This is a genomic window from Brucella cytisi, assembly GCF_038433355.1.
Classification (GTDB): Bacteria; Pseudomonadota; Alphaproteobacteria; order Rhizobiales; family Rhizobiaceae; genus Brucella; species Brucella cytisi.
Genome location: NZ_JBCAUP010000030.1, coordinates 1 through 57,294, shown reverse-complemented (window position 1 = coordinate 57,294; position 57,294 = coordinate 1). Strand labels below are relative to the sequence as shown.

Here is a 57,294-nt window from a genome sequence, read left to right as displayed (position 1 = left end):
CGGCGAAAATATAAGATTCAGTCGCGAACGGCTTGCACCCGGTGCAATCAGCGCCATCCTTGTGACCAAGCCGCAGACCCAGCGCCGCGTTCTGGCGACCGTGGCCCGGCAATGGCCGGAAGCACGCGCAAGCATCACCGCGCCGCTCGTATCATTCGAAGACCAGCCAACGGCAGATCATCCGGTCGAAATGCTTATCAGCGAGATGACCGGCGATCTTCAACGCATTCTGGAATATCCCGCCAGGGGCTATCAGATCGCGCAGGCTGTTCCCCTTGAGGTCATGGAGGCGTATGATTTTCTGATCGCACAGGGTTTTGACGGCCATCCGATCTCCGAATAGGTCGACAATGGACGGAATAACTTGAGTAGACCCCGGAATTATGCGACGGAAAACCATGGTTCTCGATATCAAGATATGCGGGCTTAAAACCCCTGATGCCGTTGCCGCCGCTCTCGACGGCGGTGCGACGCATATCGGTTTCATCTTCTTTCCAAAAAGCCCGCGCCATATAACCCCGCAGGCAGCGGCAGGCCTGCGCGATGCGGTCAAGGGACGTGCGCTTGTCGTTGCCGTTACAGTCGATGCGGACGATGAAACGCTGGATGATATCGTGAAAACCGTGAAGCCCGATATTCTGCAGCTTCACGGCCATGAGACGCCGGAACGCGTGGCCTTCATCAAGGTGCGTTATGGCCTGCCGGTCATGAAGGCTTTTTCGGTGCGCGAAGCCAGCGACCTTGCCGCGATTGCAGCCTATAAGGGCATAGCCAACCGTTTCCTGTTCGATGCCAAACCGCCAAGGGGCTCTGAGCTGCCCGGCGGCAATGGCGTGTCATTCGACTGGGAACTTCTGGCGGCGCTTGACGCGGATATCGATTACATGCTTTCCGGTGGATTGAATGCGGACAATATCGCCGAGGCGCTGGACAAGACCCAGGCGCCGGGCATCGATATATCGTCCGGCGTCGAGCGCGCGCCCGGCGAAAAGGATGTGCGTCTCATCGAGAATTTTTTCCGGGCTGTCGCCGATGCGCGCCGATGCCCTGTAGACAGCCTGAACTGACGGAGCGGAAGCGTTGAACAAGCCGGTTGCACCCAATTCCTATAAGACAGGCCCCGATGAAGAGGGCATGTTCGGCATTTTCGGTGGACGCTTCGTCGCCGAAACGCTGATGCCGCTGATCCTCGAATTGCAGGGAGCCTATGAAACGGCGAAGAACGATCCTGAATTCAAAGCTGAGCTGAACGCGCTTTCAACCTATTATGCAGGTCGTCCTTCCAAGCTCTATTATGCCGAAGGCCTGACCAAGCATTTGGGCGGTGCGAAAATCTACTTCAAGCGTGAAGACCTCAATCACACCGGCAGTCACAAGATCAACAATTGCCTCGGCCAGATTCTGCTTGCCAAGCGCATGGGCAAGACCCGCATTATCGCTGAGACCGGCGCCGGACAGCATGGCGTGGCTTCTGCCACCGTTGCCGCGCGTTTCGGCCTGCCCTGCGTGGTCTATATGGGCGCAACCGACGTCGAACGTCAGAAGCCGAATGTGTTCCGCATGAAGCTGCTTGGTGCCGAAGTGATCCCGGTTTCTGCAGGCAACGGCACGCTCAAGGATGCGATGAACGAAGCCCTGCGTGACTGGGTGACGAATGTTGAAGACACCTATTACCTGATTGGCACTGCTGCCGGTCCGCATCCCTATCCAGAACTGGTCCGCGACTTCCAATCGGTGATCGGCAACGAAGCGCGCCAGCAGATTCTGGAGCAGGAAGGACGCCTGCCGGATGTGATCGTGGCAGCGGTCGGCGGCGGTTCCAACGCCATCGGCCTGTTCCATCCGTTCCTTGACGATGCCTCTGTGAAGATCGTTGGTGTCGAAGCAGGCGGGCGCGGTCTGGACGGTGAAGAACATTGCGCTTCGATGAGCGCGGGTCGTCCCGGCGTTCTGCATGGCAATCGCACATATCTCCTCCAGAACGAGGACGGTCAGATTCTCGAAGGTCATTCCGTTTCTGCCGGCCTCGACTATCCGGGCGTCGGGCCTGAACATTCATGGCTGAAAGACAGCGGGCGCGTCGATTATGTGCCGATCCTCGATGATGAGGCGCTGGATGCATTTCAGCTTTGCACCCGCACCGAAGGCATCATCCCTGCCCTCGAATCCGCCCATGCCATCGCGCAGGCCGTGAAAATGGCACCGACCATGGGCAAGGATCAGGTCATGATCGTCAATCTGTCCGGTCGTGGCGACAAGGATGTCCACACGGTCGGCAAGCTTCTCGGCATGGACATCTGACATGGGTAATGACGTCGCCGAAATCTCCGCCTACAAGCCGCGTGCCGCATGGTTCGACGGCCTGACGACGTGCGGTCCGGCGACGATCAAGCTCAACATCATTGAAGCCGATCCAACCAATCCTGTCGCGGAGGCTGCTGTCGGCCTCGCCCGCAGACAGATCGAAACTGCCGCTGAAAAGCTCACCGCGTTGCCGCATCTGGGCGTCGGTTTCGCCGTTCTTCATCAGGGCGAGGAGGGCCTCTGGCTGCTGCTGCACTGGTGGCTGGAGGGCGGCATCGCTACGGAAATCCTCTGGCAGTCGGAACTCGGCGACGAGGTGGACTTCATGCCCGCACAGCCGCTGCTGATGGCCTGCGTGTGGGAACTCGGAATTATAGACTTTGAACGGCGTGCATGGATGGAGACGGCGATGGCGGGCAAGCCCGTTGGCGACTATCTGGCACGCACTTTGCCACGGGGCACGGTATGACTACTCGCATCGACACCAAATTCGCTGAACTGAAGGCCGAGGGCCGTCCGGCGCTCGTTACCTATTTCATGGGTGGCGATCCCGATCTGGAAACCTCGCTCAAGGTGATGAAGGCCTTGCCAAAGGCTGGTGCCGACGTGATCGAACTCGGCATGCCCTTCTCCGATCCGATGGCAGACGGACCCGCCATTCAGGCCGCTGGCCTGCGCGCCCTCAACGCCGGTCAGACGCTTGCCAAGACGTTGCACATGGCAGCAGAATTCCGCAAGGAAGACGACACGACCCCGATCGTCATGATGGGCTATTACAACCCGATCTATATTTACGGCGTGGAACGCTTTCTGGCTGATGCCAAGGCTTCCGGCGTGGACGGGCTGATCGTCGTCGATCTTCCCTCCGAAATGGATGCCGAACTCTGCATTCCGGCCATGAAGGCGGGTATCAATTTTATCCGCCTCACCACGCCGACCACGGACGACAAGCGCCTGCCGAAGGTACTGCATAATTCATCGGGCTTCGTCTATTACGTCTCGATGAATGGCATCACCGGTTCGGCCATTGCCGATACGGCAAAGGTCAGTGAAGCTGTGCGTCACATCAAGAAGAGCACCGATCTGCCGATCTGTGTCGGTTTCGGCGTCAAGACGCCGGAGCAGGCAGCAGCCATCGCCACCCATGCCGATGGCGTCGTCGTCGGCACGGCGATTGTCAACGCGATTGCCGGTGAACTGGACGAAAACGGCAAGGCAAAGGGCGATCCTGTCGCCGCTGCAACCAGACTTGTCCACGCCCTTGCGGAGAGTGTGCGTGCCACACGCCTTGAAGCCGCCCAATAAATCGTCCATTTAGTGCACATCTTAAAAGTGCTAAGCGGCTGAAGCTCTTTGCCGAAGAACAAGAAACGGAAGCAAACGTCATGAACTGGATCACCAACTACGTCCGTCCGAAAATCAATTCGATGCTCGGCCGTCGTGAAATGCCGGAAAACCTCTGGATCAAAGATCCGTCGACCGGTGAAATGGTGTTTCACAAGGACCTCGAGAGCAACCAGTTTGTGATCCCGTCCTCGGGTCATCACATGCGCATCAAGGCGAAGGATCGTCTGCGTTTCTTCTTCGACAATGGCGAATACACCACGCTTGAAGCTCCGAAAGTGCCGGTCGATCCGCTGAAATTCCGCGACGAGAAGAAATATATCGATCGTCTCAAGGATTATCGCACGCGCACGGGCATGGATGACGCTATCGTCAACGGCCTCGGCACCATTGACGGCTTGCCGATTGTCGCCACCGTTCAGGATTTCGGCTTCATGGGCGGTTCGCTCGGCATGGGTGCCGGTGAAGCGATCATTCAGGGCTTTGAAAAGGCCATCGAGCTGAAGCGTCCGCTGGTTCTGTTCGCAGCCTCGGGCGGTGCACGCATGCAGGAGGGCATCCTGTCGCTCATGCAGCTCCCGCGCACCACGGTTGCTGTGGAAATGCTGAAAGAAGCTGGCCTGCCCTATATCGTCGTTCTGACCAATCCGACTACGGGCGGCGTGACGGCTTCCTATGCCATGCTGGGCGATATTCATATTGCCGAACCCGGCGCACTGATCGGCTTTGCCGGACCACGCGTCATCGAACAGACGATCCGTGAAAAGCTGCCGGAAGGCTTCCAGAGCGCCGACTATCTCATGGAACACGGTATGGTCGACATGGTCGTCTCGCGTCTTGAACTGAAGGACACGATTGCGCGCCTTCTCAAGATCATGACCAGGCAGCCGGGCAATAGCGACGCGCCGGAACACGAAAAGACGGAAGCAACAGACAAGGCAGCCTGATCGTGACAGAAAAAGCCGCCGCCGCAATCGAGCGGCTTATGCAGTTGCATCCAAAGGGCTTCGATCTTTCATTAGACCGCATCCGCGGTCTTCTGGAAAAGCTCGGCAATCCGCATCTGAAATTGCCGCCGGTCATCCATATTGCCGGAACCAACGGCAAGGGATCGGCAACAGCTTTCTGCCGCGCGCTTCTGGAAGCGGGCGGCTTCGATGTTCACGTCCATACCTCGCCGCACCTCGTCCACTGGCACGAGCGCTACCGTCTGGCGGCGCCCGGCGGCGGCAGGCTGGTCAGCGACGATGTTCTGGCCGACGCCATAGAGCGCGTTGCGGCAGCCAATGGCGGCCAGCACATCACCGTTTTCGAAATCCTGACGGCTGTGGCTTTTGTGCTCTTTTCCGAGCATCCGGCGGATGTCGTCGTTATGGAAGTCGGCCTTGGTGGACGTTTCGACGCCACCAATGTCATTGCCGAGCCTGCCGTCTCGCTCATCATGCCGGTTTCCATCGACCATCAGGCCTATCTTGGCGACCGCGTGGAGCTGATTGCCGCCGAGAAAGCCGGTATCATCAAGAAGGATTGCCCGGTCGTTGTCGGTTTCCAGCCTTTCGATGCGGCGCGGGAAGTTCTCGTCTCGACTGCCGATCGTCTTGGCTGTCCGGTTTCGGTCTACGGGCAGGATTTCCTCGCCTTCGAGGAACATGGTCGCATGGTGTTCCAGAACGAGGATGGCCTGATCGACCTGCCACTGCCGCGCTTGCCCGGACGCCACCAGATTTCCAATGCCGCAGCGGCAATCGAGGCGGTGCAGATGGCTGGCTTCAGCCTGACCGACAAGGCCGTCGAAAAAGCGTTGATGGTGGTGGACTGGCCAGCACGTATGCAGCGGCTGACCCATGGTGCGCTCGTGGATTTGGCCCCGGCGGCCTCCGAAATCTGGCTTGATGGCGGTCATAATCCCGGTGCGGGCGCAGTCATCGCCGAGGCGCTTGGCGATCTGGAAGAACGCAATGAACGCCCGCTGTTCCTCATCACCGGCATGATCAACACCAAGGACCCGGTCGGCTATTTCGAGGCTTTTGCCGGTATGGCGCGGCATGTTTTCACCGTGCCTGTTCCGTCCAGCGATGCGGGTATCCCCAATGATGAGCTGGCGGTCGCGGCCCAGAAAGCCAACCTGTCGGCAGAGCCTGTGCATTCGGTTGCCAACGCGTTGAAACTTCTGCGTGGCACGTGGCCCCCGGATGAAGCGCCACCGCGCATTCTGATTAGCGGTTCGCTTTACCTTGCGGGTGAAGTTTTGAGAGAGAACGGCACACCACCCGCCTAACGGCAAATTCTAAACGAAAAAACCCGGCTCGAAGGCCGGGTTTTGCATTTTTATGATGCTGTTATTATGCAGCTGAAGCCTTGATCCAGTCGGCAAGGCGGCTCTTCGGAGCAGCACCGACCATATTGGCAGCGAGTTCGCCGTCCTTGAACATCAGAAGCGTCGGAATCGAACGCACGCCGAACTGAGCAGCCAGTTCCGGGTTTTCGTCGATATTAACCTTGGCGATCTTGACCTGACCGGCCATTTCGGTCGCGATTTCGTCCAGAGCCGGCGCGATCATCTTGCAGGGACCGCACCATTCCGCCCAGAAATCCACCACGACAGGCTCGCTCGACTGAAGAACGTCCGACTGAAAATTGCTGTTATCGACCTTAACGGTTGCCATAGGGCTATCCTCTTTTCTCACCAAGAACGGCAGACATCTTTTCAGACTCACAACACGATCCGCTCTTCATTCGCTATATCATGTGGCGTGTCTGCTGCCATCCGTCAAGTTCTGGTTCGTCACCTTTCCTTGAGAGTCTTTCAGAGACTGCAGCGCTTCGTCCAGAACCACATCCGGCAGCGGCATCAAAAACGGACCTTCAGTGAACAGAAGCGCCGTTTCGACAATCCGCCCCGGATAGAGCGGGGCCAGCAACTCGCGATAAAGCGCAAGCTGCGCCCGATAGGCGAAAGGAACCGCCTCGATGGTTTTCGGTGGCGGTCGATTGGTCTTGTAGTCGACGATCAGGACACAATCCTCGCCAACACTGATGCGGTCGATCTGACCGGACACGGCATGATCGCGCCCGCCAAGCTCAATCGTGCCCATGATGGCAACTTCCCCGCGCGAGCCTTCCGCAAAGACCGGTGCATAGGTGGGATCGTCCAGAATGGTCCTGACGCTTTGCCAGGCAATCTGGCGCTCCGTTTCCGGCCAGTCGGCAGCGATCCGCCCAAGATAGTCGCGTGCCAGCGTATCACGCCCATCCTTTGGGACATCCGGCAGATATTGCAGCAGCATATGGATCGCCGTGCCGCGTCGCAACGCAAAGGCTGGCGTCCCATTGCCCGGTCCCAGAACGGGCGAAAACGTATCAAGCGGCGGTTCTTCATCCGCTTCGATCAGCGCAGAAGCGCCGGACGGCGCCAGCGGTCGCGGCAGTCCGATTTCCGGCTTTATCGGCTCTCTATATTCATCTGGAAATGATGGCAGCGCATGATCTTCGGTTCTATCCTGCTCGGCAATCTCGACCATTCCGCGCGGTGTGTTGCGATAACGTCTTGCGGCAACATTCAGCACGGGGTGCACGAATGTCTCGGCCTTGGTGGCCAACGCATCCTCGACAAGGCGATGCCATGTTTCGCCGTTTTCACGCGTGCCGCGATAGCCGCAGATGATGAGCCGGTCTTCGGCACGCGTCATGCCGACATAGAGCAGGCGGCGATATTCTTCCTCCGCCCGCGTTTTCAGCTTCTCGATCTGAGCGGTCGTGAAGCCGGTCTGGTATCCGGCATTCGGTTGCCAGAGATAGCCTTTCACCGAAGGATTATCGTTCGAAAAGTCAAAAGGAATGAGCTTTGGCGCACGACTGCCAGTCCAGACCGCGCTTCCCGAATCAACAAGAAACACCACCGCCCCTTCCAGCCCCTTGGCGGCATGGACAGTCATGATGCGCACTTCATTGCGCCCCTGATCCAGTTCACGCTTGATTTCCGGCGATGCCGCTTCCAGCGTTTCAAGGAAGGCTTGCAGGCCGGGCAGACCAGCACGCTCGGCGGAAAGCGCATAATTCTGGAATTCGTCGATGATATCGCCCGCCTCCGGCCCCAGCCTCGCCAGTAGTTTTCGCCGCGCACCGTCCGCACTCAATATCCGTGCATAGAATTCGAACACCGGCATCGTGTCAGCCATGTTGCGCCAGCGGCTCAAGGTCTTGTGCACCTCGGCCAGTGCAGCATCGCCGCGCGAGACCTGATAAAGCCGCTCGAACAGCGTGAGGCTTGAACCTCGCGGATAGGCAAGCTCGAACAGCCGGTCGTCATCCCAGCCGAATAGCGGGCTTTTCAATACTGATGCCAGCGAAAGATCGTCCGAAGGCTGAAGCACGAAACGACCGAGTGCCATCAGGTCCTGAATGGCAATATGGCTGGTGAGCCGCAAGCGGTCTGCACCTGCTACCGGAACGGACAGGTTTTTCAGCGCCCGCGACAAAGCAGGCATGAACTGGTCGCGCTTTCGTACCAGAACCATGATGTCACGCGGCATGATCCGCCGGTTCTGGCCCGGAATAGGTTCGCCGCGATCCAGCCAGTGGCGAATAGTGGCCGCGATCTGATCCGCCAGCCGGACAGCAGGTGCTGCCAGATGATCGACCGGCTCGCGCCAGTCGTCCGGCTCTTCCACCACTTCCGGCGTCAGCATATCCCAGATTTCCACCTCGCCCGGCGCATCGGAACGAATAGCTTCATGTACCGTTGCGCCTGCAAGGCCTCGATTGGCCTCGGGTCTCGCAAAAACCTCGTCTACTGCTTGCAGGACGTCAGGCGCGGATCGGAACGAGAAATTGAGGCTGACACGCTCGAACTTTAGCTCCGCATCTCCGGCGCGAAGACTGACGGACCGCCCTTGCGCCGCGAAATCCTCCGGCACCGCGCCCTGGAACGAATAGATCGACTGTTTTTCATCGCCGACTGCAAAGAGCGTGCGGCTGATATTGCGTTGGCCGACGCCGGAGAAAAACTCTTCCGACAGCATGCGGATCACCTGCCACTGGTCGGGGCTGGTGTCCTGCGCCTCGTCGACCAGAATATGGTCGATGCCGCGATCGAGCTTGTACTGAACCCACTGCCCTGCCCCGTTGCGGGCGAGCAGCGCCACGGTCCGGGTAATGAGATCCTCGAAATCGAGCAGGCCGCGCTGACGCTTCAGGTCGTGATAGCGTTGCAGCAGATTGTCGATCAGCGTCAGCGCGGCCAGATTGAGCCGCACCAGACGCAATTCCTTCAGCCGGTCGAGACCCTGTTCTACACGCGCGGCTGCCGCGTCAAAATCCTCTTCGAAATCCGGCAGAAGTTTCTTGACCGCCGCCGAGCCGACATAGGAACCGGATTTCGGCTCGCCCGTGCTTTTCAGGAAGGCTGCGCGCAACACGGCTTCCCGGTCACGTTGGCTCGTCACCTTTTCGAAACGCCGGAGCTGCAGCGCAAAATCCTGCGCGCGCGACGCACCTTTCTGGATCGACATGATGAGGTCGAGCGCATCGTCGGAAAACTCCGATATCGGCCAAAGTTCGGCGAGGAGGTCATCTTCGCTGGTTCGCGGGTCGAAGCGGAAAGCCCGGTGCAAAACTTCGCTGCGATGCGCCGCTACGCCCAGTTCGGCGATATAGGTCTGCAGGCCATTGCGCCTGCTCACGGCCTCATCCAGAAGCGATTGAAGCCCCATCTCGCCCGATGCCTGCAGAACATCGGCAAAAGCCGCTGCGAGATCAATATCGCCGCCGCCATGCGCGGTTTCGAGCAGTTGGCGCCGTGCTTCGCCGACAAGGGCTGCCTGCATCAAATCATCCATCATCTCGAAATGACCGGCAATGTTCGCCTCAAGCGGGAACTGGTGCAGGATCGCTTCGCAGAAAGCGTGGATGGTCTGGATTTTAAGCCCGCCCGGTGTTTCGAGCGCACGGGCGAACAGCCGTCGCGCTGCTGCTAGACGAGCATCGTTCGGTCTGCGGCCTTCCAGCGACTTCAGACGTTCGACGAGTTCTTCGTCAGGCAGGACAGCCCATTCTGAAAGCCGCATGAACACGCGGTTCTGCATCACCGCCGCAGCCGCCTTGGTGTAGGTCAGGCAGAGAATCTTGGAAGGATCAGTACCCTCCAGCAGCAGGCGGATAACACGTTCGGTCAGAACATGGGTCTTGCCGGAACCCGCATTGGCGGACACCCAGACAGAAGCCGCCGGATTTGCCGCGTTGCTCTGTGCCCGTAGCGTTTCTTCGGGGATAATGGGTGCCTTTTTCATTCACCGCCCTCCCCGCCAGCATCGCCCCCGGCAGACCATTCCAGTACTCGCGCCAGATGATCGTAATCGCCTGTCAGGTCCGTCTCGCGAAACGGCAATGCGCGCGACAGATAGCCTTTTTCCGGCTTTTGATATTCGACGAGCAATTGCGCCAGCCGCTGCCAGGATTCCTCGCCAAGAGCCGGTGCAGTTTTTTCCGATGGCGGTCGTCCGATCTTGAGGATCGATTCCGGCTTCACCTCGCCGCCCGCCTTGAGACGCACATAGGTCAGATCGGATGCACGGACCGAACCAAGTTCCCGAAACGCGCCGCGCACCAGAAGTGCGGCTTCCAGCGCCAGCTGCGGCGACAGCAGCACATGCGCCTGTTTGGGCGATGGTGTCGATCCGGTCTTGTAATCGATGATTTCCGCTGTCCCGTCACGCATCAGATCGATGCGGTCAGCACGACCGGAAAGCGTAATGCCAAGCCCTTCGACCTCGCGTTTATCGGATGAAATCTCCGCAAAGCGGGTCTGGACATTGTAGGCGCGCTCGCGTTCCCAAGCCAGAAACTGCGGAATGAGCGCGGTGAAGCGCGGCCACCAAACGGCCTCTATTTCCGTCGGCAAATCCATATCGGCAAAGAGGACGCGCCCCAACTCCATCAACCGCTCTGCAGCGTCGGGAGCCAGCGGATCGATGGCCTCCTGCGTAAAATGGCCCAGAATATCGTGGAACAAAGTGCCGCGTTCGGCTGCAGCCGGGTCGCGGATCAACGGCTCCAGCGGCTGCAGCTTCAATATCTTCTTGGCGAAGATCGCATAGGGATCGCGGCGCAACGTTTCGACTTCCGTTACCGAAAAATGCTTCGGGCGCGCAAGGACCGGCGGCACAGGCTGTGGCCTTTTCACGAAAGGCACATCTTCGGCACGATCGGTTTCGCGCGACCACTGGATGAATCGAGCCCCGCGCTTGCGCATTTCGGCGGTTACATCCGCACCCAGCACCGTTTCAAGCCGCTGCAGCCAGCGCGAAGGAACGGTGGGCGCGTTGTCGGAACGCTGCGAGCGCGTCAGCACGACATGATCCATGCCAAGCGCCATCTGGAAATCGTGGGCGGCAAGGCCGGTGCGGCGTTCGGGCGGATCAAGCGCGATCATCGACTTCATGGGACGTGACATGAATGGGTCGTTGCGGGTGCGTGCAGGCCAGCTTCCCTCGTTGAGGCCGCCGATAACCACCGTATCCATGGTTTGCAGACGTGCTTCCAGCGCACCCCAGATGAAGAGGCGCGGATGACCGCCCGGATGCGGCTTGACCGTCTCGCCCGCCATCAGGGCATCCAGTACGGCTGGCCATTCCGACGCTTCAAAGTCGAGCCCAGCTTCGCTCGAAACCAGACCACGCAAAAACGTGGCAAGCTGTTCGCCACGTTCACCGGAATAGAAGGGAGCGATGCTGGCCTTTTCATTCCGAGCGAGATTTTCCAGTGCTTCGACCGTAGCGCGCGCGATTTCACCGATCTCGGTCCTGCGTCCAGCGATAACGAAAGGCACCAGCGGCGTTACGGCCTTTGACAGGCTTTCGCAAAGATTTCGGGCAGCGGCGATCATGTCCGGTGTGACCGTGTCATGCCATGCCGGTTGCCATGGCTGGCCGGCGCTTTCCTCCAGCCGCCGGTCGAAAAATGCGGGAAGATCGAGTACGGATGCGCGGCCCGTGCCGCCGCGAAAGGCGATGAGTTCTAGGGTCTCGGCAGCAAGGCGTCGCACGATGCGGGGGGCTTCCAGCCGCAGCAGCGGATGCTTGACCAGCGCCAGCAACGCAACCGGGTCGCCCGGGTTGAAGACGGTCTCGACCAGCAGCCGTAGCAATGTCGTGGTCTCGACATCACGCAGATGCCGCCCGCCGGAATCATCGGCGTCGATGCCGAAACGGGCAAGTTCACCCACCACGCGCCGCGCCAGATTACGGTCTGCCGTAACAAGCGCGGCTGTTCTGCCTTCATCATTGATCGCGTCGCGCAAGACGAGAGCCACAGTAAGCGCCTCTTCCCGCTCATTCGCGGTTTCAATCAGGTCAATCGTCTGCGCCGCCTGCCGCAACGCAGTCGGCTGCATATCGGGATCGCGTGCAAGCTGTCCCCACGCATCGGTCGTTTCCGCCGGACGAAGCGCTTCACTGACCACCCGTTCGCGCAGGCGTTTGGAGGCCGGCATATCGTCCAGATGTTCCACATCCGCACGCAATGTCTGCGTTGCATCGAGAAGCTTGCGCAAACCAAACTGGGGATGACCGAAGGTCGAAGGATTATCGGTTGCCGATGCCAGCATCTGCCAGGCTGCATCATCCAGATCGCGATCCAGCCCCGGCAGCACCACCGCGCCATTCGGCAAGTCCGCAATGGCGGAAATCAGTTCCGCCGTCGCCGGTATGGAACCGGTGGAACCGGCAACGATAACCGGCCCGGCAGGCGGATGGGCGCGCAGCCGCTTCACTTCGCTCCAGATGAGATCGTTGCGATGCGCAGCGGGATTCGAAAGCCGGCGTTCCGCCAGAATATCCGGCCACAGATTGGTGACGATGTTGAGAAAACCGAGCGTAACCTGCCACCAGTCGGCAAGGTCTTCCGGAGCAATTCCAGCAAGCTCGCTCCATTTAGCCCCATCAGTTTCGACCTGATCCATCAGCCCTGCCAGATCGCGGGCGAGCCAGATCGCATCGGCAGTCGTTGCCGGAACCGAAACGTCGTCAACACCGAACAGCGCGCGCACATGCGAAGGCAGTGATTCCCGCCAAGGACGAATCAATCGCGCCAGGAGCAGAAGCCGCTCCGCTGTACCGATCGGTGGATTGATATCGAAAACGCCCGACGAGCCCGCATTGAAGAAAGCTGCATCTTCATCCACATCGCCGAGCGGTTTTATCGTCGGCAAAATAGCGCTCTTTTTTTTCGACGCATTTCCGGGCGCAAAACCGGTTCCCGTTTTTGCTGGAAATTCTTTAGCCGGATTCATATCGACCAAAATGGACCGCAATGCGCGCGCTGCGCGACGCGTGGGCACATAGATGGTGGCATTGGCCAATGACAGCGGATCGGATGGATTACCGGGGAAACCTTCGACCAGCCGTCCTTCCAGAAGCGCCTTGGCAAAGGCGGGCAAAAACGGCGTGCCTGGAGGAACTGAAAACAGGCGCTGTTTCCCATCTCTGGGTTGTCGTGCGCTCATGCGTTCTACCTCCTCATGCAAATGCGGTAAGCGCTGCCTCCGCCTCGCCGATCGCGTCCGGAGTTCCGACGGTCAGCCAATGTCCGGTCATTGGCATACCATAAAGGCGACCGGCTGCAATCGCTTCGTCGAAATAGCGGTTGAGTGAGGACACACCCAGCTCCGCGCCAGCGAAGATACGAGGATGGATGATCCCTGCTCCCGCATAGATCACCGGCTCGCCGGAAATGTCCCGTGCGCGGCGAAGATGCCCGTTTTCGTCGGCAACGAAATCGCCCTTGCCTTCATAACCCGTTTCCTGATCGAGACGTGCCGTCATCAGGAGAATATCCATTCGGTCGGCATTCCAAGCGTCAGCGAGCGCCAACAGATTAGGAGCTTTCTCGTCGCCTACCCAGAATGTGTCGGCATTCAATATGACAAACGGTTCTGTTCCGAGTATCGGCAGCGCCTTCACGATGCCGCCAGCGGAATCGAGCAGCATTTCGCGTTCATCCGAAATCACGATCTCAAGATCGTTGCGGTCACGAAGATGCGCTTCCAGTTGGTCGGCTAAATAGTGCACATTGACGATTGCCGTGCCGATGCCTGCCTGCGCCGCCGCATCGAGCCCCCAGTCGATCAAGGGCTTGCCCGCCACCTTGACCAGCGGTTTAGGAATGGTTTCGGTGATGGGACGCATGCGCTTGCCAAGTCCGGCGGCAAGAACCATAGCCGTCTTCGGGACCATTTCAGGCATTTTCATTGCGCGGCCTCTTCCTGCTGCATCAATCCCAATTCCTCAAACCACGCCGCCACTGGCGCCATGACCGAATGCTTCAGCACACGCCCGAGATAGTCATGAATGCGTGGCAGATGTTTTAGATAATCCGGCTTACCATCACGCTCATCGAGCCGCACGAAAAGACCGAGCAGCTTGGCGTTACGCTGTGCGCCCATGGCCGCATAGGCCTTGCGGAACAAAGCCTCGTCGAACGCATGTCCGAGCGCACAACGCTCATCGCAATAGGCGGCGACCACAGCCTGTTCCAGCTCCGGCGAAATCGTCACACGCGCATCGAGGGCCAGCGAAGCCACGTCATAGGCCGCCGGTCCAATCATCGCATCCTGAAAATCGATGACACCGATCTTGTCCTTGCCTTCCGCTTCTGGAAACCAGAACAGGTTGGGCGAATGATAGTCGCGCAAGAGCAGGCTCTTCTCAACATCGGCAATGTCGGCGATCACGTGGTCCCATGCGGCTTCGTAAGCTTGCTTTTCTGCGTCTGTAAGTTGCCTTCCCATCATGCGCGGCGCGTACCACTGGCCGATGAGGCTAACCTCGATCATCATCGCATCACGGTCGAAACCGGCGATGATGTGGTCGGGATGCCCCGCCACAGGTGCATGGTCAGACCACGCAACGCCATGCAGATGCGCCAGAAAGCGTCCGGCGGCCTCATAGCGTTCGGCGACAGGTTCACCGAACGATGCCCGCACACCCTCGGTCCCGAGGTTCTCAAGAATAAGGAACCCGGCATCGAGATTGGCGGCACGCATTTGCGGCACACGGAAGTCCTGCCCTGCCAGAAGCCTATCAATGGCTGCAAAGGCAAGGATGTTTTCCGCAAGATGCGCAATCTGCCGATAGGTTTTTCCGTCGCGCAGCGGCGGATCATAGGGCATCTGCGGCGCATTCATCAAAATCTCGACGCCGTGGGCAGCCGTGCGGATCGTCTCGTATTTGCGTGGTGACGCATCGCCCTGCAAATAGCGGCGCGTTGCATCGGCGCGGCCATGGAGGTCCAGAAATGCGCGTATCGCATGGCTGCGTTCCAGCCGCTGGATCGCAGCCACTGGTCCCGACACGCTAATACGTCGCCCTGCCCCTTCGTGGCTCAGCGTGACGGCAAAAGACGGTTCAGGCAGGAAACCCTCGCTCTGCTCCGGCCATTCGGCCAGCACCACGCCATCTTCCAGGAACTCCGGCAGTCCCAACTCATCCAGTTCTTCACCGTGTGAAATACGGTAAAGATCGGCATGGGCAACAGCAATGCGCAGGGCCTCGTAGCTTTGCACCAGCGTGAAAGTCGGGCTTGGGACGTCCAGCCCCTCATCATCAGCAATTGCCCGGATGATAGCGCGGGCAAGCGAGGATTTTCCCGCCCCCAGATCGCCGGAAAGCGTGACAAGATCGCCCTTCTGCAGGGCGAGGGCGAAATCCTCGCCGAAACGCTGTGTTGCAGCTTCGTCGGGCAAGAAATAGCTGATACTGGATTGTGAGGCGCTCATGGGCACCCTTTACCTTATTCGGCAGCGACGCGGAAGCTACGTGTTTCCGACGGAAAACGGCAAATGACCGTTGTTCCACGACCGGAACCCGTATCGATATCGACCGACCCGCCATGCAGCTCGACAAAGCTCTTGACGATGGCAAGTCCGAGGCCGGCACCACGACGGCGCCCCCCATTCGGATAGGACTGGAAGCGTTTGAAAACCGTGTCGAGCACTTCTCCGGGCATGCCGGGACCGTCATCGTGGACGGCAAAGACCACTTCCGACCCCTCGCGCGCCACCTGCAGCTGGATGCTGGAGCCTTCCGGCGCATAGTTGGTGGCGTTGGACAGGAGGTTGAAAAGTACCTGACGGACGCGGTTTGCATCGGCCTTGAATACATCCACGTCGTCGGCAATGTCGATGTCGAGCCCGATATCGTGGTCGCGCATACGCTCGCCGACACGGGAGGCGGCAGCGGAAATCGCTTCCACGACGGAAACCTCACCAACCTCCAATTCCATGATGCCTGCATCGACCGTTGCGAGATCAAGAATATCATTGACGATGGTCAGCAATACCGATGACGACGTGCTGATATGGTCGAGATATTCGATCTGGCGCTCGTTGAGCGACCCGAAAGCCGGTGTCTGCAATAGCTCGGTAAAGCCGATGATGTTTGTGAGTGGCGAACGCAGTTCGTAGGAAACGTGCTGGACGAAATCGTTCTTGATCTGGTCGGCCAGTTCCAGCGCCTCGTTTTTTTCCTTCAGCGCCCGTTCGACGCGCACGGTGTCGGTGACGTCGATGAAGGTCAGCATGGTCTGGCCCTTCGGCAGTGGCACCACGGCGAAGGAAAGAATAGTGCCGTCGTCCAGCTCCACCTGTCCCATGCGCCCGTCACGCGTATCGAGAAAGCCAGTGACGGTGGAGACGAAATCATCCCACAATCCGTTGCCGCCGCGCTCGCCGCAAATCTTGGCAATCGACGAAATATGCGTGCCTTCGACAATGAGCGGCATCGGCAGCGCCCAAAGATCGGCGAAGGACGGGTTGGAAAGCCGGATGCGGCCATCAGAGCCGAACACCGCCACGGCTTCCGCCAGATGGTCGAGCGTTTCACCCTGCACCTTGATGAGCGTGTTGTAACGGCCTTCGAGCTCGAACTTCTCGGTCATGTTCTCGAAGAACCAGGTCACACCACCTTGTGGATGCGGATTGGCGACAACGCGCATCGTCCGCGTATCCGGCAGATGCCACATATGTTCCTGCGGCTCGACTGCGCGATAGGCAGAAAGCACCGAATCCTTCCATTTGCGCCATTCCGGCTGCTCTGGAAGTTTGCCTTCCGAACGCAGGCGGTCGAGGATCAGCGTATTGCTCGGCTGCGATTCCAGCCAAGCCGTATCAAGTGACCAAAGCTTGGCAAAAGCCTGATTGAAGAATTGCAGCTTCATCTCGGGATCGAAAATCGCCACAGCAGTCGAAAGCTGGTCGAGCGTTTCGGCATGGCTCTTCATGGTGCGGTTCAGTTCTTCCCGCACCGCCTGTACTTCGGTCTGGTCGAAACCGAGGCCGACAGAACCCGTTTCAGCACTCACATCCGTCACGTTGAACAAACGGCGATCACCATGCACCACAGCCGTCAGCTGTTCCTGCAGGACAGGCTCGGCAAAGCGATCACGCTCCAGTCGCTGGCGTGCCTGCGCACCGAAAAGCTCGCGCCCTTCTGAAATGACCTGGCTCGCATTCGCCATATCGACTGCCTGCGCATAGGCGGCATTGACCCATTCGACGCGACCACCGGCGTCGCGGGTCCATACCGGCTGGTCGATCCGGTCGAGAAGACGCCGGAAAAGCTCGATACGTTCGGAAAATTCACGGTTCTGCGCCTGCAGTGCCGCGCGTTCCGCCTGCACGCCCTGCAGGCTGAGGAACCGGGCAACAGCAAAGCCCCCCGATGTGCGTCCGCGCACGTCGAGCAGAGTGCCGTTGACAGTTTCAACCGTGAGATCGAAAGACCGTGCCTGTTCGCGTAGCATTCCAATGGCGCGCTCAAGCGCCACGACCGATTGCGGGCGCAACCAGCGGCCAAATGCCAGAAAGGTGGAGCGATCCTGCGGGGCCGCACTATCGTCTGGCAACAGTCCGACGACTTCAGCGCGCGTGCTATGGCCATCCCAGACCACGATGCGCTGATCCTTGAGGTTAAGCAGGGCTTCATTGCGCTGGGCGACCAGATTGAGGTCGGCGAATTTGGAACGCAGTTCCTTGTTTTCTGCGGCAACGCGCGATCGTTCGCGGATCAGCCAGCCCGCAGAAAGTAGCGCTGCGCCCATCACGCCTAGGAACATGGAAAACTGGATAACCTCGAAAGCGCCGATACTGCCGCCGCCGAAGGGCAGGGCGATACGCGCCGATTCCGCGCCCTGTGCGAAGGCAGGCATGGCGGCGAAAAGCGTCGAAAGAGAAACGGAAGCCTTCATCAGGGCTTTTTTCGGAGCAAGCCATGCGAACGGCTTTGCAACATGGGCGGCAGGAAGCCATTGCCTGCCAGTAACGATTGCGGAAACATTCCGCAAAATCCCCATTGCGCCGAAATCTGGCATGTTGTCCTTTTCTCCGCCACCCGGCCATGAAAACCGCCACGAAGGCAGACTGGCCGTACTAAAACACTTCAATACACATCAAAGCCCGACCATACGCACGCCGCCACAGTGCACGAAGGTCAACCCGTTTTGAGGTATTCTGGGGATGAATCGTCCTCTCGCTTCCCGCCACAACCGGCAAAAAACGCACAACGCAAACACCCGCTCAAACACCTTGATTCGCCTACACAATACCCTTCCGGCGAATCCACGTGAAGCATCTTGCACGCAAAAAGAAAGACCGGGCGGTTTGTCAACCGCCCGGTCTCAACATGTAGTGCAATACTTAACGTATGGTTAATACCTGTAGTGTTCCGACTTGAACGGGCCCTGTGGAGTGACCCCGATATAGGCAGCCTGTTCCTCAGAAAGCACAGTCAGCTTGGCACCGAGCTTGTCGAGATGTAGGCGTGCGACCTTCTCGTCGAGATGTTTCGGCAGCACATAGACTTCATTCTTGTAGGCGTCGGTGCGGGTAAAGAGCTCGATCTGGCCCAGAACCTGATTGGTGAACGAAGCCGACATGACGAAGCTCGGATGGCCGGTTGCATTGCCCAGATTGAGCAGGCGACCTTCGGAAAGCAGGATGATGCGCTTGCCGTCCGGGAATTCGATCAGGTCGACCTGCGGCTTGACATTGGTCCATTTCAGGTTGCGGAGTGCCGCCACCTGAATTTCGTTGTCGAAGTGACCGATATTACCGACGATCGCCATGTCCTTGAACTTGCGCATATGGTCGATGGTGATCACGTCCTTGTTGCCGGTCGTGGTCACGATGATATCGGCTGTAGAAGCGGCATCGTCGAGGGTTACGACTTCGAAACCATCCATTGCAGCCTGAAGTGCGCAGATCGGATCGACTTCGGTAACCTTCACGCGTGCGCCTGCGCCGGCGAGCGACTGGGCGGAGCCTTTGCCGACATCGCCATAACCGCACACGACGGCAACCTTGCCAGCCATCATGACATCGGTGCCGCGACGAATGCCGTCGACGAGCGATTCCTTGCAGCCGTACTTGTTGTCGAATTTCGACTTGGTGACGCTGTCATTGACGTTGATGGCCGGGAAGGGCAGGAGGCCCTTCTTCTGCAGCTGGTAAAGACGGTTGACGCCGGTGGTGGTTTCTTCCGTCACGCCCTTGATGGCGTCGCGCTGGCGCGTGAAGAAGCCCGGCGTCGCAGCCATACGCTTCTTGATCTGCGCGAAAAGCACTTCCTCTTCTTCCGAACCGGGGTTCGACAGAACGTCCTCGCCTGCTTCGGCGCGCGCACCGATGAGGATGTACATGGTGGCGTCACCGCCATCGTCGAGGATCATATTGGACGGTTCGCCGTCCGGCCACTGGAATATCTGGTCGGTATAGGTCCAGTATTCTTCAAGGGTTTCGCCCTTGATGGCGAAAACCGGCGTGCCAGTGGCGGCAATCGCGGCAGCCGCATGATCCTGCGTCGAGAAAATGTTGCAGGAGGCCCAGCGGACCTCAGCGCCCAGCGCCTGCAGAGTTTCGATCAGAACGCCGGTCTGGATCGTCATATGCAGCGATCCGGAAATGCGTGCGCCCTTCAGCGGCTGCGACTTGCCGAATTCCTCGCGGGCGGCCATCAGGCCCGGCATTTCGGTTTCTGCGATATCGAGTTCCTTGCGGCCCCAATCGGCCAGGCTAAGATCCTTGACGACAAAATCTTGGCTTGCGGTCATCGCGTGCTCCAACAAAAGGCAGTTCCAGCTCGATAAAGATGTAATCAGCGGCCGGGATTGCATTCCAATATGGGGCGGCTTTCCACACGGGAAAGCGCTCCGGCTGCCGCCTTGACTAGCAGATCGCAGCCAGAAGCACAACGCAATATAAAGAAATCTTTATACGTGCATATCAGGCGGGTTTGTCGAATACGGGATCGATGACCCTCAAAGGAAGGTCGACCTGTAATATTTCGAGCATGTGGCGAAACTCGGCAACGGGATAGGCTTCGCTTTCCGTGACAAGGGCAACTGTGCAACCAGAGCCGCCTTCGGGTTGCGGGAGTGCAGCGATCACGTCATCCGCCGGATCAAGAAACTGCCAGCCGGGACGGGCCGTTTCGAAAAACGGTCTGAGCCATGGCAGATGGGTGCTGGAAAGTGTCAGCGTGTCGATGAGAGGGTAGCTGGCAGCAATGTCATCGCAGAATGCGGCGACCTTTTGCGCGGTCTCATCCGGTTGTCGAAGAAAAGCGCCATTTTCCACCAGCTCCACCATCGCAGACGCGTTGATCAGAGCGACATCACCTGGGTTATCGGTCTGTGTTCGAACAAAATCTGCAAGTTCTTCGCTCTCGATCATCGAACGCACCCCCATAACGGCAACCTTGCCGCTGTGGCTCGTCGCAAGGGCAGTGCGTACCGGCGGTGCCACACCGTAAACCGGTACGGCGAACTCGCTTTTCAATGTGTCGAGGACCATGATCGAGGGCGCATTGGAAGCAAGGACAATTGTTTGAGCGCCAAGGCTTGTGAGGTATTGGATCGTGCTGCGCATGATGGAAAGCAGCTGATCGCGGCTTTTGGCGCCATAGGGGAAACTGGCCCGATCAGCAAAATAGATGATGTCGCGCTGCGGCTGGCTGCGCCTGATCAGTTCAACCAGAGCATAACTGCCGATCCCTGCATCAAAAACGGCCACCGGATCGTTGAGACCATCCACGGCGGCCACAGTCTTGTTCTTCAGCATTCTTCGCCGAACTTGTCGGCGATGAGTGTCTGCAAGGCTTCCAACACGGCATCGGCCTGTTCACCGGAGGCACTAACGTCGATGCAGCAGCCGGGTGACGCGGCGAGCATCATCAGTCCCATGATCGAGGTGCCGCCAACGGTCATGCCGTCCTTGCTCACGCGGACATGCGCATTGTAACCATCGACCAGCTGCACGAACTTGGCCGAAGCGCGGGCATGAAGTCCGCGCTTGTTGATGATCTCGAAGGATCGGGAAACTGCAGTTTCGGGTTCGTATTCACCGGTAACGGGCACGCTGGAGTGCATGAATTACTTTCCTGTCAGGACCTGGCTCGCAACATTGATATATTTGCGCCCCGCATCCTGCGCCTCACGCAGGGCTGTCTTGATGTCGCCCCCGATGCGGACGCTCGACAGCTTGATAAGCATCGGCAGATTGACACCTGCGATGACTTCGACCTTGCCTTCCTTCATGACGGAAATGGCGAGATTGGACGGTGTACCACCGAACATATCGGTCAGGATGATGACCCCGCTGCCATTATCGGCGCGTTCCACCGCATCAACGATATCCCGCCGACGCTGTTCCATATCGTCTTCGGCACCGATGCAAACGGTCTCGAAATTGTCTTGCGGCCCGACTACATGCTCAACAGCATGCAAAAACTCTTCGGCCAACCTTCCGTGCGTGACAAGCACGAGTCCGATCATACTATAAAAGCTCCCGTCGCGTGCCCGCCGCATCACCCCGCCAGAGTGTCAGATGGCACTGAAACCACGCCGGAAAAGCGCCGGCGAGTTGTGCATCTTGGCAGCGCAAATCTTGATAGCAAGTGAAAAATTTCCACGCTACCACTAAAAAAGCAAAATGCCGCAGCGCTGTGAAATATTAGCCGATTCGTAACGAAGCCTGTTTCAGCCCTCGGAGGAGGGCCATTTTTCATAGAACAAGGTGGCTTCGATGGCCCGCGAAAGCGCGTTGGAATCGCCATTCGACGACAAAGCCGGCAAAAGAAGCCGGGGCAGTGAGATGCCCTCGAATTCCCACATTTCACCGCTCGGATAGCGTTCGGCCTCGTCACGATCCACAAGCCGGACGACGAGATAAAGCGGAGCGGCCTCCGCAAAAGCGACCTTGAAAAGCCCCGCGCCGCGAATCTCCACGCCACCAGCAAGGGCGGCTGGAACGCTGGCGATCAGCCTGCCGCTTTCGACGTGAAGCAATGTGCGGTCGTCAGCGACGAGTGAAGCGACCTCTCCACGAAGGAGGGCTCTTTCCACAAGTGTCAGCGCAAGTTCGGTCTTGCCCGCGCCGGAACGCCCCATGATCATGACACCGCGGCCTTGAACCTGAAGCGTGGTCGCATGAAGCCCGCTTTTTTCCTCTTCAGGCGTCATGGGCTTGCAGGCAGGTCGACGATGAAGCGCGCACCCTTGAACTGGTCGGGCCTTGCCGGATCGACAATATTCTCTGCAGTCAGCGTGCCGCCATGCGCTTCTATGATCTGGCGGCTGATCGAAAGGCCGAGGCCGGAATTTTGGCCGAAAGCCTCCGAGGCCGGACGGTCCGTATAGAATCGCTCGAAAATGCGCTCGATATTCTCGATCGGAATGCCTGGACCATTATCCTCGACAAGCACGCGCAAGCGACTGCCTTCGCCACTCAGCGACACGACGATGCGGCCTGTATCGTCCGGCACGAAAGAACGGGCATTTTCAATCAGATTGCTCACCACCTGACCGAGACGCAGATCGTGACCGGCAACATAGAAACCCTTCTTTCCGGCAGGCAGTTTGCCGGTATCGAAGACGATTTCCGTTCCGACCTTGTTGCGGCGCACTTCGCGCGCTGCCGTTACGAGATTGGTCAGAAGCGTCTTCATGTCGACGCGGTCGATATGTTCGCGCGCAAGTTCCGCATCGAGACGCGAAGCGTCGGAAATATCGGTAATCAGGCGGTCGAGGCGGCGAACGTCGTGCTGGATGATATCGAGAAGCCGCTTGCGCGATTCTTCGGTCTTGGCGAGCGGCAGGGTTTCGACAGCGCTGCGCAGCGAGGTGAGGGGGTTCTTCAACTCGTGGCTGACATCGGCGGCAAAGCTTTCGATGGCTTCGATACGGGTATAGAGCGAATCGGTCATTTCGCGGATCGACGTGGAAAGATGGCCGACCTCATCCTGACGTTCGGAGAAATCGGGAATTTCCACACGGCTCTTCACACCATGGCGAACGCGGTCTGCCGCAGCAGAAAGCTTGCGCAGCGGGCTTGCAATCGTCGATGCGAGGAAAAGCGACAGAATGACCATGACCAGAGAAACGACGCCGAACACGCGGAAAACCGCCATGCGCTCACCCTGCACGATCTTGTCGATATCGTCGCCTTCAGTGGAGAGCAGGAGTACACCCAATATTGCACGCGAGCGCTGGATCGGGACGGCAACCGAAACGACCAGCTCGCCCTTTTCATTGCGTCGCTGCGCTGTTTGCGGCGAACCGGCCAGCGCCTTGACGATTTCCGGATAGGCAAGGCCGTTACCGCCCGGCTGTTCCTGATAGACCGGCAGGCCTCCACCATAGAACAGATGCGAAATCCACGTCCCGGCCCGTTCCCAGATGGTCGGCGTCTCTTCCTCGATCGGCGGCAGGTCGTAGCGAAGTACAGGCCCCGCCGAAGGGAAGCTTGGTGAATAGAGTGCGCGCGAATCGAGCAACATATTGGCGTAGCGATCATAGATGCGCGCCCGCGTGCTCGTCGGCGAAATCAACCGGCGCAGCAAGGGAGAAACTTTTTCCGGATTGATCGGAAATTCCCAATTGTCGGGCGAATCCGGTGATGGTGTCAGGCTTTGCCCGGCCTGAAGCTCCAGAAGCTTTTCCGGGTCGATCATCAGAGAATTGGTGTCGATGGTCGCCGAAGCCGAGATCGCGCCTGCAATGATCTTGCCTTGCGTCAGCAGGCTTTCGATCTTTGCATCAATCAGCCCCTCACGGAACTGATTCATGTAGAGAATGCCGGAAACAAGAACCGCCAGCGCCGCCAGATTGAGAAACAGGATACGGCGCGTCAGACTCGAGAACAGATATTGGCCAAGAAACTTGCGCAGGGGCGCAAAGAAGCGACGCCAGAACACCGAGCGCTGCCGCCGGGCCCTGCGTTCGCGCAAATCCGATTTCTGGCCGATAAGGCCGTCGTTCCCGGTTTCTGCGACCATGTCGCTCTGTCTGCTCTCATTAAACTACCGCCAGACCTCACGGACTGGCGATATGTAATTATCTATCAAGCCTCGCGGAAGCGATAGCCGACGCCATAGAGCGTTTCGATCATTTCGAAATCGTCGTCAACCGCCTTGAACTTCTTGCGCAGGCGCTTGATATGGCTGTCGATGGTACGATCATCCACATAGACCTGCTCATCATAGGCCGCATCCATGAGGGCGTCACGGCTTTTCACGACGCCCGGACGCTGTGCCAACGAATGAAGAATCAGGAACTCAGTGACCGTCAGCGTTACCGGCTCGCCCTTCCAGGTGCAGGTGTGACGCTCCTGATCCATGACCAGCTGGCCGCGCTCAAGCGATTTCGCCTGCTGTCCGGTCGGCTTGGCCGTGCCGTCGCGTGCGGCAACCCGGCGAAGCACCGCCTTGACGCGCTCGACCAGAAGGCGCTGCGAGAACGGCTTGGTGATGAAATCATCCGCGCCCATCTTGAGGCCGAAAAGCTCGTCGATCTCGTCGTCCTTGGACGTGAGGAAGATGACGGGGAGGTCGGATTTCTGGCGCAGACGGCGCAGAAGCTCCATACCGTCCATGCGCGGCATCTTGATATCGAAGATCGCAAGATTGGGCGGACGCGCCATCAGACCGTCCAGCGCGGACGCGCCATCGGTGTAGGTTTCGACCCGATAGCCTTCCGATTCCAGCGCGATGGACACGGAGGTCAGGATGTTGCGGTCGTCGTCGACCAGCGCAATTGTCTGCGTTGCCGAGGCTTCCTTCATGCGAACCTTTCTCCTTCAACTAAGCCAACCGGAATATCCGGCTGGTGACGTCTTTCAGCCGCCAGAGACTGGCGGGTTATAGATCGAGCGCCTTATTACACATCGATACTAGTATAATGTGCCTGCTTGTGCAGTACAAATTAGGTACAAAATGTGGCGGCACTGGAAGAAGCCGCGAAACGACGCTCTCCGAATCGCGCTTTGGTTAATGCCAGGCCCAATGCCAGCCCGACCTCCATTCCCCGAAACTCACAGCTCATAACGCATAGATTAAACGATTTAAAAAAATTTCAAAAATTTTAAATCGATTAAATATTTGAATTGCCACGATTAATCTGTTTCTGACTGCCATCCTCAGTTTCGCGATCAATCTGGTAGGCGCGAAACGAGACCGATCAATTGTCAAACCATATGGCGGAGACATCATGAGAGAGACCGGCATTCACAACACGGCCACTTCCATTGCCACTTCAGGACTGAAGGAAATCTCCGCAGTCTTTTACAACCTTGGGGCCGCCCGGCTTTATGAGGAAACCGTTCGCCGGGGCGAAGCCGAACTGTCGGCGCAGGGTGCGCTTGTCGCACGCACCGGACAACACACGGGCCGTTCGCCGAAAGACAAGTTCGTCGTCCGCGATGCCGACACGGAAGATCATGTCTGGTGGGACAACAACAAGCCGATGAGCCGCGAAGCCTTCGAGCTGCTCTATGCCGATTTCATCGACCATGCGAAGGGTAAGGAGCTTTTCGTTCAGGATCTCATCGGCGGCGCCGATGCCGACAACAAGATCAATGCCCGCGTCATCACCGAATATGCCTGGCATTCGCTGTTCATTCGCAATCTTCTGATCCGTCCGGAACAGGAAGCGCTCGCTTCCTACGTGCCGGAAATGACGATTATCGACCTGCCATCCTTCAAGGCGGATCCGGAACGCTATGGCGTGCGCACTGAAACCGTGATCGCGGTCGACCTGACCCGCAAGATCGTGCTGATCGGCGGCACCTCCTATGCCGGTGAAATGAAGAAGTCGGTTTTCACCGCACTCAACTACATCCTGCCTGCGAAGGGTGTGATGCCGATGCACTGCTCGGCCAATGAAGGCCCGAACGGCGACACCGCCGTCTTCTTCGGCCTGTCCGGCACCGGCAAGACCACGCTTTCGGCAGATCCGACCCGTACGCTGATCGGCGATGACGAGCACGGCTGGGGTGAACACGGCATCTTCAACTTCGAAGGCGGCTGCTACGCCAAGACCATCCGTCTGTCCGCCGAAGCGGAGCCGGAAATCTACGCGACGACGCAGCGTTTCGGCACGGTGCTGGAAAATGTCGTTCTCGATGAGAACCGCCAGCCGGATTTCGACGACGGCTCGCTGACGGAAAACACCCGCTGCGCCTATCCGCTCGATTTCATCCCGAATGCATCGAAGTCAGGCAAGGGCGGCCAGCCGAAGAACATCATCATGCTCACTGCCGATGCCTTCGGCGTAATGCCTCCGATTGCCAAGCTGACGCCAGCACAGGCGATGTACCACTTCCTGTCCGGCTACACGGCCAAGGTCGCCGGTACTGAAAAGGGCGTGACAGAACCGGAAGCAACCTTCTCGACCTGCTTCGGCGCACCGTTCATGCCGCGCCATCCGTCGGAATATGGCAATCTTCTGCGCAAGCTGATCGCCGAGCACAAGGTCGATTGCTGGCTGGTCAATACCGGCTGGACCGGTGGTGCTTACGGCGTCGGCAAGCGTATGCCGATCAAGGCAACCCGCGCTCTGCTCGCCGCCGCACTTGACGGTTCGCTGAACGATGCCGAATTCCGCATCGATCCGAATTTCGGCTTCGCGGTTCCGGTCGACGTACCGGGTGTGGACACGTCCATTCTCGATCCGCGCTCGACCTGGGCCGACAAGGCTGCCTATGACGCGCAGGCCAAGAAGCTTGTCGACATGTTCGTCACGAATTTCGAGAAATTCGAAAGCCATGTCGATCACGAGGTAAAGGACGCGGCGCCAGCGATCCGTATCGCTGCGGAATAGCTTTTTCTACGCATGTCTTTATCCAAAAACCGGTTCCCACTTTTTGGAGACATGCTTTTACCATCCTGAGGAGGAGGGAGAGCCCGGCTGAAAGGCCGGGTTTTTCTTTTGTATAAGGGATACAAAGCGGTATATCTCCTCGTCATGGAAGAGAACCGGAACATCATCCGCATCACCAATCGCCTGACGATCCGTGAAGACGATCTGGAGGAGAGCTTCATTCGTGCCTCCGGGCCGGGCGGTCAGAACGTCAACAAGGTTTCGACTGCCGTGCAGCTGCGCTTTCACGCCGTGAGAGCAGGCCTGCCGGAAGATATCCTGTCACGGCTCTTCAAGCTTGCCGGACAGAAAGGTACCAAGGACGGAGATATTCTGATCGAGGCCAATCGTTTCCGCACCCAGGAGCGTAACCGCGAGGACGCGCGCGAACGGATGATCGCGCTTATTGCCAAAGCTGCCGAACCACCGCCGCCGCCACGCAAGAAGACCAGGCCCACAAAAGGCTCCGTCGAACGCCGCCTCAAGGCCAAGTCCGGACGATCCGACATCAAGAAGGGCCGCGGCAAGGTTTCTTACGATTAAAGCGCATCCCGAAAAGCGAAGCGGATTTCGGAAAAGATGCGCGTAAAAACAAATGGATAGAGCGGCTCAAACGACTCCGTTTTAACCGAAATCGCTCTAAAACATCCAGACTGCGGGAACAGACGACATGACAATCAATTATCGCGAGCTTGAAACCAGCCACGGTCGCATTGCCATCCATGAAAGCACGGGCGAGGGCATGCCCTTGCTGATGATCCACGGAAACTCCAGTGCGGGCGCCATCTTCGCGCCGCAGCTCGAAGGGGAAATTGGCAGAAACTGGCGGGTGATCGCGCCAGATTTGCCGGGCCATGGCCAATCCGGCGACGCCCTTGATCCGGATCGCAGCTATTCCATGGAAGGCTATGCCGACGCGATGACGGAAGTACTGGCGAAGCTCGGCATTTCGGATGCAGTCGTTTTCGGCTGGTCGCTTGGGGGCCATATCGGCATCGAGATGATTTCACGCTTTCCCGGCATGCGCGGCCTGATGATTACCGGCACGCCGCCTGTAGCGCGTGAGGAAGTTGGGCAAGGATTCAAGAGCGGTCCGGATATGGCACTTGCCGGGCAGGAAGTCTTTTCCGACCGCGATGTCGAATCCTATGCGCGTAGTACCTGCGGCGAACCGTTCGAAGACCAGTTGCTTGAGATTGTCGCCCGCACGGATGGGCGCGCACGGCGCATCATGTTCGAAAAATTTGCAGCCGGAACCGGCGGCAACCAGCGCGATATTGTTGCCGAAGCAAGGCTCCCGATTGCAGTCGTCAACGGTCGCTACGAGCCGTTTGTCGAACTTGATTTCGTCTCGAAAGTCCGTTTCGGCAATATCTGGGAAGGCAGAACCCATGTCATTGACGGAGCAGGGCATGCGCCCTTCCGCGAGACACCAGCCGTCTTCGATGATTATCTGCAGCGCTTCATGCGCGACTGCGCGGCCTGACCCGCTGCAATCACCAAAAGACAAAAGGGCCGGATAACCGGCCCTTTTCATATCTAAGTACTTGTTTCGTCGCATTATCCTACGCAAAACCGCTTCGTACTTTTGCCGGAAATGCTCTAGATTTTTCTCAACGCAACTTCCTCGATCAGATGATCACTGCCCTTGCGCAGGATCAGATCGGCGCGCGGGCGCGTCGGCAGGATATTATCCTTGAGATTCTTCAGGTTGATATTGTTCCACAGCCCTTCGCCAATCGAACGCGCCGCATCTTCCGAAAGCTGCGAATAGCGATGGAAGAAGGATTCCGGATTGACGAAAGCGGTCTCCCGCAGCCGCATGAAGCGGTCGATATACCATTTGTGGATCAGCTGCGATTCCGCATCGATATAGATCGAGAAGTCGAAGAAATCGGAGACGAAGGGCACCATCTTGCCGTCTTCCGGCAGATCGCGCACCTGCAGCACATTGATGCCTTCGAAGATCAGAATATCCGGCTTGTCGACGATCTGATATTCACCCGGCAATACGTCGTAGCTCAGATGCGAATAGAGCGGCGCACGCACCTGGCTCATGCCTGCCTTGATCGCTGACAGAAAGCGTAAGACCGCACCGACATCGTAGCTTTCGGGAAAACCCTTGCGCTCCATCATGTTCTGCTCGCGCAGGACAGCATTGGGGTAGAGAAAACCGTCGGTCGTCACCAGATCGACCTTCGGGCTCGACGGCCAGCGTGCCAGAAGCTCTTTCAGGATACGCGCAGTCGTGGATTTCCCAACCGCAACCGAGCCTGCAATGCCGATGATGAACGGTGTCTTGAACGACTCTTCCATATTGAGGAACTGCTTGCGCTGCTCAAACAGAAGCTGGCTTGCCTCCACATGCGCCGACAGCAATCGCGACAGCGACAGATAGATGCGCCGCACCTCATCGAGATCGATAGGATCGCCCAGCGAGCGCAGCCGTTTGACCTCGTCATAGGTCAGGGTGAGCGGCGTGTCGGCGCGAAAGCCCGCCCATTCCTCAGCCGAAAAGAAACGGTAAGGCGAGTAACGCGACGGCGTTAGCTGGTCCACTTTTTCCCACATATTGTCGCTGCTCTCCCTCAACGCCAATTCTGCACTAGCAGCTTTCAATTCGCTTTGCATTTATGCTTTCGGACGACCGGCCTTTTCCTCAAGACCAGTCTGCGCCGTGCGGCGTTGCAATTCTGCAAGAACCTCATTGAGCGGTACGTCAGCAATCTTGAGCACCACCAGCAGATGATAAAGCAGGTCAGCGCTTTCGGTGACCACTTCCGCGCGGTTGCCCTCAACGGCGGCAATGACCGTTTCCACGGCTTCTTCACCGAGCTTTTTCGCGGCCCGTGTCTGTCCCTTGGCAACAAGGCTTGCAGTATAAGACGAGCCGTCCGTCATGCCGGCACGCTCCGCGACGATGCGTTCAAGGTCGGAAAGTGTGAATTCAGTCATCGGATTTCCTTCAGATTTCTGTAGCGGGATCAGAAAACAGTGCAGTGGACTGATTTCCGCGCGAAGACGGTTCCCACTTTTCCGCGACATGCTGTATTCTCAACGGACCGTATCGAGCCGCATCGGGATGCCAGCTTCGGCCATATAGCGCTTGGCCTCGCCAATCGTATAGGTGCCGAAGTGGAAGATGGATGCTGCGAGAACTGCGGTCGCATGACCGTCACGAATGCCCGCCACCATGTGATCGAGATTGCCGACACCACCTGAAGCGATTACCGGAACGCGCACGCTGTCAGCCACGGCTCGCGTCAGTGCCACGTCGTAACCGGCCTTGGTTCCGTCGCGATCCATCGAGGTCAGCAGGATTTCACCAGCGCCGAGGCTCACCACCTTCTGCGCAAACTCCACCGCGTCGATGCCGGTTGTCTGGCGTCCGCCATGGGTGAAGATTTCCCAACGGTCGGCTTCGCCTTCGCCCGAAACCTTCTTGGCGTCGATGGCAACCACGATGCACTGGTCACCGAATTTGTCAGCAGCTTCTGCAACAAATTCCGGGTTCTTCACCGCAGCCGTGTTGATCGAAACCTTGTCGGCACCGGCCAGCAGCAGCTTGCGAATGTCAGAAACCTGACGCACGCCACCACCAACAGTGAGCGGCATGAAGCACTGTTCCGCTGTACGGGCGACAACATCGAAAATTGTCTCGCGATTGTCTGAAGACGCCGTGATGTCGAGGAAGCACAGTTCGTCCGCGCCCGCCGCATCATAAGCGCGGGCAGCTTCCACCGGATCACCGGCATCGATCAGATCGACAAAGTTCACGCCCTTGACGACGCGTCCGTCTTTCACATCGAGGCACGGTATCACTCTTGCTTTCAGCATGGTTGTCCTCGATCTGCCGCGTCTCTTTTCAGTTTTGCCTGTCCTCGCGGTCCGGCCTTTGCCGGACTGTTCGCTGCGGACAGGCAGGAGCAGCCGTCTTTAACATCGAGGCAAGGAATTACGCGTGCTTTGAGTGTCATACTGCGGCCCTCAACAGAGATAATGCTTCTGCCGGATCGATGCGGCCATCGTAAAGCGCGCGACCGGAAATCGCGCCTTCCAGCTTGCGGGCATCAGGAGCGGCAAGACGTTTAATGTCATCCATCGAGGCGAGGCCGCCCGATGCGATCACCGGGATGGAAACGCTATCTGCCAGGCCGAGCGTCGAATCCCAGTTGATGCCAGCCAGAACGCCGTCGCGATCGATGTCGGTATAGATGATGGCGGCAACGCCTGCGCCTTCAAACTTTTTCGCGAGTTCGATCACGCCCAGTTCAGACGCTTCTGCCCAGCCTTCAACGGCGACATAGCCGCCCTTAGCATCGATGCCGACAGCAACCTGACCCGGAAATGCCTTGCAGGCCTCAATCACCAATGCCGGATCGCGCACGGCGACCGTGCCAAGAATGACGCGGCGCAATCCCTTGGAAAGCCAGTTCTCGATATGCTGGAGCGTGCGGATACCGCCCCCGAGCTGCACCGGATTTTTCGTGGCTTTCAGGATCGCTTCCACAGCCTTGCCGTTGACGCTTTCGCCAGCAAAGGCACCGTTGAGATCAACCACATGCAGCCATTCAAAGCCCTGATCCTCAAAGGCTTTGGCCTGTGCAGCCGGGTCTTCATTATAGACGGTGGCCTGATCCATGTCGCCGAGCTTCAGGCGCACGCATTGACCGTCTTTCAAATCGATGGCGGGAAAAAGGATCATAATGTCAGGGCTTCCATTTCAGGAAATTGGCAATGAGCGAAAGGCCGAGCAGCTGGCTCTTTTCAGGATGGAACTGGGTTCCCACCATATTGTCGCGGCCAACCGTTGCAGTGACATCGCCGCCATATTCAGTAACGGCCAGCACGTCAGCCTTGTTCTTCGCATCGAACATATAGGAATGCACGAAATAGGCGTGCAACCCGTTCTCGCCGGTCTCGATACCTTCGAAGACCGGGTGAGAATGTTTCACGTGAATCCTGTTCCAGCCGATCTGCGGAATTTTCAGCGAAGGATCGGACGGTGTCATTTCACGCACATCGCCCGCAATCCAGCCAAGGCCCTCGGTCACTTCCTTTTCAAGGCCGCGCTCCGACATGAGCTGCATGCCGACACAAATGCCAAGAAAAGGATGTGCCTTCTTCAGAACCACATCTTCCAGCGCTTCCACCATGCCCGGTACGGCATGAAGGCCGCGACGGCAATCGGCATAAGCACCGACGCCCGGAAGCACGATACGGTCAGCCGTCGCCACGCGATCGGCATCCGCCGTCAGTTCTATTTCTGCCGCGATACCGCTCTCATGCGCCGCGCGCTCAAAAGCCTTGGTGGCCGAGCGCAGATTGCCGGAGCCGTAATCGATGATTGCAACACGCATTTTCAGTTCTCTCCGCGATGGCCGACAAACCCGATCGTCGAGCCAAATGAGGAATAGGTGGGACGAGGGGGCTGCTGCGCCCATTCCGGAGCAGGCTTGTCCGCAAGAGAGGTTGCTGGCCAGGCCGCATCTTCAAGGCTGTAGAAATAGCGGATCTCTGCTTCTTCCAGATCGGAGGCATCAATGACCGCTTTTTCGACAAAACCCTGACGCCCGAGCTTGGTGATCTTCCAGTTGACGCCTTCCAGCGCCACAAACAGCGATACCAGCAGGGTCAGAAGCGGAACCGCATCGGCGATGCCAAAGTAAGCTCCGACAAGCCCGAGCAGGATTGTGATGCCCAGAACAGCAAAAGCTTCGAACCACAGACGCTGGGTCAGAAGCCAGACGAAGGGCAAGACCAGCGCCAGTACATGGAATCCGTCGCGCACAAAGACGGCCTTTTCAGCATCTTTACTATCGCTCGGTTCCAGAACGACATATTGCGCCATGACCTGTCCTTCCGTTCGGGACCTATCCCTTTAACGAACCCTTGGTGGAGGGAATTGCATCCTTCTGGCGCGGATCGGTTTCGAGCGCCGTGCGCAGAACCCTAGCCACCGCCTTGAAGATCGATTCCGCAATATGGTGGTTGTTGGCACTATAATGATTGTTGATGTGGAGTGTGATGCCTGCATTCATCGCGAAAGCCTGGAAGAATTCGCGCACCAGCTCGGTATCGAACGTGCCGATCTTGGATGTCGTGAAATTGACGTTCCAGACCAGAAAGGCGCGCCCGGATACATCCACGGCAGCGCCGGTCAGCGTATCGTCCATGGCCAGGTCCATCGAGGCATAGCGCACGATACCGCGGCGCTCGCCCAATGCTTTGGCAATGGCCTGACCGAGCGCAATGCCGGTGTCCTCGACCGTGTGGTGATCGTCGATATGCAGGTCGCCCTTGGCCATGACACGCATATCGATGAGCGAATGTCGGGAAAGCTGCTCCAGCATGTGATCGAAGAAGCCGACACCGGTGGTGATGTCGAACTTGCCAACGCCGTCCAGATCGACGGAAACGGCAATGCTCGTTTCCTTGGTCGAGCGCTCGATGCTTGCCTTGCGGGTGCTTTCTGCAGTCATAAGCTTTCCTCATTCAATAGCTTGGAGGCGTTCTAGAACAGCTTGCCCAGTTTGCCAATTCCTTTTGCCGGTTTGGCAAGCTGCAATTCGGCATTTGCAATTCGTCCGTATGTTCTTAAATATTCTCAGCGAAGCACGATTCATCCGCCAATGGCTGACGGAGCCTGTTTCTCCGATAGATGAAGGGGCACCTGCAATTGCCTTCCGGGATTGCATGTGCCGCCAAAGGAGCATCCATGATCGAACATCATCCCACGACAATTTACGGCACGACCATCGTAACCGTTCGCAAGGGTAACAAGGTCGTTATCGCCGGTGACGGACAGGTTTCGCTCGGCAATACCGTCATGAAGGGCAATGCGCGAAAGGTTCGCCGCATCGGCAAGGGCAATGTGATTGCCGGTTTCGCCGGAGCCACCGCAGACGCCTTCACCCTTCTGGAACGCCTCGAAGCGAAGCTGGAGCAATATCCCGACCAGCTCATGCGCGCTTCGGTCGAACTCGCCAAGGACTGGCGCACCGACCGCTACCTGCGCAAGCTGGAAGCCATGATGCTGGTTGCCGACAGCAAGGTAACGCTGGCGCTGACAGGCACCGGCGACGTGCTTGAACCCGAACATGGCGTCATGGCCATCGGTTCGGGCGGCAATTATGCGCTGGCCGCTGCCCGCGCACTGGTCGATACGGACAAGTCAGCCGAAGAAATCGCCCGCAAGGCGATGGATATCGCCGCCGATATCTGCATCTACACCAACCACAATATCATCGTGGAAAGCCTGGACGCAGAATGAGTTCGCTCGCGCAGGCCTCAAAACCGAGTACGCAACGCTGGGGCCTGGGCGCCCTGATCGTTCTCGCCATACTCGCAGTGCAAGCCTTCTGGCTTTACTTCGACGGGCGGATCGCCATGTGCGAATGCGGGACCATAAAATTATGGTCGGGTTCGCTGATGACCGAAAATTCGCAGCATATATCCGACTGGTATACGCTGTCGCATATCATCCATGGCTTTCTGTTTTACTGGCTGTTCACGGTCATCGCACCCAAAGCCCCGCTCGGCTTGAGACTTGCGGCTGCGGTCGGCATCGAAGCCGTATGGGAACTGGTCGAGAATTCGAACTTCATCATCGAACGCTATCGCGCCAATACGTCCTCGGTGGACTATTTCGGTGACAGCATCGTGAATTCGGTTGCCGACACGGTTGCCGCCCTGATCGGCTTTCTGATCGCAGCCAAACTGCCAACGAAAATAACCGTCGCCATCGCGCTGTTCTTTGAAGTTCTGGCGCTGATCGTCATTCGCGACAATCTTACGCTCAACGTGATCATGCTGCTGCATCCGTTCGAGTTCATCAAGCAGTGGCAAAGTGGGTTATAATTATGAGTAATTTCTCTCCCCGTGAAATCGTCTCCGAACTCGACCGCTTCATCATCGGCCAGAACGACGCCAAGCGCGCGGTCGCTATCGCCCTTCGCAATCGCTGGCGCCGCCAGCAGCTCGAAGGCCAGATGCGCGAAGAGGTCATGCCGAAAAACATCCTGATGATCGGACCGACCGGCGTCGGCAAGACGGAAATTTCCCGCCGCCTCGCAAAGCTGGCCGGTGCGCCTTTCGTCAAGGTGGAAGCGACCAAGTTCACCGAAGTCGGCTATGTCGGCCGTGACGTCGAGCAGATCGTCCGCGATCTCGTCGAAGTTGCCATCACGCTCGTCCGTGAAAAGCGTCGCGACGATGTGAAGGCCAAGGCGCATCTCAATGCGGAAGAACGCGTGCTAGATGCACTGGTCGGCAAGACCGCCAGCCCCGCCACGCGTGACAGCTTCCGCAAGAAGCTGCGCAATGGCGAAATGGACGACAAGGAAATAGAAATCGAGGTCGCCGACACCGGTTCCGGCCCAAGCTTTGAAATTCCGGGCATGCCGGGCGCCAATATTGGTGTCATGAACCTGTCCGATATGCTGGGAAAGGCCATGGGCGGGCGCACCAAGACGCGCAAGACCACGGTGAAGGATTCCTATCCGATCCTGATCAACGATGAATCCGACAAGCTTCTGGATCAGGACCAGATCGTTCAGGAAGCGCTTCGCGTCACCGAAGACGAAGGCATTGTGTTCATCGACGAGATCGACAAGATCGCATCGCGGGAAGGCGGTATGGGTGCCGGTGTGTCGCGCGAAGGCGTGCAGCGCGATCTGCTGCCGCTGGTCGAAGGCACGACCGTTGCGACCAAATACGGGCCGGTGAAGACCGACCACGTGTTGTTTATCGCATCCGGTGCGTTTCACGTATCCAAGCCGTCCGATCTTCTGCCGGAACTGCAGGGCCGTCTGCCGATCCGTGTCGAGCTCAATGCGCTGACACGCGAAGATTTCCGCCGCATCCTGACGGAGACCGAAGCAAGCCTGATCAAGCAGTACATCGCACTGATGGAGACGGAAGAGGTGAAGCTCGAAATCACCGATGACGCCATCGACGCTCTGGCCGATATCGCTGTCGATCTCAATGCGACGGTTGAAAACATCGGTGCGCGCCGGTTGCAGACGGTGATGGAACGTGTTCTCGATGAAATTTCATACACCGCGCCCGACAAGACAGGCGCAACTTTCGTCATCGACGCGGCCTATGTAAAGGACAAGATCGGCAGCCTTGCCAAGAACACCGATCTGTCGCGCTTCATCTTGTAAAAGTGGCCATAAAGCCACGGCGCGAGTTCACTTTCGCAAATACTGCAAAAACCCCTCGACTTGCATCGGGGGGTTTTTTATTTTCCCCGCAACTTTTACCGAATATTCACCATATCAGGACCGTTTCCACACAATGATCAGAATAATGGGCGCAAAGCCGCGACGCATTTTTGTTGGATTTGTCCTGGCCCTCAGCCTTGCCAGCCAGAGCGCCTATGCAACGACGGTCGTGCCTCCGGGCAATCGCAGTGCAGAACAGCCGCCAATTCCCGGCGCATCCGCCAAGCGCACGCGTGAGCTGAGCACCACGTACGAGAAGAAGTATCAGAAGATCTACAATCTCCTGAAAAAGGATGCCTCGCTGCGTTCCAAGATCCGCTCAACGGCAGCCGCCTATGGCATCGATCCTATTCATATTGTCGGCGCGATTGTGGGCGAGCACACCTATAATGTCGACGTCTATGACCGGCTGCAGACCTATTACGTCAAGGCCATGTCCTATGTGAACCAGGGCGTGAGCTTCGGCTACAATGGTGAAAGCATCGGCCAGTTCATCAAGCGGCCGGAATTTGCCGACTGCCTGAAACATAAGGACAGCTATTCGCTATGGTCCTGCCGCGAGAATGTCTGGAATAAGAACTTCCGCGGCAAATCTGTCGGTGGCAACGCTTATCCCAACAATCGTTTCAGCGCAGTCTTCTTCCAGCCCTTCTATGCCGGGCAGACATTCGGCCTCGGTCAGATCAATCCGCTGACAGCATTGCAGATGTCCGACATGGTGAACCGCGTTTCCGGTCTGCCCAAGCTCAACGCAGAAGACGGCAATGTCGTCTACAAGACGATCATGGACCCCGATCTGACGCTGCCCTACATTGCGGCGACGCTGAAACAGTCGATCAACTCCTACCGCCAGATCGCCGACTTCGACATTTCGAAGAATCCCGGCCTGACCGCCACGCTCTATAATACGGGCGGTGCCGAAGCACGCGCACGAGCGCTTGCCAACGAAAACGCCAAGCGAAAGGCGGACGGTCAGGAACCTTTGCTACCGCAGGAAAACTACTATGGATGGCTGGTCAATTCGAAGCTTGATGAGCTGAAAGCGCTTTTCTAGTGGATTTTTCGAATTTGACGTTTGAAACGGGATTAATATCGGACGGGTATCAAACGTCAAATTCAATCCACTAGAGCGCGTTTCGATCTGATTGGATCAGATCGGCGCACTGATCATTTGTTTCTACGCGCATCTTTTCCGATCGAAGCAGGATCGGAAATCAGTCCAGTGGACTGATTTCCCTGCGTAGGCGTTTCACGCTTTTCGGGACGCGCTTTAATCAACTTGAACAGGCTTGATACCGCGGCGGCGCTTTCGCGCCGCCTCTATTTCCTCACTCAGATGTCTGATCGTCTCGCGGTCGATGATGCGGATATTGCGCGCCAGAAGATTGGCGAGTTCTGTTGCCTGCGGCGACAGGCCCGACGTATCGATCACCACGCGCGGATGCGACACGGCGGCGAGGTTCTGCAACTCTTCCGCTTCGTCCCAGATGATATTGAAATAGGTGATGATGCGCTGAAGCAGGTCCCAGGTCGGCTGGCCGCGCCGGCCATGTTCCAGCGCTGACAGATAGGCCGGTGAAACGCGAAGCGCTGCCGCCATATCCTTCTGCGTCACACCGCGTTCTTCCCGCAACTCGCGCAAGCGTATTCCAAATGGCGTCATCGCGGTCTGCTCCCACCGGGCAATACGGTTTGCTGTGCCATGGTTTGCGTCTGGCGACGAAGCCTTACATAGAGGGCCCCATGCCCGCCATGATGACGCGCCGCATCCTCATAGGCACTCACCAGAAGCCGGAACAGCGGTGTGGAAAACCAGTGCGGCACCGCCTGTCGCAAAATCCCTTCGCTGCCGAATGAACGGCCTTTGCCGGTAATAACCATGACGTGACGCAGGCCACGTGCATGTGCGCTGACCAGAAATCCGTAGAGCAGGCCGTGCGCCTCTCCCTGCGTGAGACCGTGCAGATCGATGCGGGCTTCAATATCGACACGACCTTTGGCGATCTTTCGATGCGTCGGCTTGTCGAGTGATTGAATCTGCATTTCGCTGAGCGCCGACAAACCCTTCTTCGGTTTGCTCGCTTCCACTGCAGGCTGAACCTTCGCCTTGGCAGGGCGCTTTTCTTCTTCCACCATCAGGGATTTGAAATCGGGAAGTTCGTCCTCACTCGCCTTTGGCTTTATCAGCGGCTTTGCGGTTTTCGCGACCGTCTCCCACAGGATGCGGTCTTCGGGCCGCAGATAATCCTTTTCCGGCTTGTCGGTGTTACGCGCCATCCCGTCACGCCTCCAGAAGCCTGCGCGGCACCAGCGCATAAAAGTCAGCATCGTCCTTCACGCCACCTGCGATCTCGCCTGCCGTGTCGCCAGAGCCCGTGAACAGATCGCCGCGGGCAGGGCCGACAATGGCCGTTCCCGTATCCTGCGCGATCATCAGGCGTGCAAAAGGTTCACCGTCAAAGACCGTGACATTGGGTGTACTGACGTAGATCGGCGTCCCGAATGTGTGGAGCAATTTATCGACAGCAAGCGAACGCCCGGCGGTCAGCGGAACTTTTGCAGCGGCAATCGGACCCGCATCCGGGTCGTCCACAGAAGCTTCCCGGAAGAAAATGTAGGATCGGTTTTGCCAGATAAGATCGTCAGCCTTATCCGGATGCTCAGCCAGCCAGCGTCGGATCGACTGCATGGAAATTTCTGAAGCGGGAATTTCGTCATTGGCAACCAGAATGCGGCCGATGCCTGTAAACGGATGGCCGGATTTGGCTGCATATGTAATGCGCAGCAACCCGCCATCGCGCAGTTTCAAGCGTGCCGCGCCTTGCACATGCGCGAAAAAGGCATCGACCCGGTCGGCGACAAAAGCGATTTCCAACCCACGCCCGGAAAGACTGCCCTGCTCGATTGTCTGGCGGTCATCATATTCGGCAAGGCCGTTTTCCGTCCGGCGCGCAAAGGCAAAGGACGGATCAAAACGACTTTCATCTGTCACTTTCACGAGGTCATCGGGCTGGCGCAGGAAGGGCACCTTGAACCGGCCATCGGCCTCAAGGGAGGCTTCGATCTCCGGTTCATAGAAAGCGGTCACAAAGCCTGTTCCCTGATCGGGAACGATCCGGCAGGGGATGAAATTCTGCTCGAAGAAAGCGCGCGCTTCTTCCACACCCGGATTGTCGAGGCTGCGTGCATCTGCAAAGATCGGCCCCAACGCTTCGAAACAGATGCCGAGACTGCCGCTTTTGTAAGTCTTGTGGGCCGCATAGTCGGCAGAACGGCGAAACGTAGCGAATGCCGCGGACTGATCGTCCCGGTTCCAGCCCGGACAATTGGAAAAAGCCACCGGGCGCAAAATCCTCGCCAAGTCGTTCATCGCCGCATCCGTCTAACTATGCACAAACAAAAAGGCCGCTGATTTTTTGAAACGCGCATCTTTTCCGATCGAAGCAGGGAAATCAGTCCAGTGGACTGATTTCCCTGCGTAGGCGTTTCACACTTTTCGGGATGCGCTATCGCGGCCGGATTCACATGTTTTCTCTTAATCTTCCGCTTCAGTCGCGACAAGCTTCCAATTTGGATCACGCGATCGTGTGTCGCGGGCAAAGGTCCAGAGATCCTTGATCTCGAGCACGTTTTCCGGATCACCGTCGATCAGCTTGCCCTCCTTGTCAAAGGTGGATGAAATCATCTGGCTGACGATATTGACCGTTACGTGCGCTTCCGACCCCTTCATCTCAGCACCGGCGATTTCCGCCTTGTCGATCCCGACAAAGGACGAACGCACGCTTTCGCCACGGGTTTCACGATCATCGATAGCTGAAACAAAGCCCTCGAAGACATCCTTGGAAAGCAGATTTTTCAGAACCTTGCGATCGCCATCGGCAAAGGACATCACAATCATTTCATAGGCGATCTTCACGCCTTCCACGAAACCGGCCGGATCGAACGAAGGATCGGCAGCGTAAATCGCGCGCATGCCGTCATTGACCGGCGTGCCGACCGGAGCGGCCTTGTCGATGGCGGTGAAATCTTTTTCGCCCGGACGACGTGGCAGAGAGACGACATTATCCGTCTCACCGCTTGCCGGTGCAGCATCGGCACTGCGGGCTGATGTGTAAGGATCGAAGGGCGGTTTTTCACTTCCGGTACGACGGCCAAGAACATTCCTCAGCTGGAGAAAGATGATCACCGCTGCGATGAAGAAGAATATCGTGCCAAAATCAAAAAATTCCATGCCGCCTGCCGCTGATTGAAGGATCAGGCATTTCGCCTTTCCTTATCCCTAGTTTGTATCTCATACATATAGATCGGCTTACGTCATCATTCAAATCCCGATCATGCATACCTATTTGATATTGCATGACAGACAGTTTCAATTTCGTTCCGAACCTGAAAAAGTTACAATTCAGGTTAAATTGAAACGCTGAAACCAAACAACAAAGGTCGTAACTTACGTGTCCTCTTCTCTCGCCCCTCTCGTCATGCTGGCGATGCCTTTCATCGAAATTGCCGGTTTCGTCATTATCGGCAGCAAGATCGGCGTTTTCGCGACTTTGGGCCTCGTTATTCTGAGCGCAATGCTGGGTTTCTTTCTGCTGCGCGTGCAGGGCATCGGGCTTTTGCAGCGTATCCGTACCGAAACGGCTGCCGGACGCGTGCCGGATCGCGAAATGGTGCATGGCGCCATGCTGGTTCTGGCAGCGATACTGCTGATCGTGCCCGGTTTTGTCAGCAGCACCATCGGCATTCTGCTGTTCATTCCGTTCATCCGTGATTTCATGTGGGAAAAATTCATGCGCGGCCGCATGGTCGTTGCGACATCCGCACGCTATTCGGACGGCTACGGGCAACAGCATCCCGGTTCAAATCCACGTCAGGACCATGTCATCGATCTCGATCCAGAGGATTATACCACCAGGCCGAATGAAAACTCGCCTTGGAAAGACGACCGTAAAGATCAATGAATACGCAAATACTAACCTAAAAAGCCTTTCTTGCCTCATGCCCGCGCACATGCTAGCCAAACATTCCGACCTTTCGGGGCAGTCTGCGTAGACTGCTCTGGAAGCGCAAAAATTTTAATCACCGATAGAAGGCATACCGATAATGAGCGATAAGGCCGCGGGCGAAGTAAAGAACGGCAATGGCGCGACGGCCGAGCCGTCCCTCAACATTCTGGCGCAGTATGTGAAGGACCTGTCCTTCGAAAGCCCGGGCGCGCCGCTGTCGCTGCGTCCGCGCGAGAAGGCACCGTCCATCAACATCAACGTGAACGTAAACGCCAATCCGCTTTCCGAAACGGATTTCGACGTTGTGCTGACGCTGGAAGCCAAGGCTGTTGACGGCAAGGACGTCCTTTTCAACACCGAGCTCGTCTATGGCGGCGTGTTCCGCATTCAGGGCATCCCGCAGGAGCACATGCTTCCGCTTCTGTTCATCGAATGCCCGCGTCTTCTGTTCCCGTTCGCTCGCCAAATCATTGCCGACGCAACGCGCAACGGTGGCTACCCGCCGCTGATGATCGACCCGATCGATTTCGCGCAGATGTTCCAGCAGCGGATGGCCGAAGAACAGGCCAAGTCCGCTGTAAAGAGCTGATCATTTCAGACGATAGCGCGGTTCCAGTTAAAGCAGAGTCGTGGAACCGCTTTATCTCTTTGTTTTTACGCATTATCCGACGCAAAACCGCTTCGCACTTTTGCTGGAAATGCTATAATTGCAAAAAGCCCGGTTTCGACCGGGCTTTTTCATATCCGCTTCTGAGGCTTACTCAGTACTTTTTCCAGATGGCTTTTTCGCCCAGCTTGTCCACAAGTGCGGCGTGAGCAGCGCGCTCCGCATCGGAAATGCGTGGGGCAAGCGGCCTCGGGCGCGCGGCAAGAACGATGGCAGCGCCGCTCTCTCCGGCATTGTTGCCGCTGACAGCACCGCCCATGCTGAGCCCAAGCGCTGTCTGCTTGCCGCCGATCAGTTCGATATAGACTTCGGCCAAAATCTCGGAATCGAGCAATGCCCCGTGCAGGGTACGGTGTCCATTCTCGATGCCGTAGCGCTTGCACAAGGCGTCGAGTGAGTTCGGACCCATCGGATGCTTGCGGCGGGCAAGCGCCAATGTATCGATGATGCGCTCCGACTGGATTTCAGCCTGTCCGAGCCTTGCCAGTTCAGCATTAATGAAGCCAAGGTCGAACATGGCATTGTGTGCCACCAGCTTAGCCCCGTCGAAAAATTCGAGAAACTCGTCCAGAACTTCCGCGAATGTCGGCTTGTCCAGCAATTGTTCATTGCTGATACCATGCACCGCTAGCGCTTCGGGATGAACCTGACGCCCCTGCGGGTTGATGTATTTATGGAAAGTGCGGCCTGTGGGAAACTTGTTGATCAGTTCCACGCCGCCGATTTCGATCACACGGTCCTCGAGCCTTTCCAGGCCGGTGGTTTCCGTATCGAAAACGATTTCACGCATTGAAGAACCTCTCAGAAAATATCTCGAACAGCTGTAACACAGCGCCCGCGATTATTCTGTCGCGACCGCCGGCTTTCCACTCAATTCCGCAACAATTTCGGTAATCTGACGGCGCAGATTGTCGAAACTCCCGCTCGTATCGATAATGAAATCGGCTCTCGCACGCTTCTCGGCATCCGGCATCTGACGGGCGAGAATGGCATCGAGTTTTTCTTCCGTCATGCCCGGTCGCGCAAGCACGCGAATGCGCTGTATCTCGGCAGGGGCTGAGACAACCACGATCTTGTCCACACGCTTGTCGCCGCCGGTTTCAAAAAGCAGCGGAATATCGATGAGTGCCAGAGCGGCGCCAGCTTGCTCCGCATTGCGGCGAAAGGCTTCTTCTTCCTCACGCACAAGCGGATGAACGATGGCTTCCAGTTTCTTCAGGGCTTCGAACTTTCCGATGACGGCAGCGGAAAGTTTTTCCCGATTGACCGCACCGTTTTCCACAGTGCCCGGAAACGCAGCCTCGATCAGCGGGGCCGCGCGACCGGAATAGAGCTGGTGCACGGTGTCGTCGGCGCTATAGATCGGCACACCGGCTTCGGCGAACATGTTCGCCGCCGTTGTTTTCCCCATTCCGATGGAGCCGGTTAATCCGAGCACGATCATAGAGCGCCAGCCTTTGCCATATCTGCCAGAATATGCTCACACAGCGCTTTCGTCACTAACGGCCTTTTGCCGAACCAGCGCTCAAAACCTGGAACGGCCTGATGCAGCAACATGCCAAGACCATCCACTGTCACCAGACCTGCTTCTTCGGCCTTTTTCAGAAATGGCGTCTTGAGCGGTACATAAACAATATCGGTGGCGACTGCCTTTCGCGACGCCTTGCCAAGATCGAGCGGGAATACTTCCTGCTCGTCATGACCGCTCATGCCAAGCGATGTCGTGTTGACGATCAATCCGGCGTCGGAGACCAGTTTTTGCGCCGCATCCCAGCCATACGCCGAGACACGTGGTCCGAAATGGGTTGCGAGATCTTGCGCCCGGCTCACCGTGCGATTGACGATGGCGACTTTCTTAAAGCTGCGCGACAACAGCGCATGGACGATTGCCCGGCTTGCACCACCGGCACCCAGAACAAGAGCACTGTCGGCATTATCCCAGCCGGAAGCCGATGCATCGAGATTGGCGGCAAAACCGTAGGCATCGGTATTGCCGCCATGAAGCCTGCCATTTTCAAGCCAAAGCGTGTTGACCGCGCCGATGGCCTTCGCGGCCTCATCCAGACTTTCCACCGCAGCATAGGCTGCTTCCTTGTGGGGAATGGTGACATTGCCACCGGCAAAACCGTTTTCTGCAAGCGACGAAGCAAAGAAGCCGAAATCCTCCGGCTTTACTTCTATCGCCTCATAAGAACCGTCGATCCCAAGTTCATCAAGCCAGAAACCATGGATCAGCGGCGACCGCGAATGTTTTATCGGAAAGCCGGTGACAAACGCCTTCTTAGCCATCGATCAGATTTTCCTTCCTCAGTTCAGCCAGCAGCGGCAGCAGCGGCAGACCGACAATCGTAAAATAATCGCCTTCGATCTTGTCGAAAAGCTGGATGCCCGGTCCTTCGACCTGATAGGCGCCGACGCTCGAAAGCGCGACGTCCCCCACACGACCGAGATAACGCCCGACAAAACCGGGATCCAGATCGCGCATGGTCATGCGGGCAATCGAAACATGGCGCCACAGGGTTTTGCCGTCCTTCACAAGCACAACCGCACTGTTGAGCTGATGGGTCTTTCCGGAAAATTTCAGAAGCTGGCGGCGCGCTGCCTCCATATCTGCGGGCTTGTGGAAAATCTCGTCACCGAGTGACAGTGTCTGATCGCAGCCGATCACCACCGCGCCAGGGTTCTTCTCGCTTACGTCGAGCGCCTTCGCCTCGGCCAGAACCTGTGCGACTTCTTCCGGCGTAGCGCCCGTTTCATAAAGTGGGGCTTCGACCGCGCGCTCGTCGATATCCGCGCTTGCTGTTGAAAACTCTATGCCAGCATTCTTCAGCAACGCCGAACGGAAGGGGCTTTTAGAGGCAAGAACGAGTTTGTCCGTCATGACAGGAACCTTGTTTATCCCTTTTCGCTATGCGCGCGGAGCAGCGCCAGAATGGCAGCTGCGGTTTCCTCGATCGACCGGCGCGATACATCAATGATTGGCCAGCCGTTTCGGTTGCATATATTACGCGCATAGGCCAGTTCTTCCGAGATCGATACGCGATCCGTATAAAGACCCGTATCCAGCGACGGCACATTGCCGAGCGGCCGGTTCTGGCGGATTTGCGAAATCCGTTCAGCCGTCGCGACCAGTCCCACGATCAATGGACGCTTCGCCGTGAAAAGGACTTCCGGCAAGGGAATCCCCAGCACAATCGGAACATTGGTGGCCTTGATGCCACGATTGGCGAGATAGATGCTTGTCGGTGTCTTGGATGTGCGTGAAATGCCGACAAGAATGACGTCGGCTTCCTCAATGTCATAAGGCAATTGCCCGTCATCATGCTCCATCGTGAAATTGAGCGCGTCGATGCGCCGGAAATAATCGGCATTGAGAACATGCTGTGCGCTAGCGCGGCGATGCGCGGGCGCACCGAGGTAGGATTGAAACGTGTTTAGCACCGGCTCCAGCACGGAAACGCTCGGCACGCCCATTTCCGCGCAGGATTCATCGATGATCGCCGCCAGCTTCTGGTCGACAATCGTATAGAGAACGATGCCGGGTTCCGCATCGATGCCCTCAAGAACCTTGCGCAGCTGCTTTTCGGTACGGATCAGCGGATAGATGTGCTCGATGGCACGCGCATTGGCATATTGCGCCGCTGCCGCACGGCCCGCCGCGAGGAGAGTCTCTCCCGTCGCATCAGAAATAAGATGAAGATGAAAGTAGGAAAGCGGTCTGGTCACAGTTTTGTTGCCCTCCTGTTGACGGCTGTGCGTAAAGGCCGAACGTCTTCCACAAGCCATGGCAGGCCGTGGGAAACTTGGCAAGTCATCCACAGCGGGCGAACATGTGGCGAGTGGTCATCAACATGTGTGGACAAGACTCATGAAAACGCGAATTTCCATCATAATTCCCAGCTTTTCCACAAATCCTCATGAACTGCGTCAATTGGTAACCCTTTATATTAAAAGAGGGAATTGAGTTTTCATTGTATTTGGTCAGACTATCGGTGAATGATTGCACAGGATGACATGGCAAATTCGGAACTGTGGGGAAAACAGGGACAGACCTTAATCCCCGATTCCAACAGACTCTAAGAATCAAAAGATTCCTGAATCATCCTTTCTTTATGAGAGCCGGACTGGATAACTTCAAACCAAACCGGATCAGGTAACCAACAGGGCGGATAAAAATCAGATGAAGCGCAAAGTCTTGAGAGTGATTGACGGTGAAACGGTCTTTCCACCTCCCATCTGGATGATGCGCCAGGCCGGACGCTATCTTCCCGAATATCGCGAGACGCGGAAAAGGGCCGGCAGCTTTCTCGATCTCTGCTATTCGCCCGATCTTGCTGTCGAAGTGACCCTTCAGCCGATCCGCCGGTTTGGCTTTGATGCAGCCATTCTCTTTTCAGATATTCTTGTCATTCCCCACGCCCTTGGACGTGACCTTCGCTTTGAAGAAGGCAAGGGACCTTTGATGACACCGATTGATGCGGACGAGATTTTCTGGCTTGAGACGGAAGGTGTCGCCAAAAGGCTGGAGCCGGTCTACGAGACGGTTCGGCTACTGCGTGAGCAGTTGCCCGACGAAACCACGCTGCTGGGCTTCTGCGGCGCTCCCTGGACCGTTGCGACCTATATGATTGCCGGACACGGCACGCCGGATCAGGCACCGGCCCGTCTTTTCGCCTATCGCTTCCCCGAAGCTTTTGAAAAGCTCCTAAACGATCTTGCCGATGTTTCTGCCGAATATCTTATCGAGCAGCTGGATGCCGGTGCTGATGCGGTTCAGATTTTCGATTCATGGTCGGGCGTTTTGGATGAGGACTGCTTTGAGCGTTTCTGCATCCAGCCCGTTGCCCGGATCGTCCAGAAGGTGAGGGCGGTTTATCCGGAGGCACGCATCATCGGCTTCCCGAAGGGGGCAGGAATGCTTTATGCAGGTTATCGCGAGAAGACTGGTGTGGATGCGCTCGGTCTCGACTGGTCCGTTCCCTTTTCCTTTGCCGCCGCCCTTCAGGAAGAAGGCGCGATACAGGGCAATCTAGATCCGCTGCGCGTTGTAGCAGGCGGCAATGCGCTGGATGAAGGCGTGGACACCATTCTCGAACGTCTCGGTCAGGGTCCGCTGATCTTCAATCTCGGTCACGGAATCACACCGCAGGCGCCGATTGAAAATGTTCAGCGCATGATCGACCGTATTCGCGGAGGAAAATCATGAGTCAGACAGCTCCGGAAAATCGCGGTTCGGCAGTCGCCATTCGCACTGTCGTTTCGCTGGTTGTGGTCGCACTTGGCGTCTGGGCATTGTTTCACGTGAATCCAGCCGACGCCTATCTCTGGATCAAGTCGCTGCATGTGATTGCCGTCATCGCATGGATGGCTGGGATGCTCTATCTGCCGCGCCTCTTCGTATATCACTGCGCTGCAAAGCCCGGTTCCGAAACATCGGAAACCTTCAAGGTGATGGAGAAACGGTTGCTGCGCTTCATCATCAATCCGGCCATGATCGTGACCTGGATCGCCGGTCTCTGGATGGCTTGGGAAATCTTCGGTTTCCAGGGTGGCTGGCTGCATGCAAAACTGCTGCTGGTCGTGCTGATGTCCGGCCTGCACGGCTACCTCGCCAAGTCGACCCGACTTTTTGCTGAAGACCGCAATATGCGCTCGGCCAAACATTGGCGAATCATCAATGAAGTGCCGACGATTCTGATGATTCTGATCGTCATACTGGTGATCGTTAAGCCGTTTTAATCGGAATACAGTGTCGAGAAAGAAACCCGCACGCCGGGTTTCTGCCATTTTTCTGTTGCAGAAATTTCGCGCTATCCCTACATGAGGCTTGCTCTGCATGCTGCAAGTCAGTATGTAGGAAGCCTCTTCCCTTCAAGACAGCAGGCCTTCGATGCCGGTCACGACGTTCAGGTGACCACCTTTCCGAACAACTGCATTTTCTCCTTACATTTTAAAAAGAGTTCCTCATCCATGCAGGAAATGAAACTACAAGAACTAAAGAACAAGACACCGGTGGAGCTGCTGGCTTTTGCCGAAACACTTGAGGTCGAAAACGCGAGCGCCATGCGCAAGCAGGAACTGATGTTCGCGATCCTCAAGAAGCTGGCGGCCCAGGACGTCGAAATTATCGGCGAGGGCGTCGTCGAGGTGCTGCAGGATGGATTTGGCTTCCTGCGCTCTGCTGATGCCAACTACCTGCCGGGCCCAGACGATATTTATATTTCACCCTCGCAGCTGCGTCGTTTTTCTCTCAAGACCGGTGATACGGTCGAAGGTCCGATCCGCGGTCCCAAGGAAGGCGAACGTTATTTCGCGCTGCTCAAGGTCAATTCGATCAATTTCGAAGATCCGGAAAAGATCCGGCACAAGGTTCACTTCGACAATCTGACGCCGCTCTACCCGAATGAGCGCTTCAAGATGGAACTGGAAGTTCCAACTTCCAAGGATCTTTCGCCGCGTGTCATCGATCTGGTGGCACCACTCGGCAAGGGCCAGCGCGGCCTGATCGTCGCTCCGCCACGTACCGGTAAGACTGTTCTTCTCCAGAACATCGCCCATTCGATCACCGCAAATCATCCGGAATGCTATCTGATCGTTCTTCTGATCGACGAACGTCCGGAAGAAGTGACCGATATGCAGCGCTCGGTGAAGGGCGAAGTGATTTCCTCGACCTTCGATGAACCGGCCGCGCGTCACGTTCAGGTTGCCGAAATGGTCATCGAAAAGGCCAAGCGCCTTGTCGAACATGGTCGCGATGTTGTGATCCTGCTTGACTCGATCACCCGTCTTGGTCGCGCTTACAATACCGTTGTGCCGTCTTCCGGCAAGGTTCTGACCGGTGGTGTGGACGCCAATGCATTGCAGCGCCCGAAGCGCTTCTTCGGTGCTGCGCGCAATATCGAAGAAGGCGGTTCGCTGACCATCATCGCAACCGCGCTGATCGATACGGGCAGCCGTATGGACGAAGTGATCTTTGAAGAATTCAAGGGCACCGGTAACTCGGAAATCGTGCTTGACCGCAAGGTTGCCGACAAGCGCATCTTCCCGGCCATGGACATTCTCAAGTCCGGCACCCGCAAGGAAGACCTGCTCGTACCGCGCGCGGATCTGCAGAAGATTTTCGTTCTGCGCCGTATCCTTGCGCCGATGGGCACGACCGACGCGATCGAATTCCTTATCGACAAGCTCAAGCAGACCAAGAGCAATTCCGAATTCTTCGATTCGATGAATACGTAAAATTACTCGGTTCAAACCGTTTGAGAAGCGCCGCACGGGAGACCGTTGCGGCGCTTCTTATTTCAGGATGCTTTGCCGAGGAGCAGTCGCAAAGCATCGGCGTTCTGGACAGACGGCAGACAGACATGTCCCTTGCAGAACCAGGCTGATGGATGCTCAGGCTCCGCAGTTCCCCCGGTCGGTAGCTCTACTGTCTTGCCAATCTCGAACCGCACGAACTTGTCTACGCGTCTTGGGTCTGGATTTCGATTCGCTGTCGAAACAAGTTCCCCGGCGTTATCGTCTGTGGCCACGACAAGAGAAAGTGGTTCTGCTGCAAAACGGGCCGCATTCAATATTCCAATTTGCCCATATTGCTGTGCGAAGGCTCGGCCAAGCGCCTGTTCGATCAGCTTCTCATTGTTTTGATAGAGATCGATATTGCCCGTCGCCAGAAACAGTCTTGTCAGTGCTTCGATGATCTGGCTGGTCGCGCTCGGTATTGCTTCATCATAATCGCCATAAGCGTGCAGGATGACGTCATCAGCGTCCAGCGCCGACAGGCGATAATTACCGGCACCATCGCGATGGCTGTCATCGAGCGCCTTTTTGAGTTTCAATGCGTCATCGATATAAGCCCAGTCGGTTGTTGCCTCATAAAGGGCTATAGCTGCGTTGGTCATCGATGCATAATCGGTCGAAAGGGCAGGGTAGAGAAGAGAGTTTTCTATGCGGCAATGTGGGATGCGGCCATCACGAAAACTGCTCGCTATGGAGCGATAGGCATCAACCGCGAGGTTGATCCAGTCCTGTCTTCCAAAACTCCGACCTGCTTCGGCCAATGCCCGGATAGCAAGTCCGTTCCAGTCGGTCAGTGCTTTTTCATCACGTCCGGGCCGTACCCGCAATTCACGACGTGCCAGCAGTTTTTGTCGCGATGTTTCGATCAATGGGGGCAGGATCGCATTACCATCGACGGTATCAAGGCGGTTCAGAATGTTCTGGCCTTCCCAGTTTCCACCCGCTGTGACGCCGTAATAGTCCTTGAAGGCTTCGCTATCGTTGCCAAGCACCTGATCGATTTCCTGCTCGCTCCAGACGTAAAACCGTCCTTCTTCGCCTTCGCTGTCGGCATCGAGGCTGGATGCAAAACTTCCGTCGGGCAAGCGCATTTCACGGATCAACCAATCGATAGTTTCTTCGATTCGTAAACGAAACAAATCATTTCCGGTTTCGGCGAAAGCGTAATTCGCATGTCGAATGAATTGGGCATTGTCATAGAGCATCTTTTCAAAATGCGGCGCCAGCCAGTTGGCATCGGTGGAGTAACGGCAAAGCCCACCACCCAGATGGTCGTAAATCCCGCCTTGAAGCATCACCTTGAGAGATAGGAGGAAATTGTCCCGATGCGTCTCATTACGACCGTAGAGCCAAGAGAGCCACAGATTGTCCATGAAAAGCGCGTTGGGGAATTTCGGTGCTCCTTCTATTCCGCCCCGGACCGGATCAATCAGGCTGTTGATGCGTGTCGCAATCTCGTCAAATCGTTCGACTTCGTTCACCACCGGCGCGATCTGCGCTGCCAGCCTGCCTTCGAGATGATCGAACACAGCCTGCGCATTATGGTTAATTTTTTCTTTATCCTTATTCCAAAGGTTATTAACCGCATGCAGCACATCGACAAAGCCGGGCATGTTGTGGCGCTTGTGCGGGGGGAAGTAGGTTCCTCCCCAGAAGGGCTTGCCATCTGGCCTCAGAAACATGGTGAGCGGCCAGCCGCCCTGTTGCCCCATCGCTCCTAGCGCTGCCATATATATCTGGTCTATGTCGGGCCGTTCCTCGCGGTCCACTTTCACATTGACGAACAAGGCATTCATCACTTCCGCCACCTCGGGATTTTCAAAGGACTCATGCGCCATGACGTGACACCAGTGGCAGGCCGCATAGCCAACCGAAAGCAGAATGGGCCGGTCGAGCTCCTTCGCCGCATCCAACGCCTCTTTACCCCACGGCTGCCAGTGAACAGGGTTATTGGCGTGCTGGCGCAGATAGGCACTCGGTTCTTCGGCAAGGCGGTTACTGCCAGCAAGGCGATTGCGGTCTAACTCTGTCATAAGGCTTTTCTTTCACTGCACGAATGAATATGCCATTCCATCAGCATCCGTTTGGTTGCCTTCTTCCTTGTTAATTATAGGTCAGGAAATGAAATGAGCGAGATCGGTTCCCTTCCAGATACGATTTTTGCTTTATCGAGCGGGCGTCTCCCGTCCGGCGTTGCTGTCATACGCATTTCCGGCCCAAAAGTTCGATTCGTACTCGAAACGATAGTCGGCTCGATACCGACACCACGATATGCAGCCTACAAGCTATTCCGTAGCCGAAATGGTGACCCAATCGACCGAGGACTTGTACTCTTTTTCCCTGGACCGAACAGTTTTACCGGCGAAGATTGCGCCGAATATCATTTGCATGGCGGCAAAGCAGTCGTTGAGAAGCTCTTGTCGGAAATGGGAGAGCTGCATGGTTGCCGTATAGCGGAAGCTGGAGAGTTTACGCGACGTGCTTTTTCCAATGGCAAGATGGACTTGACGATCGCCGAAGGCCTTGCGGATCTGATCGCAGCGGAAACCGAGGGACAGAGGCGGCTCGCATTGCAAGTCGCTTCTGGTACGCAGCGTGAGCTTTACACGGAATGGCGTCAGCGTCTGTTGCGCGCACGCGCCTTTATCGAAGCGGAACTAGACTTTGCCGATGAAAGCGATGTTCCTGGTTCCGTATCGGAGCAGGTCTGGCAGTCACTGGCGCTGTTAAAGAGTGAGATCGAGAACCATATAGTGAGCGGCAAGCGCGCTTCGATGCTGCGCGACGGACTGCATGTCGTGATTGTTGGTGCACCGAATGCCGGTAAATCCAGTCTGCTGAACTTTCTGGCCGGGCGCGAGGTAGCAATCATCTCGGAAGAGGCGGGAACGACCCGCGATCTTCTGGAGGTCAAACTCGATCTGGGCGGCATCCCGGTATACGTGACAGACACGGCAGGTTTGCGGGTGACCGATAGTTCCGTCGAAAAAATCGGAATTGAACGCGCCCGCGCGCGTATGGCCGATGCCGATCTGGTTCTGCTGCTTGAAGATATGAACGATCCCATAGCTGTCGCTTCCGACGAAATACCAGAAGCTTTATGGAAAATCGGCACAAAAGCTGATCTGAATGCTGAATCTGCCGATCGCTGGACCTACCGCATTTCAACAAAAACTGGCGAAGGACTGGACCAATTACTCATGAATCTGCAGAATTTCGCGGAAGAGCAGATAGGTCAGATAGAGGATGCCGTGCCCACGCGGCAGAGACATATCAACCTTCTGCGATCTACCGTCACCGAGATCGATAGGGCGATAAACGGTACAAGCCTTCCGCTTGAACTCCGCGCAGAGAACATGCGCCTCGCATCCCAGTATCTCGGACGTATTACTGGTGATGTTGATGTGGAAGAAATTTTAGACGTTATTTTCTCTCAGTTCTGCATCGGAAAATGATTCACGTGAAACACGGGCCGATTGATCCTGAAAATTGTTTCACGTGAAACATCTGTGGAATCTCGCCAAGGTGATTGACTCACCCCTTCATCCGTGAGTCGGCTCGTCGCCGAGATTTGAACAAGTCAACGACCAATTTGATCTTCCGTTTCAAGCCTATTCGTGTCAAAGAGACATCTTTCAGAAACGGATTCGAGTTGCGTCAGGATGAACCAAATGAGTTCGACCGAAGCCACAGTCTTTGATGTCATTGTGATCGGCGGCGGCCACGCAGGATGCGAGGCCGCTTCAGCGGCTGCACGCGCCGGCGCCAGAACTGCGCTTGTAACACATCGCTTTGATACTATTGGCGTTATGTCTTGCAACCCTGCCATTGGCGGGCTGGGAAAAGGGCATCTTGTGCGTGAGATAGATGCACTCGATGGCTTGATGGGGCGTGTCGCGGATGAAGCCGGTATCCAGTTTCGTCTACTGAACCGCCGAAAAGGGCCTGCTGTTCGCGGACCTCGAACTCAGGCTGACCGCAAGCTTTATCGGCTTGCTATGCAGAAGATGATCGCGGCTCAGGACTATCTGTTTGTTGTCGAAGGCGGCGCGCGCGACCTTCGGGAAGAACACGGACGCATCACCGGGGTTGTTTTGTCCGAAGGGCGGACCCTGTCATGTGGCGCTGTCGTTCTGACAACCGGCACGTTTCTGAATGGGTTGATCCATATCGGGGAAAAGAAAATTCCAGCCGGCCGCATGGGCGAAAAGCCAGCGCTTGGTCTTTCCGAACGCCTGACCTCGTTCGGCTTTGCGCTTGGGCGCCTCAAGACAGGCACGCCGCCACGACTGGATGGGCGTACTATCGATTGGCAGAGCCTTGACATGCAGTCCGCCGATGAGGAGCCTGTGCCGTTCTCTCTCATGACGGATCGGATCACCACACCGCAGATCGATTGTGGCATTACCCGCACAACGCCGGAAACCCACGCTGTCATTCGGGCCAATCTGCATCGTTCGGCTATGTATTCTGGTTCGATCGAGGGCATTGGTCCCCGTTACTGCCCCTCGGTGGAAGATAAGATTGTCAAGTTCGGTGACCGTGACGGCCACCAGATATTCCTCGAGCCGGAAGGGCTGGACGACGATACCGTTTATCCAAACGGCATTTCGACATCGCTTCCCGAAGATGTGCAGCTCGACATATTGAAGACTATACCGGGGCTTGAAAAAGCCGTCATGCTGCAGCCCGGATATGCGATTGAATATGATTTCATCGATCCGCGTGAGTTGAAGCGCAGCCTTGAAACCCGGAAAGTTACCGGTCTGTTTCTGGCGGGGCAGATCAACGGCACGACTGGCTATGAAGAAGCGGGCGCACAAGGCTTGCTCGCGGGCATCAATGCCGCGCGTCGAGCTTCTGGTGGCGATCCTGTCATTATCCAGCGCACGGAAGCCTATATCGGCGTCATGGTTGATGATCTGACGTCACGCGGTGTCAGCGAACCTTATCGCATGTTTACGTCGCGTGCAGAATTCCGTCTGTCGCTTCGCGCGGATAATGCCGATCAGCGCCTGACGCCCTTGGCGGACAAGCTTGGTATATTGGGGAACGCACGCAAGGAACGATTTGAAGCGCGGGAAACGGCGTTGGATGAAGCGCGGTCACTGACACAGTCACTGACCATTACGCCCAATCTGGCACGCCGTTACGATCTGCGTCTCAATCAAGATGGCGTGCGCCGTTCGGCCTATGATCTTCTGTCTTACCCGGAGATTGATCTGGATCGGTTGAAATCGATCTGGCCTGAACTCGGAGCTGTCGATCCGGCAACGCGGGAAGCGCTGGAGATCGAGGCTCAATATGCCGTCTATATGGATCGGCAGAAGAGCGACATTGCAGTGATGGAGCGCGAGGAGCAACTGCTCATTCCAGCAGGATTGGACATTGATGGAATATCCGGTCTTTCCAATGAGTTGAAGCATAAGCTCAAGCAGCGCAAGCCGGAAACAATTGCCGAGGCGCAGCGTGTTGACGGGATGACACCGGCAGGACTGGCGCTCCTTATCGCACAGATCAAGAAATTCGGATATCGCCAGCGGGCTGCATCGGAATTGTCTGAAGGGCAGGGCGCTGCATGAGCGCCGATACCCGCTTTGAAAGTCTGAAAGCAATCGTTCCCGCTGTTTCACGTGAAACAGCGAACCGCCTGATCGCCTTTGAGGACTTGTTCCGCAAATGGTCGAAGGCGATCAATCTTGCGTCCCCCTCTACTCTGAACGAGTTGTGGACCCGTCATATTCTGGATAGTGCACAGCTATTTCCCTTGGCGAGTGACGCCAAGCACTGGTTGGATATTGGTTCTGGCGGCGGATTTCCGGGCATTGTGACAGCCTGTTTCCTCGCCGAGCAACCAGGCGGCGCTATCGATCTTATTGAGAGCGCAGGGAAAAAGGCGGCGTTCCTGCGCACTGCAGCGGGACATTTGCACGTACCGGCGCGGGTCCATTCCGCCCGCATTGAAGCGATGTGGGAGAAAATTGAAACACCACAAGTGGTTACGGCACGCGCATTGGCGTCGCTGAACGATCTTTTCGGTCTGACGGAGCTGTGGATGACCAATGGCGCCAAAGCTCTCTTTCAAAAAGGTCGGGATTATCAGCGCGAGATAGACGAAAGCCGTGTCGGTTGGAGTTTCGATCTGGTACAACATCAAAGTGCTATCGATCAGGCTTCGGTCATACTCGAAATCACCAATCTTCGGCGCAAAATCGCTTGATGGCTGGAAATTTCGAAGGGGCGGGCAGCAGCAAGGCGACGGTGATGAACAAAATGTCCAGAATCATAACCATTGCAAACCAGAAAGGCGGCGTGGGTAAAACTACCACCGCCATCAATCTGGCTACGGCATTGGCGGCTATCGGCGAGACGGTACTGATTGTCGATCTCGATCCGCAGGGCAATGCCAGCACCGGTTTGGGTATTGATCGCCGCAACCGGCCTTTGTCTTCCTATGATGTGCTTACGCAGGAATCGTCGGTTCCTGATGCTGCGATGCCAACCGATGTTCCCAATCTGCATATCGTACCATCGACGCTGGATCTTCTTGGCATTGAAATGGAAATTGCGCAGTCGGCCGACCGTACACGGCGCTTGCGTGATGCTTTGCGGTTCGATTCCTCCGTGTCGGAGCGATTCTCCTATGTGCTTGTCGATTGCCCACCGTCGCTCAATCTTCTGACGTTGAACGCCATGGCTGCAGCCGATTCCGTTCTGGTGCCGCTGCAATGCGAGTTCTTTGCTCTGGAAGGCTTGAGCCAGCTTTTGCAGACGGTCGATCAGGTGCGGTCGTCGATCAATGCCGAGCTTTCGATCCAGGGTATTGTGCTGACCATGTTCGACAGCCGCAACAATCTCGCTGCGCAAGTGGTGGATGATGTTCGCGCTTTCATGGGTGAGAAGGTCTATCGTACTGTCATTCCGCGTAATGTGCGCGTCTCGGAAGCACCATCACACGGTAAGCCGGCAATTCTCTACGATTTGAAATGCGCCGGCAGTCAGGCCTATTTGCAACTCGCATCGGAAGTTATCCAGCGCGAGCGACAATTGCAGGCCGCTTAGACCAATCGATTCGACGACGAAACAATTCAGGAATAAGCCGAACGATGAATGATGATCCTTCAAAAAAGCGCCTTGGCCGCGGATTAGCGGCGCTGATCGGTGAAATCGACCGCCCTGCCGAAGAGCGTAAGGCACCTGTTCCCATCGAACGGAATGTTCCGATTGAATTCGTTACGCGCAATCCGCGCAATCCGCGTCGTATGTTCTCTGAAGGTGACTTGGAGGACCTGGCGCAGTCGATCAAGGAACATGGCGTGGTGCAGCCGATCGTCGTGCGACCGGCACCAGGGCAGCCGGACCGGTTCGAATTGATTGCTGGTGAGCGTCGCTGGCGCGCTTCGCAGCGGGCCGGTGTCGATACGATCCCAGTTATTGTTCGTGACGTCGACGATCGTGTCGCACTTGAGATCGCGATCATCGAAAACGTGCAGCGCGCCGACCTGAATGCGGTCGAAGAAGCGTTGGGATATCAACAACTTATCGATAATCACGACTATACACAGAATGATCTGGCACAGGTGATCGGCAAGAGTCGCAGCCATGTCGCCAATACGTTGCGCCTGCTGAAACTGCCGCAACCAGTGCAGGATTTCATTGTCGATGGTGCGCTTTCGGCAGGCCATGCTCGAAGTCTCATCACGATGGAAAACCCGACCGCACTGGCTGAGCGGATTGTCAAAGATGGTCTGTCTGTACGCCAGGTGGAAGCGCTTGCGCAGGCGGAAGCACGCGGTGTTACGGAAGCCAAACCCGGTAAAGCAGGACCTGTTGAGAAAGATGCGGACACCAAAGCACTCGAAAAGCTGCTTTCTGATGTTACTGGCATGAAGGTGGAGATCAATCATCGTGATCGCGGCGGTGAGGTCAAAATTCGATATAGTTCTCTTGAGCAACTCGACGAGATTTGCCGCCGGCTTCAGAGCTGATCTATTATACGAATATTTGAACATAAAGGCTCGTTGCATTTCATTGCGGCGAGCTTTTTCATTTTCAGCAGTCAAACCAAAACAACACCTATATTGTAACGCGATGCGGAGAACTGGCTTAGCGCTCGTGGACAAAGGTTGACTGAGGAATCAATTTTTGATTCAAGGCTGCCATTTGGAGGCTGCTTTGGGCGAACGGATAGGTTTGACAGACGAGGAATGGTCGGTAATCAGTCCGCTTCTACCTGCTGAAAGTGGGCGTGGATGCCGCCCTGCTCAGG

54 protein-coding genes (1 of these 54 only partly in view) are annotated in these 57,294 nt (G+C 56.9%); 24 read left to right on the top strand and 30 right to left on the bottom strand.

The window, feature by feature from the left end:
• The 7 genes from AAE521_RS22710 to AAE521_RS22680 all read left to right on the top strand — a co-directional run.
• Positions 1–343, top strand: partial view of a YdcF family protein gene (locus AAE521_RS22710; RefSeq protein WP_342062569.1) — the 3' portion only. It extends 296 nt beyond the left edge of the window; 343 of the gene's 639 nt are visible here — the last part of the coding sequence; its start codon lies beyond the left edge, outside the window; the stop codon is at positions 341–343.
• A gap of 55 nt (positions 344–398) precedes the next feature.
• Entirely contained in the window at positions 399–1,067 is a 669-nt protein-coding gene (locus tag AAE521_RS22705) for a phosphoribosylanthranilate isomerase (protein ID WP_342062568.1), read from the top strand.
• 13 nt (positions 1,068–1,080) lie between these two features.
• Positions 1,081–2,301, top strand: coding sequence for a tryptophan synthase subunit beta (gene trpB / locus AAE521_RS22700; RefSeq protein WP_342062567.1), 1,221 nt, complete (start codon positions 1,081–1,083; stop codon positions 2,299–2,301).
• A gap of 1 nt (position 2,302) precedes the next feature.
• On the top strand, positions 2,303–2,773 hold the full coding sequence (locus AAE521_RS22695) for a hypothetical protein (protein WP_342062566.1): 471 nt from the start codon (positions 2,303–2,305) through the stop codon (positions 2,771–2,773).
• Positions 2,770–3,609 carry a tryptophan synthase subunit alpha gene (trpA, locus tag AAE521_RS22690; RefSeq protein ID WP_342062565.1) on the top strand — a complete coding sequence of 280 codons (840 nt, stop codon included), beginning with the start codon at positions 2,770–2,772 and terminating at the stop codon, positions 3,607–3,609. Before AAE521_RS22695 ends, trpA begins: the two co-directional genes overlap by 4 nt.
• An 80-nt stretch (positions 3,610–3,689) precedes the next feature.
• A complete protein-coding gene (gene accD, locus AAE521_RS22685) occupies positions 3,690–4,595 on the top strand; it encodes an acetyl-CoA carboxylase, carboxyltransferase subunit beta (RefSeq protein ID WP_012091042.1) in 906 nt (301 codons plus the stop codon).
• Positions 4,596–4,633: 38 nt separating this feature from the next.
• Positions 4,634–5,926 (top strand): bifunctional folylpolyglutamate synthase/dihydrofolate synthase, encoded by a 1,293-nt coding sequence (locus tag AAE521_RS22680; protein ID WP_342062577.1) that lies wholly within the window; start codon positions 4,634–4,636, stop codon positions 5,924–5,926.
• A gap of 64 nt (positions 5,927–5,990) precedes the next feature.
• Here AAE521_RS22680 and trxA read toward each other — a convergent pair whose 3' ends face one another.
• From trxA to AAE521_RS22615, 13 genes are all read right to left on the bottom strand, one after another.
• Positions 5,991–6,314, bottom strand: a complete 324-nt coding sequence (trxA, locus tag AAE521_RS22675; protein WP_006473274.1) for a thioredoxin — start codon at positions 6,312–6,314, stop codon at positions 5,991–5,993.
• A 78-nt stretch (positions 6,315–6,392) separates the two neighbouring features.
• Entirely contained in the window at positions 6,393–9,935 is a 3,543-nt protein-coding gene (addA, locus tag AAE521_RS22670; protein WP_342062564.1) for a double-strand break repair helicase AddA, read from the bottom strand.
• Positions 9,932–13,147 carry a double-strand break repair protein AddB gene (addB, locus tag AAE521_RS22665; RefSeq protein WP_342062563.1) on the bottom strand — a complete coding sequence of 1,072 codons (3,216 nt, stop codon included), beginning with the start codon at positions 13,145–13,147 and terminating at the stop codon, positions 9,932–9,934. Before addB ends, addA begins: the two co-directional genes overlap by 4 nt.
• 13 nt (positions 13,148–13,160) lie before the next feature.
• Positions 13,161–13,892, bottom strand: a complete 732-nt coding sequence (locus AAE521_RS22660; protein WP_342062562.1) for a nucleotidyltransferase family protein — start codon at positions 13,890–13,892, stop codon at positions 13,161–13,163.
• Positions 13,889–15,418 carry a tRNA (adenosine(37)-N6)-threonylcarbamoyltransferase complex ATPase subunit type 1 TsaE gene (tsaE, locus tag AAE521_RS22655; RefSeq protein WP_342062561.1) on the bottom strand — a complete coding sequence of 510 codons (1,530 nt, stop codon included), beginning with the start codon at positions 15,416–15,418 and terminating at the stop codon, positions 13,889–13,891. Before tsaE ends, AAE521_RS22660 begins: the two co-directional genes overlap by 4 nt.
• A 14-nt stretch (positions 15,419–15,432) precedes the next feature.
• Positions 15,433–17,886, bottom strand: coding sequence for a sensor histidine kinase (locus tag AAE521_RS22650; protein ID WP_342062576.1), 2,454 nt, complete (start codon positions 17,884–17,886; stop codon positions 15,433–15,435).
• 459 nt (positions 17,887–18,345) lie between these two features.
• On the bottom strand, positions 18,346–19,746 hold the full coding sequence (gene ahcY / locus AAE521_RS22645) for an adenosylhomocysteinase (RefSeq protein ID WP_342062560.1): 1,401 nt from the start codon (positions 19,744–19,746) through the stop codon (positions 18,346–18,348).
• A gap of 172 nt (positions 19,747–19,918) precedes the next feature.
• The gene (locus AAE521_RS22640; RefSeq protein WP_342062559.1) at positions 19,919–20,755 is read right to left on the bottom strand and encodes a glutamate racemase; all 837 of its coding nucleotides are present in this window, start codon (positions 20,753–20,755) and stop codon (positions 19,919–19,921) included.
• Complete coding sequence (locus tag AAE521_RS22635; RefSeq protein WP_342062558.1) at positions 20,749–21,063, bottom strand: HPr family phosphocarrier protein; 315 nt, start codon at positions 21,061–21,063, stop codon at positions 20,749–20,751. Before AAE521_RS22635 ends, AAE521_RS22640 begins: the two co-directional genes overlap by 7 nt.
• A gap of 3 nt (positions 21,064–21,066) precedes the next feature.
• The gene (locus AAE521_RS22630; RefSeq protein WP_006472522.1) at positions 21,067–21,468 is read right to left on the bottom strand and encodes a PTS sugar transporter subunit IIA; all 402 of its coding nucleotides are present in this window, start codon (positions 21,466–21,468) and stop codon (positions 21,067–21,069) included.
• A gap of 204 nt (positions 21,469–21,672) precedes the next feature.
• Positions 21,673–22,155, bottom strand: coding sequence for an HPr kinase/phosphorylase (locus tag AAE521_RS22625; RefSeq protein ID WP_342062557.1), 483 nt, complete (start codon positions 22,153–22,155; stop codon positions 21,673–21,675).
• Positions 22,152–23,969 (bottom strand): stimulus-sensing domain-containing protein, encoded by a 1,818-nt coding sequence (locus AAE521_RS22620; protein ID WP_010657678.1) that lies wholly within the window; start codon positions 23,967–23,969, stop codon positions 22,152–22,154. Before AAE521_RS22620 ends, AAE521_RS22625 begins: the two co-directional genes overlap by 4 nt.
• Positions 23,970–24,034: 65 nt before the next feature.
• Positions 24,035–24,754, bottom strand: coding sequence for a response regulator transcription factor (locus AAE521_RS22615; protein ID WP_006468074.1), 720 nt, complete (start codon positions 24,752–24,754; stop codon positions 24,035–24,037).
• 425 nt (positions 24,755–25,179) lie between these two features.
• On the opposite strand from AAE521_RS22615, the gene AAE521_RS22610 reads away from it, so the two are divergent.
• The 3 genes from AAE521_RS22610 to AAE521_RS22600 all read left to right on the top strand — a co-directional run bounded on the left by AAE521_RS22610 (position 25,180) and on the right by AAE521_RS22600 (position 28,315).
• Positions 25,180–26,790: a phosphoenolpyruvate carboxykinase gene (locus AAE521_RS22610; RefSeq protein ID WP_342062556.1), complete on the top strand. Its 1,611-nt coding sequence runs from the start codon at positions 25,180–25,182 to the stop codon at positions 26,788–26,790.
• A gap of 144 nt (positions 26,791–26,934) precedes the next feature.
• On the top strand, positions 26,935–27,372 hold the full coding sequence (gene arfB / locus AAE521_RS22605) for an alternative ribosome rescue aminoacyl-tRNA hydrolase ArfB (protein ID WP_342062555.1): 438 nt from the start codon (positions 26,935–26,937) through the stop codon (positions 27,370–27,372).
• 127 nt (positions 27,373–27,499) lie between these two features.
• A complete protein-coding gene (locus AAE521_RS22600) occupies positions 27,500–28,315 on the top strand; it encodes an alpha/beta fold hydrolase (protein ID WP_342062554.1) in 816 nt (271 codons plus the stop codon).
• Positions 28,316–28,431: 116 nt separating this feature from the next.
• Here the strand turns inward: AAE521_RS22600 and coaA are convergent, their stop codons facing one another.
• From coaA to hisB, 7 genes are all read right to left on the bottom strand, one after another.
• A complete protein-coding gene (gene coaA / locus AAE521_RS22595; protein ID WP_010657674.1) occupies positions 28,432–29,400 on the bottom strand; it encodes a type I pantothenate kinase in 969 nt (322 codons plus the stop codon).
• Positions 29,401–29,460: 60 nt separating this feature from the next.
• Positions 29,461–29,784 carry a phosphoribosyl-ATP diphosphatase gene (locus AAE521_RS22590; protein ID WP_029926298.1) on the bottom strand — a complete coding sequence of 108 codons (324 nt, stop codon included), beginning with the start codon at positions 29,782–29,784 and terminating at the stop codon, positions 29,461–29,463.
• Positions 29,785–29,883: 99 nt separating this feature from the next.
• On the bottom strand, positions 29,884–30,666 hold the full coding sequence (gene hisF, locus AAE521_RS22585; protein WP_342062553.1) for an imidazole glycerol phosphate synthase subunit HisF: 783 nt from the start codon (positions 30,664–30,666) through the stop codon (positions 29,884–29,886).
• A 136-nt stretch (positions 30,667–30,802) separates the two neighbouring features.
• Positions 30,803–31,534 carry a 1-(5-phosphoribosyl)-5-[(5-phosphoribosylamino)methylideneamino]imidazole-4-carboxamide isomerase gene (hisA, locus tag AAE521_RS22580; protein ID WP_342062552.1) on the bottom strand — a complete coding sequence of 244 codons (732 nt, stop codon included), beginning with the start codon at positions 31,532–31,534 and terminating at the stop codon, positions 30,803–30,805.
• Between the two features lie 4 nt (positions 31,535–31,538).
• The gene (gene hisH, locus AAE521_RS22575; protein ID WP_125300421.1) at positions 31,539–32,189 is read right to left on the bottom strand and encodes an imidazole glycerol phosphate synthase subunit HisH; all 651 of its coding nucleotides are present in this window, start codon (positions 32,187–32,189) and stop codon (positions 31,539–31,541) included.
• A 2-nt stretch (positions 32,190–32,191) separates the two neighbouring features.
• The gene (locus tag AAE521_RS22570) at positions 32,192–32,680 is read right to left on the bottom strand and encodes a DUF2628 domain-containing protein (RefSeq protein ID WP_342062551.1); all 489 of its coding nucleotides are present in this window, start codon (positions 32,678–32,680) and stop codon (positions 32,192–32,194) included.
• Positions 32,681–32,702: 22 nt separating this feature from the next.
• The gene (gene hisB / locus AAE521_RS22565) at positions 32,703–33,311 is read right to left on the bottom strand and encodes an imidazoleglycerol-phosphate dehydratase HisB (protein ID WP_342062550.1); all 609 of its coding nucleotides are present in this window, start codon (positions 33,309–33,311) and stop codon (positions 32,703–32,705) included.
• A 236-nt stretch (positions 33,312–33,547) separates the two neighbouring features.
• Between hisB and hslV the strand changes: the two genes are divergently transcribed.
• From hslV to AAE521_RS22545, 4 genes are all read left to right on the top strand, one after another.
• Entirely contained in the window at positions 33,548–34,102 is a 555-nt protein-coding gene (gene hslV / locus AAE521_RS22560; protein ID WP_010657667.1) for an ATP-dependent protease subunit HslV, read from the top strand.
• Entirely contained in the window at positions 34,099–34,689 is a 591-nt protein-coding gene (locus AAE521_RS22555; RefSeq protein WP_342062549.1) for a DUF2585 domain-containing protein, read from the top strand. Before hslV ends, AAE521_RS22555 begins: the two co-directional genes overlap by 4 nt.
• A 2-nt stretch (positions 34,690–34,691) precedes the next feature.
• Positions 34,692–35,996, top strand: a complete 1,305-nt coding sequence (gene hslU, locus AAE521_RS22550) for an ATP-dependent protease ATPase subunit HslU (protein ID WP_010657665.1) — start codon at positions 34,692–34,694, stop codon at positions 35,994–35,996.
• A 133-nt stretch (positions 35,997–36,129) separates the two neighbouring features.
• Positions 36,130–37,110, top strand: a complete 981-nt coding sequence (locus AAE521_RS22545) for a DUF1402 family protein (protein WP_374865074.1) — start codon at positions 36,130–36,132, stop codon at positions 37,108–37,110.
• A 216-nt stretch (positions 37,111–37,326) separates the two neighbouring features.
• Here the strand turns inward: AAE521_RS22545 and AAE521_RS22540 are convergent, their stop codons facing one another.
• The 4 genes from AAE521_RS22540 to AAE521_RS22525 all read right to left on the bottom strand — a co-directional run bounded on the left by AAE521_RS22540 (position 37,327) and on the right by AAE521_RS22525 (position 40,287).
• On the bottom strand, positions 37,327–37,719 hold the full coding sequence (locus AAE521_RS22540) for a helix-turn-helix transcriptional regulator (protein WP_010657663.1): 393 nt from the start codon (positions 37,717–37,719) through the stop codon (positions 37,327–37,329).
• On the bottom strand, positions 37,716–38,333 hold the full coding sequence (locus AAE521_RS22535; RefSeq protein WP_342062548.1) for a Smr/MutS family protein: 618 nt from the start codon (positions 38,331–38,333) through the stop codon (positions 37,716–37,718). Before AAE521_RS22535 ends, AAE521_RS22540 begins: the two co-directional genes overlap by 4 nt.
• A gap of 4 nt (positions 38,334–38,337) precedes the next feature.
• Positions 38,338–39,426, bottom strand: a complete 1,089-nt coding sequence (mltA, locus tag AAE521_RS22530) for a murein transglycosylase A (protein ID WP_342062547.1) — start codon at positions 39,424–39,426, stop codon at positions 38,338–38,340.
• A 165-nt stretch (positions 39,427–39,591) separates the two neighbouring features.
• Positions 39,592–40,287, bottom strand: coding sequence for a Tim44/TimA family putative adaptor protein (locus AAE521_RS22525; RefSeq protein ID WP_342062546.1), 696 nt, complete (start codon positions 40,285–40,287; stop codon positions 39,592–39,594).
• Between the two features lie 220 nt (positions 40,288–40,507).
• On the opposite strand from AAE521_RS22525, the gene AAE521_RS22520 reads away from it, so the two are divergent.
• Together AAE521_RS22520 and secB are read left to right on the top strand one after the other, a co-directional pair.
• The gene (locus AAE521_RS22520; RefSeq protein WP_342062545.1) at positions 40,508–41,017 is read left to right on the top strand and encodes an FxsA family protein; all 510 of its coding nucleotides are present in this window, start codon (positions 40,508–40,510) and stop codon (positions 41,015–41,017) included.
• A 142-nt stretch (positions 41,018–41,159) separates the two neighbouring features.
• On the top strand, positions 41,160–41,651 hold the full coding sequence (gene secB, locus AAE521_RS22515) for a protein-export chaperone SecB (RefSeq protein WP_010657658.1): 492 nt from the start codon (positions 41,160–41,162) through the stop codon (positions 41,649–41,651).
• Between the two features lie 172 nt (positions 41,652–41,823).
• Here the strand turns inward: secB and dnaQ are convergent, their stop codons facing one another.
• From dnaQ to AAE521_RS22490, 5 genes are read right to left on the bottom strand one after another with little or no spacing between them, the layout of a single operon-like run.
• Entirely contained in the window at positions 41,824–42,519 is a 696-nt protein-coding gene (dnaQ, locus tag AAE521_RS22510) for a DNA polymerase III subunit epsilon (RefSeq protein WP_010657657.1), read from the bottom strand.
• Between the two features lie 51 nt (positions 42,520–42,570).
• Positions 42,571–43,173, bottom strand: a complete 603-nt coding sequence (gene coaE / locus AAE521_RS22505; protein WP_342062544.1) for a dephospho-CoA kinase — start codon at positions 43,171–43,173, stop codon at positions 42,571–42,573.
• A complete protein-coding gene (locus tag AAE521_RS22500; RefSeq protein ID WP_342062543.1) occupies positions 43,170–44,018 on the bottom strand; it encodes a shikimate dehydrogenase in 849 nt (282 codons plus the stop codon). Before AAE521_RS22500 ends, coaE begins: the two co-directional genes overlap by 4 nt.
• Positions 44,011–44,610: a Maf-like protein gene (locus tag AAE521_RS22495; protein WP_342062542.1), complete on the bottom strand. Its 600-nt coding sequence runs from the start codon at positions 44,608–44,610 to the stop codon at positions 44,011–44,013. Before AAE521_RS22495 ends, AAE521_RS22500 begins: the two co-directional genes overlap by 8 nt.
• Before the next feature lie 14 nt (positions 44,611–44,624).
• A complete protein-coding gene (locus AAE521_RS22490) occupies positions 44,625–45,455 on the bottom strand; it encodes a pyruvate, water dikinase regulatory protein (RefSeq protein ID WP_010657653.1) in 831 nt (276 codons plus the stop codon).
• A 454-nt stretch (positions 45,456–45,909) separates the two neighbouring features.
• Between AAE521_RS22490 and hemE the strand changes: the two genes are divergently transcribed.
• The 3 genes from hemE to rho all read left to right on the top strand — a co-directional run bounded on the left by hemE (position 45,910) and on the right by rho (position 48,965).
• Positions 45,910–46,935, top strand: coding sequence for a uroporphyrinogen decarboxylase (gene hemE, locus AAE521_RS22485; RefSeq protein WP_342062541.1), 1,026 nt, complete (start codon positions 45,910–45,912; stop codon positions 46,933–46,935).
• A complete protein-coding gene (gene hemJ / locus AAE521_RS22480) occupies positions 46,932–47,468 on the top strand; it encodes a protoporphyrinogen oxidase HemJ (RefSeq protein ID WP_010657651.1) in 537 nt (178 codons plus the stop codon). Before hemE ends, hemJ begins: the two co-directional genes overlap by 4 nt.
• Before the next feature lie 231 nt (positions 47,469–47,699).
• Complete coding sequence (gene rho, locus AAE521_RS22475; protein WP_012091070.1) at positions 47,700–48,965, top strand: transcription termination factor Rho; 1,266 nt, start codon at positions 47,700–47,702, stop codon at positions 48,963–48,965.
• 62 nt (positions 48,966–49,027) lie between these two features.
• Here rho and AAE521_RS22470 read toward each other — a convergent pair whose 3' ends face one another.
• Positions 49,028–51,058: a thioredoxin domain-containing protein gene (locus tag AAE521_RS22470; protein WP_342062540.1), complete on the bottom strand. Its 2,031-nt coding sequence runs from the start codon at positions 51,056–51,058 to the stop codon at positions 49,028–49,030.
• 93 nt (positions 51,059–51,151) lie between these two features.
• On the opposite strand from AAE521_RS22470, the gene mnmE reads away from it, so the two are divergent.
• From mnmE to AAE521_RS22445, 5 genes are all read left to right on the top strand, one after another.
• Complete coding sequence (mnmE, locus tag AAE521_RS22465; protein WP_342062539.1) at positions 51,152–52,480, top strand: tRNA uridine-5-carboxymethylaminomethyl(34) synthesis GTPase MnmE; 1,329 nt, start codon at positions 51,152–51,154, stop codon at positions 52,478–52,480.
• 216 nt (positions 52,481–52,696) lie between these two features.
• The gene (gene mnmG / locus AAE521_RS22460) at positions 52,697–54,607 is read left to right on the top strand and encodes a tRNA uridine-5-carboxymethylaminomethyl(34) synthesis enzyme MnmG (RefSeq protein WP_342062538.1); all 1,911 of its coding nucleotides are present in this window, start codon (positions 52,697–52,699) and stop codon (positions 54,605–54,607) included.
• Positions 54,604–55,245: a 16S rRNA (guanine(527)-N(7))-methyltransferase RsmG gene (gene rsmG / locus AAE521_RS22455; protein ID WP_342062537.1), complete on the top strand. Its 642-nt coding sequence runs from the start codon at positions 54,604–54,606 to the stop codon at positions 55,243–55,245. The genes mnmG and rsmG overlap by 4 nt, the downstream gene beginning before the upstream one ends.
• Before the next feature lie 44 nt (positions 55,246–55,289).
• The gene (locus AAE521_RS22450) at positions 55,290–56,087 is read left to right on the top strand and encodes a ParA family protein (protein WP_010657645.1); all 798 of its coding nucleotides are present in this window, start codon (positions 55,290–55,292) and stop codon (positions 56,085–56,087) included.
• Between the two features lie 44 nt (positions 56,088–56,131).
• Positions 56,132–57,013, top strand: coding sequence for a ParB/RepB/Spo0J family partition protein (locus AAE521_RS22445; protein ID WP_342062536.1), 882 nt, complete (start codon positions 56,132–56,134; stop codon positions 57,011–57,013).
• Positions 57,014–57,294 lie beyond the last annotated feature (281 nt).

Bases quoted from the DNA above. Each gene is read 5' to 3' on its own strand.
- AAE521_RS22705 (WP_342062568.1), top strand. From the start codon at position 399: ATGGTTCTCGATATCAAGATATGCGGGCTTAAAACCCCTGATGCCGTT.
- AAE521_RS22695 (WP_342062566.1), top strand. From the start codon at position 2,303: ATGGGTAATGACGTCGCCGAAATCTCCGCCTACAAGCCGCGTGCCGCA.
- trpA (WP_342062565.1), top strand. From the start codon at position 2,770: ATGACTACTCGCATCGACACCAAATTCGCTGAACTGAAGGCCGAGGGC.
- accD (WP_012091042.1), top strand. From the start codon at position 3,690: ATGAACTGGATCACCAACTACGTCCGTCCGAAAATCAATTCGATGCTC.
- AAE521_RS22680 (WP_342062577.1), top strand. From the start codon at position 4,634: ATGCAGTTGCATCCAAAGGGCTTCGATCTTTCATTAGACCGCATCCGC.
- trxA (WP_006473274.1), bottom strand. From the start codon at position 6,314: ATGGCAACCGTTAAGGTCGATAACAGCAATTTTCAGTCGGACGTTCTT.
- addA (WP_342062564.1), bottom strand. From the start codon at position 9,935: ATGAAAAAGGCACCCATTATCCCCGAAGAAACGCTACGGGCACAGAGC.
- addB (WP_342062563.1), bottom strand. From the start codon at position 13,147: ATGAGCGCACGACAACCCAGAGATGGGAAACAGCGCCTGTTTTCAGTT.
- AAE521_RS22660 (WP_342062562.1), bottom strand. From the start codon at position 13,892: ATGAAAATGCCTGAAATGGTCCCGAAGACGGCTATGGTTCTTGCCGCC.
- tsaE (WP_342062561.1), bottom strand. From the start codon at position 15,418: ATGAGCGCCTCACAATCCAGTATCAGCTATTTCTTGCCCGACGAAGCT.
- AAE521_RS22650 (WP_342062576.1), bottom strand. From the start codon at position 17,886: ATGAAGGCTTCCGTTTCTCTTTCGACGCTTTTCGCCGCCATGCCTGCC.
- ahcY (WP_342062560.1), bottom strand. From the start codon at position 19,746: ATGACCGCAAGCCAAGATTTTGTCGTCAAGGATCTTAGCCTGGCCGAT.
- AAE521_RS22640 (WP_342062559.1), bottom strand. From the start codon at position 20,755: ATGCTGAAGAACAAGACTGTGGCCGCCGTGGATGGTCTCAACGATCCG.
- AAE521_RS22635 (WP_342062558.1), bottom strand. From the start codon at position 21,063: ATGCACTCCAGCGTGCCCGTTACCGGTGAATACGAACCCGAAACTGCA.
- AAE521_RS22630 (WP_006472522.1), bottom strand. From the start codon at position 21,468: ATGATCGGACTCGTGCTTGTCACGCACGGAAGGTTGGCCGAAGAGTTT.
- AAE521_RS22625 (WP_342062557.1), bottom strand. From the start codon at position 22,155: ATGACGCCTGAAGAGGAAAAAAGCGGGCTTCATGCGACCACGCTTCAG.
- AAE521_RS22620 (WP_010657678.1), bottom strand. From the start codon at position 23,969: ATGGTCGCAGAAACCGGGAACGACGGCCTTATCGGCCAGAAATCGGAT.
- AAE521_RS22615 (WP_006468074.1), bottom strand. From the start codon at position 24,754: ATGAAGGAAGCCTCGGCAACGCAGACAATTGCGCTGGTCGACGACGAC.
- AAE521_RS22610 (WP_342062556.1), top strand. From the start codon at position 25,180: ATGAGAGAGACCGGCATTCACAACACGGCCACTTCCATTGCCACTTCA.
- arfB (WP_342062555.1), top strand. From the start codon at position 26,935: ATGGAAGAGAACCGGAACATCATCCGCATCACCAATCGCCTGACGATC.
- AAE521_RS22600 (WP_342062554.1), top strand. From the start codon at position 27,500: ATGACAATCAATTATCGCGAGCTTGAAACCAGCCACGGTCGCATTGCC.
- coaA (WP_010657674.1), bottom strand. From the start codon at position 29,400: ATGTGGGAAAAAGTGGACCAGCTAACGCCGTCGCGTTACTCGCCTTAC.
- AAE521_RS22590 (WP_029926298.1), bottom strand. From the start codon at position 29,784: ATGACTGAATTCACACTTTCCGACCTTGAACGCATCGTCGCGGAGCGT.
- hisF (WP_342062553.1), bottom strand. From the start codon at position 30,666: ATGCTGAAAGCAAGAGTGATACCGTGCCTCGATGTGAAAGACGGACGC.
- hisA (WP_342062552.1), bottom strand. From the start codon at position 31,534: ATGATCCTTTTTCCCGCCATCGATTTGAAAGACGGTCAATGCGTGCGC.
- hisH (WP_125300421.1), bottom strand. From the start codon at position 32,189: ATGCGTGTTGCAATCATCGATTACGGCTCCGGCAATCTGCGCTCGGCC.
- AAE521_RS22570 (WP_342062551.1), bottom strand. From the start codon at position 32,680: ATGGCGCAATATGTCGTTCTGGAACCGAGCGATAGTAAAGATGCTGAA.
- hisB (WP_342062550.1), bottom strand. From the start codon at position 33,311: ATGACTGCAGAAAGCACCCGCAAGGCAAGCATCGAGCGCTCGACCAAG.
- hslV (WP_010657667.1), top strand. From the start codon at position 33,548: ATGATCGAACATCATCCCACGACAATTTACGGCACGACCATCGTAACC.
- AAE521_RS22555 (WP_342062549.1), top strand. From the start codon at position 34,099: ATGAGTTCGCTCGCGCAGGCCTCAAAACCGAGTACGCAACGCTGGGGC.
- hslU (WP_010657665.1), top strand. From the start codon at position 34,692: ATGAGTAATTTCTCTCCCCGTGAAATCGTCTCCGAACTCGACCGCTTC.
- AAE521_RS22545 (WP_374865074.1), top strand. From the start codon at position 36,130: ATGATCAGAATAATGGGCGCAAAGCCGCGACGCATTTTTGTTGGATTT.
- AAE521_RS22540 (WP_010657663.1), bottom strand. From the start codon at position 37,719: ATGACGCCATTTGGAATACGCTTGCGCGAGTTGCGGGAAGAACGCGGT.
- AAE521_RS22535 (WP_342062548.1), bottom strand. From the start codon at position 38,333: ATGGCGCGTAACACCGACAAGCCGGAAAAGGATTATCTGCGGCCCGAA.
- mltA (WP_342062547.1), bottom strand. From the start codon at position 39,426: ATGAACGACTTGGCGAGGATTTTGCGCCCGGTGGCTTTTTCCAATTGT.
- AAE521_RS22525 (WP_342062546.1), bottom strand. From the start codon at position 40,287: ATGGAATTTTTTGATTTTGGCACGATATTCTTCTTCATCGCAGCGGTG.
- secB (WP_010657658.1), top strand. From the start codon at position 41,160: ATGAGCGATAAGGCCGCGGGCGAAGTAAAGAACGGCAATGGCGCGACG.
- dnaQ (WP_010657657.1), bottom strand. From the start codon at position 42,519: ATGCGTGAAATCGTTTTCGATACGGAAACCACCGGCCTGGAAAGGCTC.
- coaE (WP_342062544.1), bottom strand. From the start codon at position 43,173: ATGATCGTGCTCGGATTAACCGGCTCCATCGGAATGGGGAAAACAACG.
- AAE521_RS22500 (WP_342062543.1), bottom strand. From the start codon at position 44,018: ATGGCTAAGAAGGCGTTTGTCACCGGCTTTCCGATAAAACATTCGCGG.
- AAE521_RS22495 (WP_342062542.1), bottom strand. From the start codon at position 44,610: ATGACGGACAAACTCGTTCTTGCCTCTAAAAGCCCCTTCCGTTCGGCG.
- hemE (WP_342062541.1), top strand. From the start codon at position 45,910: ATGAAGCGCAAAGTCTTGAGAGTGATTGACGGTGAAACGGTCTTTCCA.
- hemJ (WP_010657651.1), top strand. From the start codon at position 46,932: ATGAGTCAGACAGCTCCGGAAAATCGCGGTTCGGCAGTCGCCATTCGC.
- rho (WP_012091070.1), top strand. From the start codon at position 47,700: ATGCAGGAAATGAAACTACAAGAACTAAAGAACAAGACACCGGTGGAG.
- AAE521_RS22470 (WP_342062540.1), bottom strand. From the start codon at position 51,058: ATGACAGAGTTAGACCGCAATCGCCTTGCTGGCAGTAACCGCCTTGCC.
- mnmE (WP_342062539.1), top strand. From the start codon at position 51,152: ATGAGCGAGATCGGTTCCCTTCCAGATACGATTTTTGCTTTATCGAGC.
- mnmG (WP_342062538.1), top strand. From the start codon at position 52,697: ATGAGTTCGACCGAAGCCACAGTCTTTGATGTCATTGTGATCGGCGGC.
- rsmG (WP_342062537.1), top strand. From the start codon at position 54,604: ATGAGCGCCGATACCCGCTTTGAAAGTCTGAAAGCAATCGTTCCCGCT.
- AAE521_RS22450 (WP_010657645.1), top strand. From the start codon at position 55,290: ATGAACAAAATGTCCAGAATCATAACCATTGCAAACCAGAAAGGCGGC.
- AAE521_RS22445 (WP_342062536.1), top strand. From the start codon at position 56,132: ATGAATGATGATCCTTCAAAAAAGCGCCTTGGCCGCGGATTAGCGGCG.